The organism is Salinarimonas sp. (assembly GCF_046292825.1).
GTDB lineage: Bacteria > Pseudomonadota > Alphaproteobacteria > Rhizobiales > Beijerinckiaceae > Salinarimonas.
Genome location: NZ_JBKBQG010000005.1, coordinates 107609 through 155967, shown reverse-complemented (window position 1 = coordinate 155967; position 48359 = coordinate 107609). Strand labels below are relative to the sequence as shown.

General features: G+C 70.0%; 63 protein-coding genes, 1 tRNA gene and 1 pseudogene (1 of these 65 cut by a window edge). 42 read left to right on the top strand and 23 right to left on the bottom strand.

Annotated elements, in window-relative coordinates; translation table 11 throughout:
• Positions 1–129: 129 nt before the first annotated feature.
• The 7 genes from ACK4UM_RS04950 to ACK4UM_RS04920 all read right to left on the bottom strand — a co-directional run bounded on the left by ACK4UM_RS04950 (position 130) and on the right by ACK4UM_RS04920 (position 6759).
• A complete protein-coding gene (locus ACK4UM_RS04950; protein WP_409796424.1) occupies positions 130–1497 on the bottom strand; it encodes a sigma-54 interaction domain-containing protein in 1368 nt (455 codons plus the stop codon).
• A 13-nt stretch (positions 1498–1510) separates the two neighbouring features.
• Positions 1511–1795: a flagellar motor switch protein FliN gene (fliN, locus tag ACK4UM_RS04945; protein WP_409796438.1), complete on the bottom strand. Its 285-nt coding sequence runs from the start codon at positions 1793–1795 to the stop codon at positions 1511–1513.
• A gap of 91 nt (positions 1796–1886) precedes the next feature.
• Positions 1887–2471: a flagellar assembly protein FliH gene (locus ACK4UM_RS04940; protein WP_409796422.1), complete on the bottom strand. Its 585-nt coding sequence runs from the start codon at positions 2469–2471 to the stop codon at positions 1887–1889.
• 3 nt (positions 2472–2474) lie between these two features.
• Positions 2475–4079 carry a flagellar basal-body MS-ring/collar protein FliF gene (gene fliF / locus ACK4UM_RS04935; RefSeq protein WP_409796420.1) on the bottom strand — a complete coding sequence of 535 codons (1605 nt, stop codon included), beginning with the start codon at positions 4077–4079 and terminating at the stop codon, positions 2475–2477.
• Between the two features lie 182 nt (positions 4080–4261).
• Entirely contained in the window at positions 4262–4537 is a 276-nt protein-coding gene (locus ACK4UM_RS04930; protein ID WP_409796418.1) for a DUF1153 domain-containing protein, read from the bottom strand.
• A gap of 117 nt (positions 4538–4654) precedes the next feature.
• Entirely contained in the window at positions 4655–5329 is a 675-nt protein-coding gene (locus ACK4UM_RS04925) for a flagellar hook assembly protein FlgD (protein ID WP_409796416.1), read from the bottom strand.
• Positions 5330–5343: 14 nt separating this feature from the next.
• Positions 5344–6759 carry a flagellar hook-length control protein FliK gene (locus ACK4UM_RS04920; RefSeq protein WP_409796414.1) on the bottom strand — a complete coding sequence of 472 codons (1416 nt, stop codon included), beginning with the start codon at positions 6757–6759 and terminating at the stop codon, positions 5344–5346.
• Positions 6760–7058: 299 nt separating this feature from the next.
• Between ACK4UM_RS04920 and mnmA the strand changes: the two genes are divergently transcribed.
• The 4 genes from mnmA to ACK4UM_RS04900 all read left to right on the top strand — a co-directional run bounded on the left by mnmA (position 7059) and on the right by ACK4UM_RS04900 (position 9528).
• A complete protein-coding gene (gene mnmA, locus ACK4UM_RS04915; protein WP_409796412.1) occupies positions 7059–8231 on the top strand; it encodes a tRNA 2-thiouridine(34) synthase MnmA in 1173 nt (390 codons plus the stop codon).
• A 22-nt stretch (positions 8232–8253) separates the two neighbouring features.
• Positions 8254–8946 carry a class I SAM-dependent methyltransferase gene (locus ACK4UM_RS04910; RefSeq protein WP_409796410.1) on the top strand — a complete coding sequence of 231 codons (693 nt, stop codon included), beginning with the start codon at positions 8254–8256 and terminating at the stop codon, positions 8944–8946.
• A 63-nt stretch (positions 8947–9009) separates the two neighbouring features.
• Positions 9010–9086 (top strand) — tRNA-Met (locus tag ACK4UM_RS04905).
• Between the two features lie 103 nt (positions 9087–9189).
• The gene (locus ACK4UM_RS04900; protein ID WP_409796408.1) at positions 9190–9528 is read left to right on the top strand and encodes a hypothetical protein; all 339 of its coding nucleotides are present in this window, start codon (positions 9190–9192) and stop codon (positions 9526–9528) included.
• A gap of 81 nt (positions 9529–9609) precedes the next feature.
• Here the strand turns inward: ACK4UM_RS04900 and ACK4UM_RS04895 are convergent.
• The 15 genes and pseudogenes from ACK4UM_RS04895 to ACK4UM_RS04825 form a co-directional block, all read right to left on the bottom strand.
• Positions 9610–10668, bottom strand: a pseudogene (locus ACK4UM_RS04895) (recombinase family protein); the annotation flags it as partial.
• 172 nt (positions 10669–10840) lie between these two features.
• Entirely contained in the window at positions 10841–11041 is a 201-nt protein-coding gene (locus tag ACK4UM_RS04890) for a hypothetical protein (protein WP_409796407.1), read from the bottom strand.
• Positions 11034–11363 (bottom strand): DUF4326 domain-containing protein, encoded by a 330-nt coding sequence (locus ACK4UM_RS04885; RefSeq protein ID WP_409796405.1) that lies wholly within the window; start codon positions 11361–11363, stop codon positions 11034–11036. Before ACK4UM_RS04885 ends, ACK4UM_RS04890 begins: the two co-directional genes overlap by 8 nt.
• On the bottom strand, positions 11356–11577 hold the full coding sequence (locus tag ACK4UM_RS04880; RefSeq protein ID WP_409796403.1) for a hypothetical protein: 222 nt from the start codon (positions 11575–11577) through the stop codon (positions 11356–11358). Before ACK4UM_RS04880 ends, ACK4UM_RS04885 begins: the two co-directional genes overlap by 8 nt.
• The gene (locus tag ACK4UM_RS04875; protein ID WP_409796401.1) at positions 11574–11825 is read right to left on the bottom strand and encodes a hypothetical protein; all 252 of its coding nucleotides are present in this window, start codon (positions 11823–11825) and stop codon (positions 11574–11576) included. Before ACK4UM_RS04875 ends, ACK4UM_RS04880 begins: the two co-directional genes overlap by 4 nt.
• Positions 11822–12079 carry a hypothetical protein gene (locus tag ACK4UM_RS04870; RefSeq protein WP_409796399.1) on the bottom strand — a complete coding sequence of 86 codons (258 nt, stop codon included), beginning with the start codon at positions 12077–12079 and terminating at the stop codon, positions 11822–11824. Before ACK4UM_RS04870 ends, ACK4UM_RS04875 begins: the two co-directional genes overlap by 4 nt.
• A 2-nt stretch (positions 12080–12081) precedes the next feature.
• Positions 12082–13227: a DNA polymerase III subunit beta gene (gene dnaN / locus ACK4UM_RS04865; RefSeq protein ID WP_409796397.1), complete on the bottom strand. Its 1146-nt coding sequence runs from the start codon at positions 13225–13227 to the stop codon at positions 12082–12084.
• 1 nt (position 13228) lies between these two features.
• Positions 13229–13525: a DUF2312 domain-containing protein gene (locus ACK4UM_RS04860; protein WP_409796436.1), complete on the bottom strand. Its 297-nt coding sequence runs from the start codon at positions 13523–13525 to the stop codon at positions 13229–13231.
• Between the two features lie 149 nt (positions 13526–13674).
• The gene (locus tag ACK4UM_RS04855; RefSeq protein WP_409796395.1) at positions 13675–14307 is read right to left on the bottom strand and encodes a hypothetical protein; all 633 of its coding nucleotides are present in this window, start codon (positions 14305–14307) and stop codon (positions 13675–13677) included.
• Entirely contained in the window at positions 14304–14459 is a 156-nt protein-coding gene (locus tag ACK4UM_RS04850) for a hypothetical protein (protein ID WP_409796393.1), read from the bottom strand. Before ACK4UM_RS04850 ends, ACK4UM_RS04855 begins: the two co-directional genes overlap by 4 nt.
• Entirely contained in the window at positions 14459–14746 is a 288-nt protein-coding gene (locus tag ACK4UM_RS04845; RefSeq protein WP_409796391.1) for a hypothetical protein, read from the bottom strand. Before ACK4UM_RS04845 ends, ACK4UM_RS04850 begins: the two co-directional genes overlap by 1 nt.
• Position 14747: 1 nt before the next feature.
• On the bottom strand, positions 14748–15251 hold the full coding sequence (locus ACK4UM_RS04840; protein WP_409796389.1) for a hypothetical protein: 504 nt from the start codon (positions 15249–15251) through the stop codon (positions 14748–14750).
• Entirely contained in the window at positions 15251–15709 is a 459-nt protein-coding gene (locus ACK4UM_RS04835; protein WP_409796387.1) for a hypothetical protein, read from the bottom strand. The genes ACK4UM_RS04840 and ACK4UM_RS04835 overlap by 1 nt, the downstream gene beginning before the upstream one ends.
• 73 nt (positions 15710–15782) lie before the next feature.
• The gene (locus tag ACK4UM_RS04830; protein ID WP_409796385.1) at positions 15783–16559 is read right to left on the bottom strand and encodes an XRE family transcriptional regulator; all 777 of its coding nucleotides are present in this window, start codon (positions 16557–16559) and stop codon (positions 15783–15785) included.
• A gap of 432 nt (positions 16560–16991) precedes the next feature.
• Positions 16992–17561: a hypothetical protein gene (locus ACK4UM_RS04825; protein ID WP_409796384.1), complete on the bottom strand. Its 570-nt coding sequence runs from the start codon at positions 17559–17561 to the stop codon at positions 16992–16994.
• Positions 17562–17637: 76 nt separating this feature from the next.
• Between ACK4UM_RS04825 and ACK4UM_RS04820 the strand changes: the two genes are divergently transcribed.
• The 38 genes from ACK4UM_RS04820 (at position 17638) to ACK4UM_RS04635 (ending at position 47920) form a co-directional block, all read left to right on the top strand.
• Positions 17638–17955, top strand: coding sequence for a hypothetical protein (locus ACK4UM_RS04820; RefSeq protein ID WP_409796382.1), 318 nt, complete (start codon positions 17638–17640; stop codon positions 17953–17955).
• A gap of 291 nt (positions 17956–18246) precedes the next feature.
• Positions 18247–18516: a hypothetical protein gene (locus ACK4UM_RS04815; RefSeq protein ID WP_409796381.1), complete on the top strand. Its 270-nt coding sequence runs from the start codon at positions 18247–18249 to the stop codon at positions 18514–18516.
• A complete protein-coding gene (locus tag ACK4UM_RS04810; RefSeq protein WP_409796379.1) occupies positions 18513–19181 on the top strand; it encodes a hypothetical protein in 669 nt (222 codons plus the stop codon). The genes ACK4UM_RS04815 and ACK4UM_RS04810 overlap by 4 nt, the downstream gene beginning before the upstream one ends.
• The gene (locus ACK4UM_RS04805; RefSeq protein ID WP_409796377.1) at positions 19181–19774 is read left to right on the top strand and encodes an MT-A70 family methyltransferase; all 594 of its coding nucleotides are present in this window, start codon (positions 19181–19183) and stop codon (positions 19772–19774) included. Before ACK4UM_RS04810 ends, ACK4UM_RS04805 begins: the two co-directional genes overlap by 1 nt.
• A complete protein-coding gene (locus ACK4UM_RS04800; RefSeq protein ID WP_409796375.1) occupies positions 19774–20148 on the top strand; it encodes a DUF4031 domain-containing protein in 375 nt (124 codons plus the stop codon). Before ACK4UM_RS04805 ends, ACK4UM_RS04800 begins: the two co-directional genes overlap by 1 nt.
• A complete protein-coding gene (locus tag ACK4UM_RS04795) occupies positions 20145–22973 on the top strand; it encodes a phage/plasmid primase, P4 family (RefSeq protein WP_409796374.1) in 2829 nt (942 codons plus the stop codon). The genes ACK4UM_RS04800 and ACK4UM_RS04795 overlap by 4 nt, the downstream gene beginning before the upstream one ends.
• Before the next feature lie 368 nt (positions 22974–23341).
• The gene (locus ACK4UM_RS04790) at positions 23342–24226 is read left to right on the top strand and encodes a hypothetical protein (RefSeq protein WP_409796372.1); all 885 of its coding nucleotides are present in this window, start codon (positions 23342–23344) and stop codon (positions 24224–24226) included.
• Between the two features lie 253 nt (positions 24227–24479).
• On the top strand, positions 24480–25094 hold the full coding sequence (locus ACK4UM_RS04785; protein WP_409796371.1) for a MarR family transcriptional regulator: 615 nt from the start codon (positions 24480–24482) through the stop codon (positions 25092–25094).
• Positions 25091–27067 (top strand): phage terminase large subunit family protein, encoded by a 1977-nt coding sequence (locus tag ACK4UM_RS04780; protein WP_409796369.1) that lies wholly within the window; start codon positions 25091–25093, stop codon positions 27065–27067. The genes ACK4UM_RS04785 and ACK4UM_RS04780 overlap by 4 nt, the downstream gene beginning before the upstream one ends.
• A gap of 92 nt (positions 27068–27159) precedes the next feature.
• Positions 27160–28689 (top strand): phage portal protein, encoded by a 1530-nt coding sequence (locus tag ACK4UM_RS04775; protein WP_409796367.1) that lies wholly within the window; start codon positions 27160–27162, stop codon positions 28687–28689.
• Complete coding sequence (locus ACK4UM_RS04770; protein WP_409796365.1) at positions 28686–28940, top strand: hypothetical protein; 255 nt, start codon at positions 28686–28688, stop codon at positions 28938–28940. Before ACK4UM_RS04775 ends, ACK4UM_RS04770 begins: the two co-directional genes overlap by 4 nt.
• 13 nt (positions 28941–28953) lie before the next feature.
• Positions 28954–30336 (top strand): S49 family peptidase, encoded by a 1383-nt coding sequence (locus tag ACK4UM_RS04765; protein WP_409796363.1) that lies wholly within the window; start codon positions 28954–28956, stop codon positions 30334–30336.
• 14 nt (positions 30337–30350) lie between these two features.
• The gene (locus tag ACK4UM_RS04760; RefSeq protein WP_409796361.1) at positions 30351–30737 is read left to right on the top strand and encodes a head decoration protein; all 387 of its coding nucleotides are present in this window, start codon (positions 30351–30353) and stop codon (positions 30735–30737) included.
• Between the two features lie 10 nt (positions 30738–30747).
• Positions 30748–31770 carry a major capsid protein gene (locus ACK4UM_RS04755; RefSeq protein ID WP_409796360.1) on the top strand — a complete coding sequence of 341 codons (1023 nt, stop codon included), beginning with the start codon at positions 30748–30750 and terminating at the stop codon, positions 31768–31770.
• A gap of 74 nt (positions 31771–31844) precedes the next feature.
• Positions 31845–32054 (top strand): hypothetical protein, encoded by a 210-nt coding sequence (locus ACK4UM_RS04750; RefSeq protein WP_409796358.1) that lies wholly within the window; start codon positions 31845–31847, stop codon positions 32052–32054.
• Between the two features lie 12 nt (positions 32055–32066).
• Positions 32067–32609, top strand: coding sequence for a hypothetical protein (locus tag ACK4UM_RS04745; RefSeq protein ID WP_409796356.1), 543 nt, complete (start codon positions 32067–32069; stop codon positions 32607–32609).
• Positions 32606–32920 (top strand): hypothetical protein, encoded by a 315-nt coding sequence (locus ACK4UM_RS04740; RefSeq protein ID WP_409796354.1) that lies wholly within the window; start codon positions 32606–32608, stop codon positions 32918–32920. The genes ACK4UM_RS04745 and ACK4UM_RS04740 overlap by 4 nt, the downstream gene beginning before the upstream one ends.
• Complete coding sequence (locus ACK4UM_RS04735; protein WP_409796352.1) at positions 32917–33438, top strand: hypothetical protein; 522 nt, start codon at positions 32917–32919, stop codon at positions 33436–33438. The genes ACK4UM_RS04740 and ACK4UM_RS04735 overlap by 4 nt, the downstream gene beginning before the upstream one ends.
• Positions 33439–33441: 3 nt before the next feature.
• The gene (locus tag ACK4UM_RS04730; protein WP_409796350.1) at positions 33442–33783 is read left to right on the top strand and encodes a DUF2635 domain-containing protein; all 342 of its coding nucleotides are present in this window, start codon (positions 33442–33444) and stop codon (positions 33781–33783) included.
• 2 nt (positions 33784–33785) lie between these two features.
• Positions 33786–35291, top strand: coding sequence for a phage tail sheath C-terminal domain-containing protein (locus tag ACK4UM_RS04725; RefSeq protein ID WP_409796349.1), 1506 nt, complete (start codon positions 33786–33788; stop codon positions 35289–35291).
• A 24-nt stretch (positions 35292–35315) separates the two neighbouring features.
• The gene (locus ACK4UM_RS04720; protein WP_409796347.1) at positions 35316–35681 is read left to right on the top strand and encodes a phage tail tube protein; all 366 of its coding nucleotides are present in this window, start codon (positions 35316–35318) and stop codon (positions 35679–35681) included.
• Between the two features lies 1 nt (position 35682).
• Complete coding sequence (locus ACK4UM_RS04715) at positions 35683–35970, top strand: phage tail assembly protein (RefSeq protein WP_409796345.1); 288 nt, start codon at positions 35683–35685, stop codon at positions 35968–35970.
• The gene (locus ACK4UM_RS04710; protein WP_409796343.1) at positions 35967–36140 is read left to right on the top strand and encodes a hypothetical protein; all 174 of its coding nucleotides are present in this window, start codon (positions 35967–35969) and stop codon (positions 36138–36140) included. The genes ACK4UM_RS04715 and ACK4UM_RS04710 overlap by 4 nt, the downstream gene beginning before the upstream one ends.
• Before the next feature lie 24 nt (positions 36141–36164).
• Complete coding sequence (locus tag ACK4UM_RS04705) at positions 36165–38198, top strand: hypothetical protein (RefSeq protein WP_409796341.1); 2034 nt, start codon at positions 36165–36167, stop codon at positions 38196–38198.
• Positions 38199–38202: 4 nt separating this feature from the next.
• Positions 38203–38670, top strand: a complete 468-nt coding sequence (locus ACK4UM_RS04700) for a DNA circularization N-terminal domain-containing protein (RefSeq protein WP_409796339.1) — start codon at positions 38203–38205, stop codon at positions 38668–38670.
• Positions 38667–39341, top strand: a complete 675-nt coding sequence (locus ACK4UM_RS04695; RefSeq protein ID WP_409796337.1) for a hypothetical protein — start codon at positions 38667–38669, stop codon at positions 39339–39341. The genes ACK4UM_RS04700 and ACK4UM_RS04695 overlap by 4 nt, the downstream gene beginning before the upstream one ends.
• Positions 39338–40459, top strand: coding sequence for a phage baseplate assembly protein (locus tag ACK4UM_RS04690; protein WP_409796336.1), 1122 nt, complete (start codon positions 39338–39340; stop codon positions 40457–40459). The genes ACK4UM_RS04695 and ACK4UM_RS04690 overlap by 4 nt, the downstream gene beginning before the upstream one ends.
• Positions 40456–40968 carry a phage baseplate assembly protein V gene (locus tag ACK4UM_RS04685; protein WP_409796333.1) on the top strand — a complete coding sequence of 171 codons (513 nt, stop codon included), beginning with the start codon at positions 40456–40458 and terminating at the stop codon, positions 40966–40968. The genes ACK4UM_RS04690 and ACK4UM_RS04685 overlap by 4 nt, the downstream gene beginning before the upstream one ends.
• 1 nt (position 40969) lies before the next feature.
• Positions 40970–41446, top strand: a complete 477-nt coding sequence (locus ACK4UM_RS04680) for a phage GP46 family protein (RefSeq protein ID WP_409796330.1) — start codon at positions 40970–40972, stop codon at positions 41444–41446.
• Positions 41447–41449: 3 nt separating this feature from the next.
• Entirely contained in the window at positions 41450–42511 is a 1062-nt protein-coding gene (locus ACK4UM_RS04675) for a baseplate J/gp47 family protein (protein WP_409796327.1), read from the top strand.
• Between the two features lie 19 nt (positions 42512–42530).
• The gene (locus ACK4UM_RS04670; RefSeq protein ID WP_409796325.1) at positions 42531–42791 is read left to right on the top strand and encodes a hypothetical protein; all 261 of its coding nucleotides are present in this window, start codon (positions 42531–42533) and stop codon (positions 42789–42791) included.
• 4 nt (positions 42792–42795) lie between these two features.
• Positions 42796–43041, top strand: a complete 246-nt coding sequence (locus ACK4UM_RS04665; RefSeq protein ID WP_409796322.1) for a hypothetical protein — start codon at positions 42796–42798, stop codon at positions 43039–43041.
• A complete protein-coding gene (locus ACK4UM_RS04660) occupies positions 43038–44246 on the top strand; it encodes a hypothetical protein (RefSeq protein ID WP_409796319.1) in 1209 nt (402 codons plus the stop codon). Before ACK4UM_RS04665 ends, ACK4UM_RS04660 begins: the two co-directional genes overlap by 4 nt.
• 10 nt (positions 44247–44256) lie before the next feature.
• Positions 44257–44628, top strand: coding sequence for a hypothetical protein (locus ACK4UM_RS04655; protein ID WP_409796316.1), 372 nt, complete (start codon positions 44257–44259; stop codon positions 44626–44628).
• The gene (locus tag ACK4UM_RS04650; protein ID WP_409796313.1) at positions 44628–45554 is read left to right on the top strand and encodes a putative phage tail protein; all 927 of its coding nucleotides are present in this window, start codon (positions 44628–44630) and stop codon (positions 45552–45554) included. Before ACK4UM_RS04655 ends, ACK4UM_RS04650 begins: the two co-directional genes overlap by 1 nt.
• Before the next feature lie 10 nt (positions 45555–45564).
• Entirely contained in the window at positions 45565–46518 is a 954-nt protein-coding gene (locus tag ACK4UM_RS04645; RefSeq protein ID WP_409796310.1) for a hypothetical protein, read from the top strand.
• Between the two features lie 2 nt (positions 46519–46520).
• Positions 46521–47375, top strand: a complete 855-nt coding sequence (locus ACK4UM_RS04640) for a hypothetical protein (protein ID WP_409796307.1) — start codon at positions 46521–46523, stop codon at positions 47373–47375.
• Entirely contained in the window at positions 47375–47920 is a 546-nt protein-coding gene (locus ACK4UM_RS04635) for a DUF4376 domain-containing protein (protein WP_409796304.1), read from the top strand. Before ACK4UM_RS04640 ends, ACK4UM_RS04635 begins: the two co-directional genes overlap by 1 nt.
• A 325-nt stretch (positions 47921–48245) precedes the next feature.
• Here the strand turns inward: ACK4UM_RS04635 and ACK4UM_RS04630 are convergent, their stop codons facing one another.
• Positions 48246–48359 carry the 3' end of a hypothetical protein gene (locus ACK4UM_RS04630; RefSeq protein ID WP_409796301.1) on the bottom strand. Its footprint extends 357 nt past the window's final position, so only the last 114 of its 471 coding nucleotides appear in the window; the start codon falls outside the window, past its right edge — the gene reads right to left on this strand; its stop codon occupies positions 48246–48248.

The window sequence follows — 48359 nt, the reverse complement described above, 5'->3', positions numbered from 1 at the left end:
TTCCCGACCCGCCGCTCTTCCGATCTGCCTCTCGGACGGAGCACCACCACCGACCTCCCCACAAGCCCCACCGCCCCCCACCCCTAACCCCTCCCCGCCGCTGCGCGGGGGGAGGGGAATCGCGAAAACTCACCCGTAGCTCGCCGCCATCCGGGCCTGGCCCGGTTCGGGAATGTCGAGCCCGGAGGCGGAATATTCGTTGAGCTTGTTGCGCAGGGTCCGGATCGAGATGCCGAGAATCTTCGCCGCATGGGTGCGGTTGCCGAGGCAATGGTCGAGCGTGTCGAGGATGAGGTCGCGCTCGACGTCGGCCACCGTGCGCCCGACGAGCGCGCGGGTCACCGCCTCGGCCGTGCGCGCGGCGCGGCTCGCGGGGTCGGCGTCGGCGGCCGTGAGGGAATCGCCCTCCGGCGTCATCAGGGCGTCCGCCTCGATCTCGGCCCCGGAGGCGAGCAGGACGGCGCGGTGGACGGCGTTCTCGAGCTCGCGCACGTTGCCGCGCCAGGGGTTCTTCAGGACCACCCGCTTGGCGTCGTGGGAGAGCGCGCGCTCGGGCAGCCCGTTCGCCTGCGAATATTTGCGCGCGAAATGGGTGGCGAGCTCGATGATGTCGCCCGGCCGCTCGCGCAGGGCGGGCAGGCGCAGATGGACGACGTTGAGGCGGTAATAGAGGTCCTCGCGGAAGGTGCCCGCGCGCACGGCCTCCGCCATGTTGCGGTTCGAGGTCGCGAGGATGCGGATGTCGACGGGCACCGGGCGCGTGCCGCCGACGCGGTCGATGAGCCGCTCCTGCAACGCGCGCAGGAGCTTGGCCTGGAGCCGCACGTCCATCTCGGAGATCTCGTCGAGGAGGAGCGTGCCCCCGTTCGCCTCCTCGAACTTGCCGATGCGCCGCGCCACCGCCCCGGTGAACGCGCCCTTCTCGTGGCCGAACAGCTCCGATTCGAGGAGCGCGTCGGGGATCGCGGCGCAATTCACGCAGACGAAGGGCTTCATGCGCCGGGCCGAGCGCTGGTGCACGAAGCGCGCGATCACCTCCTTGCCGGTGCCGCTCTCGCCGGTGATCAGCACCGAGGCGTCCGAGCGCGCGATCTGCTCGGCGAGGCGCACCACCTTCTCCATCGCCGGATCGCGATAGACGAAGGCCGGGTTGTCGGCGGCCACCGCCTCGAGGATCGCGGCGATCATCTCCGCGTCGGGCGGCAGCGGGATGTATTCCTTGGCGCCCGCCTGGATCGCGGCGACGGCGGCGCGCGCGTCGGCGACCGCGCCGCAGGCGACGACCGGCGTGCGGATGCGCTCGGCCTCGAGCGCGCCGACGAGGCCCGCGACGGAGAGCCCGACATCGATCATGATCAGATCCGCGCCCCGCGCGCGCAGGACCGCGAGGCCCTGGTCGAGGTCGTCGGCATGGGTCACGGTCGCGCCGCGGGCGATGGCGATCTTCGAGGCGGTGGTGAGCTCGCCGGCGAGACGTCCGATGATCAGAAGGCGCATGGCAGCCCGTTCCTCAATGGTCGTTCTTGATGATCTCGGTCATGGTCACGCCGAGGCGATCCTCGACGAGGACCACCTCGCCGCGGGCGACGAGGCGGTTGTTCACGTAGATGTCGATCGCCTCGCCGACCTTGCGGTCGAGCTCGAGCACGGCGCCCGGCCCGATCTGGAGGAGGTCGCCGACGGGCATGCGCGCGCGCCCGAGCACCGCCGAGACGGAGACGGGCACGTCGAAGATCTGCTCGAGATCCGCGGCGGTGCGCTGCACGACCGGCCCGTCGCGGGTGGTTTCGCGCATCTCGGGCGCGTGCGCGTCGAAGCCGATATCGGCCTCGTCGAGCTTCGGCAGGGTGAATTCGTCGGCCATGGCTCGGCTCGCTTTCCTGTGGTCATGTTCCGGTGATGGCGGCGGCGATCTCGCGGCCGAGCGCGGCGCCGTCGCGCAGGACGCCGCCGTCCGCCCATTCGAAGCGCGCGTCGCCCGGCGCGATCTCGGGCTCGCCGAGGATCACGAGGCGCCCCTCGAAGCCGCGCTCGCGGGCGATGCGCTGAACGAGACGCTCCGTCTTCTCGACGAGCCCCTCGTTCACGCGCACCACGAGATGGGGCACGCCGGCGAGATGGGCGAAGGCGGTGCGGGCGACCTCGGCGATCGCGTCCATCGGGAAGCGCGCGACCGCGTCGCCCGCGAGCTTGACCGCGAGCGCCTGCGCGAAGGCGAGCGCTTCCGTCTCGAGCCGCGCGCCCCGTTCCTCGGCCTCCCCCAGGAGACGCTCGGCGGCGTCCGCGACGCGGGCGAGCGCGGCCTCGAGCGCGGCGTCGGCTTCGGCGAGCGCCTGCGCGCGCCCGGCGGCGTGGCCGGCCGCGAAGCCGCGCGCCTCGGCGTCCTCGAGCGCGGCCTGGAGCTTGGGCGACGGCGCGTCCTTGGGCCGCCCGAAATCGCGCTCGAAGAGGAACTTGGCGGGCTCGCTCATGCCTCAGCCCCGCTCGTGGATCCATTGCCGCAGGACCGAGATCGTCTCGGTCGGGCTGTTCTTGACGAGCTCGCCGACGCGGTCGAGCGATTGCTGCTGCACCTGGCCGTTGACCTTCGCCATCTCGATCATGCGGCTCGTCGCGGTCTCCTCCGGCGGGTCGTAGCCGATCGTGCCCGTGGCGCCGCCGCCGGCGCGTGCGGGCGCCGCGGCGACGGTCGCAGCGGCCGGGGCCGTCAGCGCGCGCAGCATGGGGCGCAGCACGGTGAAGATCACGACGAGGACGAGGAGCGCGATCACCGCGAGCTCGATCGCCCGCATCACGTCCGCGCGGGTCGGGTTAAGGAGGGTCTCGACGAAGGTCGGCTCGGGCAGCACCTCCGGCATCGGCGTCTCGGCGAAGCGCAGGTTGACGACCTCGACCTGATCGCCGCGATTGGCGTCGAAGCCGATCGCGGTGCGCACCAGGGTGGCGATCCGCTCGAGCTCGTCGGCGCCGCGCTCGGAATAGACGAGCGCCCCGTCCGGCCCGCGCGTCCAGGCGCCGTCGACGAGGACCGCGACCGAGATTCGCCGCAGCCGAGGGCCTTCCTGCATCTCGACGCGGGTCGAGCGGGAGATCTCGTAATTGAGCGTCTCCTCGGCGATCTCCTGCTGGTCGCGGGCGCCCGGCCCTTGCGCGGCGTCGGCGCCGGGGAGCTCGTTGCCGACCGTGACCCCGCCGTCCTGCTGCGTGGAGACGGCGTTCTCGGTGCGCGTCTGCATCGAGCGCAGGACCTGCCCCTCCGGATCGAAGCTCTCCGAGCGGCTCTCGACGCGGTTCGTGTCGAACTCGGCGGCGATGCGCACCCGCGTGCGGCCGATGCCGACGATGCCGGCGACGATGTCCTCCACCTGCCGCTCGAGGCGGGACTCGAAGGCGGTGCGCGTCTCGTCGACCGCGAGCCCGGCGAGCGCGTTGCCGTCGCCCGCGCCGTCGGCGAGGAGGCGCCCGCTCTCGTCGACGATCGAGATGCGCTCCGGGCGCAACCCCTCGACGGCGGTGGCGACGAGATGGCGGATGGCGCGCACCTGCGCGGCGTCGAGATCGCCGCGCACGCGCAGCACGATCGAGGCGCGCGGCGCCTCGCGCTCGCGCTCGAACAGGCGCCGCTCCGGGATGGCGAGGTGCACGCGGGCGCGCTCGACGCGGGCGAGCGAGCCGATCGTGCGGGACAGCTCGCCCTCGAGCGCCCGCAGCGCGTTGACGTTCTGGACGAAGCTTGTGGCCGAGAAGGTGTCGCCGCGGTCGAAGATCTCGTAGCCGACGCCGCCGCCGGAGGGCAGCCCGTCCGCCGCGAGCGCCATGCGCAGCCGGGCGATCTCGGAGCGCGGCACCATCAGGATGCCGTCCATGCGCGTCTCGTAGCGGATGCCGCGGCGGTCGAGCTCGCGCATGACGGCGCCGGCGTCCTGCGGCGTCAGGTCGGAATAGAGCACGCCCATGTCCGGCTGCGCGACGCGCATGATCACGAAGCCGAAGAAGCCTGCGAGCGCCAGCGCGACCACGCCCATGATCGCGAGACGCTGCGGCCCCAGCTTCGTCAGGATCTCGATCGCCTGGTTCACGCCTGCCCTCACCGAACGGGCGACGCGCGAAGCACGCCGCTCGGCAAGAATTTCCCAGTCCGTGGTGAACGAGTGGTTAACGCGGCTTCATGTCGGGCGTGTCGGGACGCGAAAAGCGACGGGCGCCGCATCGATCGGATGCGGCGCCCGTTCGCGGGTCGGGGGATGACGCTCGAAGACGATCAGTTGCGGTATTGCTGGATGCGCGTCGTGCGCAGGCCAGCGAGACCGTGCTGGTCGATCGAGTGCTGCCAGGAGAGGAATTCCTCCGTGGTCAGCGTGTAGCGCTGACAGGCTTCCTCCAGGCTGAGCAGGCCGCCGCGGACGGCCGCGACCACTTCGGCCTTGCGGCGGATCACCCAACGGCGGGTGTTCGGGGGCGGCAGATCCGCGATCGTCAGCGGGCTGCCGTCCGGCCCGATGACGTATTTCGCCCTCGAGCGGAGCGGTTCGGTCATGGTACTCTCACACACTCGACTGACCAATGTCGGGTGTGACGGTAGGACGCGTGGCTTAAGAAAGGCTGAAGTGAACCACACAGCTGCGCCGTAAGACCGGAATCCGATCGTGCGAGGTCATCTGCGCTCGACGCCGGTGATGTCGAGGAGGTTGATCCGCACCTTGCCGACGACGAGGATCGGCTCGTTTCCGGTCAGGTCGAGCGCGTCGACGATGCCCGAGAAGGTCGTGCGCACGTCGACCGGCTGTCCGCTGACGTCGGTCGCGGTGATGCGCAGCCGGTATGTGCCGGGCGGGGCCTGCTGGCCGCTCGCCAGCGTGCCGTCCCAGACGAAGTCCTGCCGCCCCTGCTGGATCGGCCGCACCTGGCTCGCCACGACGCGCCCGTTCTCGTCGAGCACGTCGATCGCCGCGTTCGCCGCCGCGCGCGGGGCCTCGAGCGTCCAGCGCGCCTCGCCGTCCACGAGCTCCGCCGTGCGGCCCGCGGCCGTGATGCGCTGGCCGACGAAGCTCGACGCGGTGGCGACGTTCGAGGCGCGGGTGGCGACGATCAGCTCGGAGAGCATCTCGTTGCCCTTGATCTGCTGCTCGACCGTCGCGAACTGGACGAGCTGCTGGGTGAACTGGTTGGTGTCGAGCGGGTCGAGCGGGCTCTGGTTCTGCAATTGCGTGGTCAGCAGGAGCAGGAACTGGTCGAAATTCTGCGCGATCGCCTGCCGATCGCGGGCGGCGGTGCCGACGCCCCGTGAAGCCGCGCCTCCCGCGGCGCCCGTCTCCATCCCGCTCGCCATCGCCCTCTCCCCCCTCAGATCCGCAGATCGACCGCGCGCACGCCGCCCGTGCGCAGGGCGATCGCCCCGCTCGCCTCGATCAGCTCGAGCCGCTCGCGCGCGCCGCGCTCGCGTCCCTCGCGGCCCGAGCGCTTCTCCCCCTCGCCGTCGCGGCCGAAGGCGTGCGCGCCGTTGCCGTTGCCTTGGCCGTCGCGGCGATCGCCGGCGCCGGGCTGCTCGCGCAGGCTGATCTGGACCGCGTTCTCGCCCGCCTTCAGCCCCGCCTGCTCGAAGGCGCGCTCGAGCGTCTTCGCGTCGCGGGAGAGGAGCTGGAGCGTCTCGACCCGGTCGACCACGAGGCGCGCCGAGACCTCGCCGTCCTCGATCGTCAGGCTCACCGCGATGCGGCCGAGCTCGGGCGGATCGAGGCGGATCTCGAAGCGGCTCGCGCCGGCGCGGCTGCGCCTGCCTAGCGCTCCCGCCACCGCGCCGAGCGGCACGTCGTCGAGGACGGGCATCGGCGGCGCAGGCGGCGCGGGCGGGCCGGCCTGGGCGGTCGGCGGCTGCGGCACGCTCGCGCCGGCGAGCCGCGCGAGCTCGGCCGAGGGCTGGGGCGCCGGCTGGGCTTGCTGAGCGGGAGGCTGGGCCGACGGCGCCGCGGCCTGTCCCGAGCCCGGCCCGGTTCCGCTGCCGCCGCTCGCTCGCGCGCCGTCCTCTCCGGCGAGCGCCTCGGGCGACGGCGCGTCCGCGCCCGGCAGGGCGAAGGCGCCCGCGCCGGAGCGTGGCGCCTGCCGCTCGGCCTCGTCGGGGAGCACCGTACCGGCGGCGTCGGCGGTCGCGGGCGGGGCGAGGCCGCGTGCGGCGGCGGAGACGATGGCGCCGACGGTGCCGGGCACGCCCTCGCCTCGTCCGGGAGCGATCGCCTTCGCGAGCGCCGAGACGACGGCGCCGGGCGGCTCTTGCGCCGCCTTTTCGCCGGGGGCGCGCTCGGGCGCCTCGGCGGCGGGCTCGCCCGTCTCGGGAAGGACCTCAGCATCGGGCGTCTGCGCGCCGGCCGCGGCCTTCGCCGAGCCGTTCGCGGCCGCGTCGAGCGCGACGCTCGCCTGCGGCGGCACCGACGCCTCCCCGGCGATCCGCGCGAAGGGGCCCGATGCCGAAGCAGCCGCGTCCGCTGTCGGGGTCTCGGCGGCTGCTGGTTTCGTCTCCGCCGCGCCGCCGTCGCCGACGTCGAGGGCCGCCGTCGCGAGCGCGGCCTGCCATGTCGGCTGGAGCATGCCGACGGGCGCGGGCGCCGCCTCGCCGGTCGGCTCTGGCATGATCGCCTCGGGGGAGCCCTGCTCGGCGCCGGCGCCGTCCGCGGGGATTTCGAACACGGGAGCGTCCTCCGCCTCGGAGGCGGAGCGCTTGGGCGATTGGCCGGCCTGTCCGGCGATCACGACATCGATACGCATGGCACGAGCCTCGCGGGCGAAACGACGCGGCCCCGGATCGGGGCTCGGCGACGGGCCGGACCCGCAAGAGCCGGGCCAGCGGCAGCCGGCGTCGATTCGCAAGCCGGATCAATGCCTTGCGTCAGGATCGTCGGCGCGGTCGCATCCCCGGCCCCGCGCCGTCTCGGCAAAGCGCGCCCGCGGCACGGCAGAATTTGCCGGGGTTCCCTGGAAAGCGGCGCGCCCTCCGCTTATAGAGAAGCGGTGGCGGCCTGCGCGCGGCAGCCGCAGCCCGACGAGGACCCGCCGACGAGGACCCGATGCGAAACAGCCTCGACATCGCCAAGGAGCCGTCCGCGACGCGCGTCGTCGTCGCGATGTCGGGCGGCGTCGATTCCTCCGTCGTCGCGGCCATGCTCGCGCGCGAGGGCTACGACGTCGTCGGCATCACGCTGCAGCTCTACGATCACGGCGCGGCGACCCACCGCAAGGGCGCCTGCTGCGCGGGCCAGGACATCCACGACGCCCGCCGCGTCGCCGACACGATCGGCATTCCCCATTACGTGCTCGATTACGAGAGCCGCTTCCGGCAGGCCGTGATCGAGACCTTCGCCGACAGCTACCTCTCGGGCGAGACGCCGATCCCCTGCGTCGAGTGCAACCGCTCGATCAAGTTCCGCGACCTGCTCGAGACCGCCCGCGATCTCGGCGCGGACGTGCTCGCCACCGGCCATTACGTCGCGAGCCGGGCACTGCCCGACGGGCGTCGCGCGCTCCACCGCGCCGCCGATCCCGACCGCGACCAGAGCTATTTCCTCTACGCGACGACGCAGGCGCAGCTCGAGCTCCTGCGCTTCCCCCTCGGCGAATTGCCCGACAAGGCGGCGACGCGCGCGCTCGCCCGCGAGCTCGGCCTCGCGATCGCCGAGAAGGCGGACAGCCAGGACATCTGCTTCGTGCCGCAGGGCCGCTATTCCGACGTCATCGCCAAGCTCAAGCCGAACGCGATCGCGCCCGGCGCGATCGTGCATGTCGACGGGCGCGTGCTCGGCCGCCACGAGGGCATCGTCCACTACACGGTCGGCCAGCGGCGCGGGCTCGGCCTCGCCACGGGCGAGCCGCTCTACGTGGTCGCGCTCGACGCGGAAGGCGCGCGCGTGATCGTCGGCCCGCGCGAGGCGCTCGCGACCCGCCGCCTGCGGCTGCGCGAGACGAATTGGCTCGGCGACGTGCCGCTCGCCTCGATCGGGGAGGGGGGCCTCGAGGTCGCCGCCCGCGTGCGCTCGACCCGCGCGCCGCGCCCGGCGCTGCTGCGCATGGTCGACGGCGAGCCCGAGATCGAGCTCGCCGTCGCGGAGGACGGCGTCTCGCCCGGCCAGGCCTGCGTTCTCTACGAGAGCGACGATCCGCGCGCGCGCGTGCTCGGCGGCGGCACCATCGCCCGGCGGCTGGTCGACGGCGCGCCGCGCGCCCACAGCGCCGCTCTCGCCTGAAGACCCGCACGAAGAGGAATCCATGGGCGTCAAGTACGATCTCGAGGGCCAGCGCCGCGTCTACGAGCGTTGGGCGCCCGTCTACGACCGCGTCTACCACAAGCTCCTCTCGGACGCGCATCGCAAGACGGCGCAGGCCGCCGCCGCCTGCGGCGACGACATCCTCGAGATCGGCGTCGGCACGGGCCTCGTCCTGCCCTATTATCCGCACACGGCGCGGGTCTGCGGCGTCGATCTGTCCGTCCACATGCTCGAGAAGGCGCGCGAGAAGGTGCTCGCCGGCCGGCCGCACGTGCGCCTGATCGCGGCGATGGACGCCTGCCGGCTCGGCTTCGCGGACGCCTCCTTCGACGCGGTGGCGGTGCCGTTCGTGATCACGCTCGTGCCCGATCCGGAAGGCGCGCTCGACGAATGCGCGCGCGTGCTCAAGCCCGGCGGCGAGATCGTCGTCTCCTCGAAGCTCGGCCACGATTCGGGCCCGCTCGCCCGCATCGAGGAGGGGCTCGCGCCGCTGATGGCCAAGGTCGGCTGGAGCTCGGCCTTCCGGATCAGCCGCCTCGCGGCCTGGGCGGAGCAACGCGGCGATTTCGAGGTCGTCGAGGTTGCCCCCCTGTTCCCGGCGGGTTTCTTCAAGCTCATGCGCCTGCGCAAGACGCACGCGGCGCCCGCGGCAGGCGCGACGGCGCGGGGTCATTCGACGCCAAACCTTCCTTGACAGCGCCCCGCGACGTCCGTATATCGCCCGAGCCGACGCGACGGGACACCGTCGCCGCCTCGGGGCGGAGTAGCTCAGCTGGTTAGAGCAGAGGAATCATAATCCTCGTGTCGGGGGTTCGAGTCCCTCCTCCGCTACCACCGATACCCCACACAGTCGCCGCGACGGGAACGCGTCCGGGCCTACGAGGTAGGCGAGGCGGCCGCGCACCTCGACGTCCCATGAGGCCTTGGCTCCTTCAGGGTGGATGACGATCGTGTCGACCAGCTCGCGCAGGGTGTCGACGATCTCCGTCTCGCCGGCCCGGGCGTGATCGGACAGGGTCTCGGCGAGCTTGTCGACGGCGGCGCGGTAGTGCGCGAGCGCGGCCGGGTGCAGTGCGATCACCACCTCGTCATCATCCGCCGCGGCGAGTTCGCCGCGCAGGCGGTCGCGCTCAGCGAGGAGGGCTGGCAGGTCGCGCTCGGCATCCTCTTCCGAGATGAGGCCTTTGACGAAGAGCGTCTTCGTGCGCTCGTAGGCGCGGGTCGACTCGGCGAGCCGTCGCTCGAGCGTCGCGCGGTCAGCGCGCGCCGTCGCTGACAGGCGCCGCCGCTCCTCGGCATAGGCTGCGACATACGCCTCGATCAGCTCCGGCCGGCGCAACTCCGCGCGCAGGCCGTCGAGCACGACCGATTCAACGTCCGCGACGTAGAGGGTGCGGCGGTTCGTGCAGGCGCCGCTCTCGCGAATCGTCGAGCAGCGGATGCGGGTCTTGCCGGAGCGGTCGCGATCGTGGACCGAGTAGCCGCCGCCGCAGATCCCGCAGCGTAGGAGCCCGGAGAAGAGGTGACGCGGGCGGCGCGTGTTCACGACGGGTGCCCGTGAGCGGCCGTCCTTTCGTGCCTGGGCGGCGGCCCATGTCTCCTCGTCGACGATGCGCAGCTCTGGCGCGGACGATCGCTGCCAGGCCTCGGGCGGGTTCGGCCGGGAGATCCGCTTTCCGGTTCTCGGATCGACCACCATCGAGACCTTGTTCCAGACGATCTCGCCCGCGTAGAGCTCGCAGGCGAGGATGCCGTTGCCGCGCTCGCGCGAGCCGTTGAGCGTCGAGGCATTCCAGCGAACGCCGCGCGGGGGCGGCACGCCCTCTGTATTCAGGGTGGCGGCGATCGCGCGCGGGGTGGCGCCATCGACGTAGGCCGCGAAGATGCGGCGCACGGTCTGCGCCTCGTCGGGCACGATGTCGAGCCTCCCCGGTGCGCCCGGCACCGGGCGATAGCCGTAGGCTCGCCCGCCCGCGCTGCGGCCGGAGGCGACCACGCCCGCCATTCCCCGCCGCACCTTGCGCGCCCCATCCTCGCGGAAGAGCTGCCCAACGAGCCCGCGCAAGCCGACGAGCACCGTATCGGCCCTGCCCTCGTGGACGGCGAGGATCTCGACGCCCCGGAAGCGCAAGCGCTTGTGGATGCCTGCCAAGTCCTCCATGTCGCGCGAGAGCCGATCGAGCGCCTCGACTACGACGACGTCCGTCTCGCCGCGCTCGGCGAGCGCGAGCATGTCCATCAGGCCGTCGCGGCCGAGGAGCGTGCCGCCGGAGCGGGCGCGATCGTGGTAGGTGCCGACGACCACAAGCCCCTCGCGTTCGGCGTAGGAGCGGCAGAGAGCAAGCTGATCCTCGATCGAGCGCTCGCTCTGCAGGTCCGTCGAATATCGGGCATAGAGCGCCGCCCGCCGTCGCATTGCGCTCATCGCTCCTCGCCCTCACGCGTCCCGCCGCGCCGTGCCACGGCTTCCGCATGATCGCGGCGCGCCTGGGCCCGCGCAAGGGCCTGCACGAGCCGGAGCGCGGCCGGATAGACCGGCCGGGCTTCGGCAGCGCGCGGAGGCTGGGCGGGACGGCGGGGCATGGACGTCAACCGACCTCCTTCGCCTGCGTCGCCCGTCGCTCGTGCCACAATTGGTAGCAGCCGCGCTTCTCCGGGTTCGGGCAACCCTCCCACCAGTGCCAGCACGTGCCGGGCCCGGCGGCGGGATTGCGCGTGCAGGAGCGCTTGCCCTTTGGTCGGGTCCACGTGTCGGGTGCGGGAAGGGGGAGCTGCGCCTGGTCAGCCATCGTCGCGCTCCTCGATCTCCTCACATGCGAACTCGCGCGCCAGGCGCAGCAGCACGTCGGCGTGACAGGGCGCGTCGAGCGGGCACCAGCACGCGAGGTTCTTCCCGATCAGCGGGCGAATGTAGTCGTCGTACGCCTCCTCGTGGAACACAGCCGCCTTCGTGAGATCGTGCTCGAACATCATAACGGCCTCGGCCGCGTCGGCGTGGTCCTCGACGCGGAAACGGTTGCCCCACCGAGAGCCGCGGCCGACGTAGACGGTGTTCTCCGGCATGCGCCAGCCGGCCGCGCGGGAGCGCTGGATGCGCCGGGGCTCAGACATCGGCGACTCCTCGGGTGTTGCGCGCCGCCGTCGCGGCGATGGCGTGAATGAAAAGTGCGCGCTCGACGGCCTCGACGGCGAGGATCGCCGCGACGCGCTGCAGGGTGCCGCTCTCGCGGGTTCGGGCGGATTCGGCGAGGCGGTCCGCCTCGGCCTCGCCGGCGGCCCGGGCGATCGCGACGGCCTGGTCGATCGTGATGAGCGGGCTCGTCACGGATGGGCTCCGAAGAGATCCGGCGCCGGCGGGCGCGGGGCGCGGGGGCGGCCGAGGCCGCGCTTGCCTTGCGCCTCGCGCTCGGCCCTGGCGCGGGCGCGCAGCTCGGCCTCGAGGAGCGCATGGGTAACCTCGCGCAAGCCGTCAGCGGCCTTCGCGCGGCCGCGATGGGTGGTGCGGGTGCGGGCGTAGACCGCCTTGCGGCGGGCGCGCTCCTCGCGCAGGCGATCGAGGGGGAGGCGGGTCATTGCCGTGTCTCTGATGCGTCGACTGCGCGGCCCTCGGCTCGGGCGATGTATTCGCGCATGGCCGTCAGCATCTCCGCGCGCTGGGCGTTCGAGATGTAGTTGACGCGGCCGCCCTCGGTCTTGCCGAACTCGAAGACGAGAAGTGCAAAGCCGACGCGCCGCGGGCGATTCGTGCCGTTCAAGATCTCGTCGAGGATCTCGGCGAAGGCGTTCATCTGGGTGCGATGTGCGTCCTGGATTGGTCGCTCTGTCATGGTCAAACCCTCATCGGCATGAGCACGTAGAGTGCGTTGGGCTGCTCACGCTCGGCGCCCTCGGCGGCGGCGTCGGTCCAGAGCATCGGGGAGCCGGGATCGGCGAGCGCGATGGCGGCCTGGTCGACGTCGAGCGCGGCCATCAGCTCGAGCGCGTAGCGCGCGTTGAAGCCGATCGCGAAGCCGTCCGGGCCCTGCCACTCGCAATCGAGCGCGTCCGAGGCCTCGCCGATGTCGGCGCTGCGCAGCTCGAGCGCGCAGGTGCCCGCGTCGAGCTGCACCTTGACGGCGCGGCCGCGCTCGGTGCCGACAGCGGCGAGGCGGTCCATGCTCGCGGCGAGCGCGCGGGCGTCGAGGACGGCGCGGTGCGGGTTGCTCTGCGGGATGACGCGCTGGTAATCGGGAAAGGTGCCGTCGATCAGCTTTGAGACGAGCACGGTGTCCGCATGGCTCGCGCGGATCAGCGTTGACGAGACGGCGAGCTCGATCTCCTCCGCGCCGGCCGTCTTCGCGAGGCGCTCCAGATCCTCGACCATGCGGCGCGGCATGATGATGCCCGGCATGCTCACCGCACCGTCCGGCGCGGGCGTCGCGATCTGCGCCAGGCGATGCCCGTCGGTCGCGACGGCGCGAAGCATCGAGCCGTCTAGCCCCTCGGCGACGTGCAGGTATATGCCGTTGAGGTAGTAGCGCGTCTCCTCCGTCGGGATCGCGAACTTGCTCTTGGCGATGAGGCGCGCGAGCGCCTTGCCGGAGAGCGCGAATGCGTTCGTCGGCTCAATCGCCTTCAGATGCGGGAAATCGTCGGCGGGGAGCGTCTGCAGGCGGAAGCGCGAGCGGCCGGATCTGACCTGGATGTGGTCGCCGCCCCCGTCCGCCTCGATCGCGATGTCGCTCTCGGACGGCAGCTTCTTGGCGATGTCGTACAGGAGGGCGGCCGGCACCGTGATCGCGCCCGGGCTCTGTAGCCTCGCCTCGACGCAGACCATCGCCTCGCGATCGAGATCCGTGCCGTGGACGGCGAGCCGCTCGCCCTCGGCCTTCAGGAGCGCATTGCAGAGGATCGGGATCGTCGTGCGCCGCTCAATGGCGCGTCCGACGGTCTCGAAGGCCGAGAGCAGCGCGGCGCGGGTGACCGTGAGCTTCATCTCAAGCCATCCCGAGCGCTTGCATGTAGAGTTCCTGAATCGCCTCTTGCTCCTGGCGCTCGGAATGATCTTGCTTCCGCATCTTCAGGATCTGCTTGACCGCCTTGGCATCGTAGCCGCGCCCCTTCAGCTCCGCGAACACATCCTTGATGTCGGCCTGAATGCCGGATTTCTCCTCCTCGAGCCGCTCGATGCGCTCAATGAACTGCATCAGCTCGTCGACCGCGATGCCAGCGACATGATCAGCGGATTTCGTGCGACGCTCCTGCTCGTCAGGGTCGACGTCCGCGATGTCCATTTGCGAGGAGGGGCGGCCGAACTTCTTCGCCAGCGCGTCCTTCAATACCCGCGCCGCCGCCGTGCGCCCGACTTTGGAGGACAAGTCGACCGGGATTTCCGGGCCGTCGGCGAACTGGATCGTGGTCTTGATGTCGTCCATGGATCACCTCACGCGGCGTGCTTGCGGAAGACGGGCAGGAGCTGGCGGAAGCGCTCCATCAGCGCGTCGGCCGCCTTATCGGCGGGGAGCCAGCGGGGGCGCTTCTTCATTGGCGCGACGTGCGCGAGCGAGCGCCCCCACGCCTCGTCGGCGGCGGGCAGGAACCAGAAGCGCTCGGTGACGAGGGCGAGATCGTCGGCCGCCTTCACGAACTCGAGCGCGCGTTCGTCGGGCGGCGCCAGGCCGGCGGCCTCGCAGATCACCTCGAAGTGCCGATGGTGGATGGCGTGCGCCGCGAGATCGACCTCGTCGGCCAGGCGCTCACCGAGGCGCGCGGTCAGCTCGGCGTGCAGCGCACGCTTCCACGGGCAGATCTGATCGCCGAGCCGCGCCTCCGGCGCGTCGTGCAGGAGAACGTAGGGCAGGACGTCGACGGGTTGGCCGATCGCGCGCGCGGCGTCGAGCGCGATGAGCGTGTGCAGCGCGACCGAGACCGGCTGCGTCACCACGGCGACGCAGCCGGCATAGCGGTTGATGCCGGCGAGCGCCGACGAGATCTCGGGAAAGTCGACCTGGTCGACGCGCGGGGCGAGCAGGTCGATCGCGCGGCCGCGCGGAGAGGCGGAGACGATGCGGCTCATCGGCTGCCGTCCAGCGCTGCGTTGAGATCGGCGATCTCGTTCATGAGCCAACGGCGCTTCGTGCGGCCGAGCGCCAAGCCAACGCAGGTGCCGGCGAGCGCGCCGAGCGCGAAGCCGGCGCCGAGGATGGCGGTGAAGGCTGCAATGGTCATCACGCCACCTCGTCGGCGAGCGCGATCGACAACGCGGCCTGCAGGCGGGCGGCGTCCGCGACGAGCACGCGATAGAGGTGCAGGCGCGAGCCGCGCGCGGCGGCCATGACGGCGTAGAGCGTGCGCAGCGCAAGCCGCGCGCTGTCGGTGCAGCCGGCAGCGAGCTCGGCGCGCACGAGCTGGCGCGCGGCCCAGGAGCGGGCGGTCAGCTCGGCGAGGGAGCCGAGGGCGAGGTTTTCGGGCGCGGCGGTCTCGACGGGATGAGAGGGGGCGGGGAGGGTCTGCATGTCAGGCCTCCAGCGTCTTGCCGGGAGCGGTCGTGCGCGCCGGATTGAGGACGAAGCTGCCGCGGATCAGGGTGTTCCAGTCCGGGCCGCGCTCGACGAGGTCCTCGATCTCCGAAAGCTCCTCGACCTCGTGCGTGACGTCGACCGGGCCGCATTCGCTCCGGTAGATGAGGGTGACCTTCCAGCGGAGGGCCTGGGGCTCCTGGCGCTTGCCGACCGGCGCCGCGAGCGGCGCGGGCAAAATCGGCACGTGCCGACGGACGCCGCGCAGGAAGCCGTCCTCGTCGACAATGTCGGCGAGCAGGGTCCACCGGATGTCGACCTTGTCGGAATGGTGCGCGCGCATGTGCGCGTCCGCCGTGCAGAAGCCGAGGCCGTCCGGAGTGGCTTCGACTTCGACGACCGTGTTGGCCTCGAAGCCGTAACAGCCGCCCTCGACGATGAGGCGCGATCCGGCGTGGAGCTCGTCGAGCGTCAGGCGCTGATCGGATGCTGGGCGAGCCATCACACGCCCTCCTCATCGAGGGTGAGGAGGGTCTGCGCGACGCGAGTGGCGCGCTTGCCGTAAGCGTCGATCGCCGCCGGCGGCCAGCCGAGCTCGACAAGCGCGGAGGTGCGCACCTCCATGTCCTGCGCGTCGCGGGCGAGCGAGGCGATGTCCTCGCCCATGCGAGCGACGATCGCGTGGATGTCCGTCATCCTCTCGCGCGGCACCGGCCAGGTGGCGCCGTCGTGGGTGACGACCTTCTTCTCGTCAACGGGGCGGGCGCGACGGGCGGCCGCCTTGAGGCTGTGAAGGGTGGCGCGCTCGTCGAGCTGCAGCGCCCCGGCGAGCACGTTGTCGGGCAGGGGCTCGATCAGCGCGGCGAGGTCCTCCTCGCCAGCGACGGGCGCGAGGCGGGTGAGGAGATGCGCGACGAGGCGCGGCCGCGCAGGCGGCGGGTTCTGGAGATACGGCGACATGGATGCCCCCATGCGAGTGCGATGGGAGCGATATTATGCGCTACAAAAAGCGCGTCAACGATAAAATTAGCGCCTACACGGTCGTGACTCGGAGGCGCACTCTGCCGAGGATCCGCGTGACGCCATCGAGCTCCAGTTCGAACGGCTCGTAGAGCGAGTTCGAGGAGACGCACCTGATCCGCAACGGGCTGCTGCCACGGATCACCTGCACGTTTTTGATAATGACGGACTCGGTGCTGCCGTCGAAGATGGCAAAAACGCCATCGCGCCCCGGGTTAGTGTCGTCCAGGTCAATCAACACGCGATCATTGGGCTGAAAATCGGGCAGCATGGACGGACCATCGACAGGCAGGATGTGCGTCCTACCAGGGTGCATGTTGTGCCCGGCGAGATAGTAAGTCGGAATGCACCATTGAGCGCGGGCTACCTCGCCCCGATAGACATTCCCGTCCTCATCAGAGACGTAGGTTTCGAGAGCAACGCCCCCGCCAAACGATGCGCCGGCTTTCAGATCAAATTCTGGGATGAAGCCGGCCTGCACCTTTGCGCCGACTCTTCCTCGCCCCGAGACTTCGGCAATTCCAGCGGGTCCGTTCGCATCCTCAATCAGTTCGCTGTCATCGTGGTCGACATATCTTTCGCCCTTGCCAGTGGCCAGCCACTCGACACTCGTTTTTAGGACAATCGAGAGGCGCATGAGCGTGTCACCGCGCGGAGACTTCGATTTGCCGTCGAGGATGTTGCGAATCGCGCTCGCGCTCAGCCCGGCACGGACCGATGTGGGCGTCGGGTCCAGGCCCAGCTCATCAAGGCGCTCGCGAATGCGTGCTGCAACGGCGTTCGTCTCCATGCGATAGATTTATATCGCCACATCGTGCTGCGCTTGCGCTAAATTTCTTCTTGACGCGGCGCTATTTTTAGCGCTCCCTCGTGACATGAGCGACATCGACCACATCCTCCGCCTTGCCGAGGCGTTTTGCGCAGCACGAACGCTCTCCGAATCGCGCGTGTCGACGCTTGTTTTCGGAGATGGCACTCGCCTGAAGCATCTTCGGGCTGGGGGCGACATGGGATCGCGCCGGCTCACCCGTGCCAGGCAGTGGTTCGCCGAGAATTGGCCGGACGGGTGCTCGTGGCCCGCCGATGTTCCTCGCCCTGTTCCTCCCCCGCGCGGTGATGAAGGCCACCGGGCGGCACCTGCGCCGCCGGCTGCCGCGCCCGCCGGCGGCGCTTTTCCCGATTCGGAGGCGATGCGATGAAGTTTCGAGCGGCGCTCGCCGTCTCAACTCTCGTCGAAATGCCGAGCGGCAGTCTCGCTGGCGAAGCGCATACGTGCTTTGGCGTCGACGTCCAATCCGTTCGAGAGGCACCAGGCGCGGAACTTGTCCGGCTCGATTATCGCGCGCACGACATGGGCGCCACTGCCCTTGACAGCGCGCTCGGCGCCCTCGGCGCTCTTCTTCCAGGCGTCGTATGTCCTGGGGAGCGTGTCCGCATCCGTCATGATCTCGAGGATGCGCGGATAGTCGTCGCGCTCGTACCACGCGATCCCGACAGCTCTGGTTTTCTGCATCGCTTTCTCTGCTCCGTGCTCAGTTTGGGTCGCACCTCTGAGAGTAGCAGAGCGGTGGGCGGGGCAACAGGCCTCGCCCGCCTCCTCGATCCGCGTGCGGCGGACCGCACGACGCGGCTCGCACAGGAGAGGGGGCATCCCCTCCCGGCGGGCCGCGTCGAGACCCTGCAACGCGCCGAGGCGCGCGAGGGCCATCCTCAATCTTTCCCGGGCGGCGAGGCGTTCCAGCGCCCTGCCGTCCCCCTGATGCCGGGGGCCTGAGATGTCCTCCGCCGGCATGCTCTCCATCTCCTCTTCGATCCCCCGCCGATGCGCGGAAGCGACCCAACCGATGCACACAGCATCGGGGGCCACCATGCGCAAGTCTGCGGGGAAAACCGCCAAGTTTGGGGAAATCGACCACCAGAAATGGTGCTCGTTTCTGCGGGGGCTGCACCCGCAGCGCACGGCGGCGTGCGTGGCGGCCGATCTCGGCGCGCCGGTGAGGACGGTGGAGAACTGGCTTGCGGGGAATGCGCGGCCGAACCTGTTCTGGTTTGCGCGCGCGCTCTCGGCCTACGGCCCGGAAATGCTCGAGGCCTCGATGATCGACCCGCCGGGGTGGCTGGTCGAGGCCCGCAGGCGCGCCCAGCGCGCGCAGCTCGAGCGGCAGCTCGCCGAGCTCGACGACTGAACCCGCGCCAGGCGCGGCAAGAGAACGACGCGGCGGCCGCGAGCCGGCGCGCGAGGAGGGCGTCGAGGGACGACGCGAGGCGGGGCGATGGGCGGCATTCGACGGACAATCTGGCTGGCTCTGGCGTGGGTGCTGCGGGCGATCGCGACCCGAGCGACGGGATGCGCCAAGGCGCTACGCGACCTCGCCGACGCCCTCGAGAGGCGGGCGCGCGCGCCGCCGTGACGGGATGGCCGCCGTGCCGGGAGCAACCCGGCCTGACCACCTTCCGTGCCCGTGGGGATCTCTGCCATGCCCGTCCCGACCCGGCCCATGCTGGGGCCAGACCCTCGTCGCCTCTCGCACGAACAGCGAAGCCTTGTCGTCGAGCGCCTCGCCGCGACCGGAACGCCTGGCGCGCTGCACCTCGCCGATCTCTACGCCCATTGCCCCAGCTTCTACCCCGGCTTTGAGGGCGGCCTGCCGCGCGAGGACGACGGCGTGTTGCCGATGTCGATCGCGCGTGCAGTGACGCTGTCGGGCGGATCGCCGGCGGCTCTCTGCCTGGAGGTCGCGGGATGAGCCGGCTCGACAACGACACCCTCGCCGCCGTCCGGGCTCTGGACCGGACCGGAAAGTACAAGCCCGAGCGGATCGCGCGAATTTTCGGCCTGAGCCCGGCGCAGGTGAAGCGGGCGCTTGCGGGAGCAGCGACGCCGACCGCGCATGCGCCGGAAGTGCTGATCCGGCCGACAGCACCGGCTGAGCCTGTGACGAAGCCGGGAGCGGGGCGCAGGCCGCGCGTGCCGCACGACATGGTCCTCGACATGCTCGCCAGCGGGATGCGCCCGCCGGAGGTGGCACGCGAGGTCGGGCAGCCGACCCGGTACGTCCACGATGTGGTGCGCCAGGCCCGCGAGCGCGGCGACCCGCGCGCGCCGGCGCCGAAGAAGGCAGCTCCGTTGGCGAAGCCGGGCGACGCCGTGGTGCGCGACGTGGAGCCTGAGCGCTTCATCGAGCGTGCCGTCGAGGCCGACGAGAATGCGCTCGCCGCCATGGTGGCCGTGCATGGTCGCCCGGAGAACTGCTCCTCTTTGCACCCGGCACCGGAAGCCTTCACCGAGGCGGACCGGATTCCGCTGGTGGCCTACCTCTATCGACAGCGCCGGGGCTGCGACCTCGCGCCTGTGCTCTATGGCGACCCGCCGCCCGGCCGCTCCGCGCTCGACATGCGGAGGGCGGGGTAATGTCGTCGCTCTTCGCACCGCTGCCGCCGTGGCCCTTCGGCGATCTCGTGCCACACGGATATAACCTGATCGTCGCCGACCCGCCTTGGCGGTTCGAGAGCTACTCGGCCGCGGGGGAGGTGAAGGGCGCGGGTGCGCAATATGCTTGCGTCGACACCGAGGAGATCGCGGAGCGCTTTCCGCTCGGCGATCTGGCCGATCCTGGCGCCTGCCTGCTGCTCCTGTGGTGCACCGGCCCGCTGCTGCCGCGCCAGCTCGCGCTGATCCCGCGCTGGGGGTTCGCCTACCAGACGTGCTTCGCCTGGTCGAAGGTGTTTCCCTCCGGCAAGCCCGCGATCGGCACCGGCTACAGGGTGCGGGCCCGCTGCGAATACGTCGCCGTCGCGACGGTCGGCAGCCCTCAGCACGCGCCGTTCCCCGGCCTGTTCCGCGGCATCCGGCGCGAGCACTCGCGCAAGCCGGAGCGCTTCTACGAGCTGATCGACCAAAAATGTCCGCAGCTCGCGCGCCGCGCCGACGTCTTCGCCCGCACCCGCCGGCCCGGCTGGGACGCTTTTGGCGACGAGCTCGACCTGTTCGCGGAGGCCTCCTGATGGCGGTCTATGTCGACGACGCGCGCCTGCGCTACGGGCGGCTGATCATGAGCCATATGTGGGCCGATTCGCGCGCCGAGCTTCTGGCGATGGCGGATCGGATCGGCGTCGCGCGGCACTGGCTGCAGGAGCCACCGAAGGCGAGCTGGATGCATTTCGACGTGTGCCAGGCCAAGCGCGAGGCCGCCATCCGCGCGGGCGCGATCGTCACCGACCGCTACGGCCCGCGCGAGCACCTGGCGCGAATCGACGCTGCCTCGCGCGACCCCGCGCAGAGGCGCCGCGGCGAGATCGTGCTCGACCAGATCGCGCGTAGCCGGGCGCGGCGGACGCGGCCGGCGAGCGAGCTGCCGTTGTTTGGGAGGGCATCGTGAGCGAGATCCTCGAGGCGGCCCTCGCTTATGCCGAGCGGGGTTGGCGGCTCTTTCCCTGCAACCCGAAGCCGGACCCGCAGCCCCTGCCGAAGGGGCGCCGTAAGCTCGCGAAGTTACCGCTCGTCCGCGAGGACCGCGACGAGAGCGGCGCGCCGATCAAGGGCACGGGGTGGCCGGCCAAGGCCACGACCGACGCAAGCCGTATTCGCGCCTGGTGGCGCGAGACGTCCGATGCGCTGATCGGGATGGCCCCGGGCTGGGCCGGCGGCTTCGTCGTCGATCTCGACCCGAAGGGGGAGAGCGTCGGCGAGGTCGAGGCGCGCCTCGTCGACGCCGTCGGCGAGCTGCCGGCCGGCGTCGCGCGCGTGCGCACGCAGAGCGGCGGCCTCCACCTCTGGTTCGCGCGGCCTGACGGCGAGTGGGGCAACGATACCCCGCGCCTGAAGAACATCGATATTCGCTGCGACCGCGGTTACGTGATCATGCCGCCCTCGCGGCTGAGGAACGGCAACGACTACGAGTGGCTCACCGAGCCGTTTGACCCGGCGTCCGCGCCGCACCCGCCCGCGCGGCTACTCGAGCTGATCCGGCAGCCGAAAGCCGCGCCTGCGTCCGGCGAGCGCGACGATTTCGAGCCGCGGGCGGCGCGGCCGATCGTGCTCGACGACCCCGCGGAGAAGGCGGTTCGCGCATACGCGCGCGCCGCGCTCGACCGTATCGCAGCGGAGATCGCCGCGACCAGCACGAAGCGCGGGACGGCGCTGTTCGCCGGGGGGTGTTCGGCCGGAAAGTTCGTCGGCGCCGGGGCCATCTCGGAGCGCGAGGCGCTCGCCGCGCTCCTCGACGCCGCGGACGGGTGCGGCCTCGTGCGCGACGACGGCCACGAGAGCGTGCGCCGCGAGATCGCCCGCGGCATCGGGCGGGGGCGTGGCGAAGCGGGCGACGTGCGCGAGCGGCTGGAACAGATCGCCACGGAAGCGCGGGAAAAGGCCGCGCGGCGAGCGCGCTACGAGCGCCCGCCCATGGACTTTCCCGAGGGTTATGGCGGGCCTGAGCGAGGGCCGCCGGAGCCGCTGCCGGACGACCCCGGCCCGGAACCCGAAGAGCGCACGCCGTTCGGCGGTTCGGACTATCGCCACGAGGACCACCACGACGACGACGTCGACCCTGGCGAGGGGCCGTCCGACGAGAGCGCGGAGGGCGTGGATTGGGAGGTCGTGCAGATATGCTCGCGGCTCGACCATTCCGACACGGACAATGCCGAGCGGTTGATCCGCCATTTCGGGCAGGATCTGACCGTGCTCGCGCAGGACGGCGTCTCCGGCGGCGACTGGATGGGCTGGACGGGCTCGCATTGGGATCTCGCCGGCGGCAAGGCTCGAGCCGAGCTGACCGCGCAGAAGCTCGGAGGGCGGATCGCGCTCGAGGCGCATCTGCTCGGCCAGCCGACGGCGGAGGAGAAGCGCGTGCTCGACGAAGGCGAGGCCGCCCAGGCGCGCATTCGGCGTCTCGCCGCCGACGAGAAGGCTCTGCCGGCAGACGTGACCGCGGTCGCGGCGGCCGAGGCGCTCGACAAGCGCATCAAGAAGCGGCGCGACACGCGGCGGGCCTTCGGCGTCACCTCGAAGAACCACGGCCGCATCGAGAAGGCGCTCGCCTGCGCGGCCCCGCGGCTGCGGCGGCCTCCGGAGGCGTTCAATGCCGACCGCTATTGCTTCGCCGCGGCTGGTCACACCCTGCGCCTGGTGCGCGAGGTGGACCCGGATTGCCCGGACCCCGACGTGACCCGCTATTGTGTGCGCGTCGCGGTCGACGAGGGCCACAGGCGCGAGGACTGGCTCACGAGCGTGCTGCCGATCGCCTGGCGCGGCCCGTCCGCCAAGGCGCCGAGGTGGCTCGCCTTTCTCGCGCGAATGCTGCCCGACGAGAGCAAGCGCCGCACGGTGCAGGAGTTCGCGGGGACGAGCCTCCTCGCGATCGCGCCGCAATTCGTGATGTTCCATTATGGAAGCGGCGCGAACGGCAAAAGCGTGTTCCTGGAGACGCTGACGCGCGTGCTCGGCCCGGGCTTCGCCGTAGGGCTGCCGCGCGAATCGATCGTCGGCGGGAGCGAGCGCGGTTCGGGCTCGGCCTCGCCGGATCTCGTGCGGCTGTTCGGGAAGCGCATGGTGCGCATCCTCGAGGTGAAGGGCGACGTTCCGCTTCAGGAGGACCTGATCAAGCGCCTCACGGGCGGCGAAGCCTTCCCCGTGCGCTCGCTCTTCAAAGGCTATTTCGAATTCCAGAGCGTGGCGACGCCGCATATGAGCGGCAACGGCCTGCCGACGATCGACGGCACAGACAACGGCATCTGGCGGCGCATGCTCCTCGTGCACTGGGATCAGACGATCCCGGAGGACGAGCGCGCCGACTTCGAGGAGCTGGTCTCCGGCTTCGTTCGTGACGAGGGGCCCGGCATCCTCGCCTGGCTCGTGGAGGGCGCGCGCGCCTACCTGGAGCACGGTCTGCACATCGCCGAGAGCGTACGCGCCTCGACGGCGGAATATCGCGACGAAATGGACCCGATCGGCGAATTCCGAAAAGCGTGCGTGCGCGAGCGCCCTGGAGGGCGGGTGCAGAGCCGGACCATGTACGAGGCCTACAAGTCCTGGTCGATGGCGAACGCCAAGCGGGTGCGATCCGAGACGAAGTTCGGGCGCACGATGAAACAGGCGCTGGCCACGCAGGAGATCGGCGGTCGGATCTTCTACCTCGATTGCGATCTCGACGGCGTGTCGGACCGCCCGGAGACGGGCGTAGATCCAGGCCCGAAGCCCCTGTGGTGAGCCGAGAAGCGGTCCGGACCATCGCCGATTGGCGAGGGTGGCGAGGGTTGTGGCGTGGGTCTGCGAGGGTTTCGGGGGCGCGCGCGGCGGCGAAAAGGCGAATGGCGAGAGGGGCTTGGGCGCCGGCTGGCGGGGGTGGCGAGGGTTTCGCGGGCGTACGTCTATAGCATCGGGGTTCGGGGCATCGTGCCCCGATGAGCGGGAGGTCTCTATGCGTGGTGCGCGATAAACCCTCGCAACCCTCTACAAACCCTCTCAACATGTTGATTTATCAGGCAAAAACCTTGGCGATAGTTGGTTCTCAACCCTCTACAGACCCTCGCCAAGTGTCGCCACAGCGTCGAACGACGGGGGAACGGATGCGGACGATGGATATCGAGGCGCTGCTGCGCTGGGCTTATCGGGACGAGCTGCCGAAGGACGCGGCGGTATCTGTAATTAGAGCGATCGGCTTCACGTCGGCCTGGGGCGGCATCGAGCGCTACGGCGAGCTGATGACCCTCATCGACGCGCCGGCGAACCGCTGGGGCGTCGTGCCGATCGGTGGTGAGCCCGGGGCGCCGCATCCGGACGCGGTGGTGATCGGCGAGGCAGTCCGCGCGCTCGACGACTTCGAGCTCGGCTTGCCCGAAGGGTGGAACCCGCTCGGCGATCTGGTCGCGCTCGGTCTCGGAGAGGAAGGCGACAATCTGCTTGCCGCGACCGTCGGGAGGGCCGTCGACCGTGCGACCGTGCTCCAGGCGGACGGGCGCACCCGCGTCCTCCGTTCGCAGCTCTCGGCGCTCATCCGCACCTGCGCGATCCTCGGCAGACCGCCCGTGTGGGAAGCCGATGCACCGGAGGTCGTCACGGTGAAGGGCGCAAACGGGCGGGTGCGGTGGTTTCGCCGCGAGACGAGGGCGGATGCCGACGGACGCTCCTATGAGGTCGAACTCGACGGCTTCGACCAGAAGCGGCAGCGCCCGCATCCCGACGCCTACCAGAAGCACGTGCTCGACCCCGATCCGTTCGAGGCGGCTGTCGGCCGTGCCGAATACGAGGTCTGGCACGCTGCCCTCGGCGTTCTCGTCGCCGAGCTAGATGGGCGGCTCGTTGATCACGTGGCCTGTGGACCGGCCCGAGCGATTCGGCCTTGGGAGACTGGGGAGGCCGAGCCTGCGCGCATTCTGCCCGACCTTGAGGGAGCGCGCATCTTCAAGAAAACTCTTGCTGCGCAAGGCACGAGCAGAGGCTCGCGAAAAAAGTTCGGCTAATGTGCTTGACGTGCGGTTGGAATTTGACATCCACTGTGCACGGATAAAAAGCGATCAGCCCCGGCGCCTCGAAGCGGCCGGGGCTTTTCTTTGGGCCGTGGGGGCCCGGGCGCGGCGATCGGGCAACCCGGCGCCGCGCCCCTCAGATATCTCCCTCCGGGATGTGAAATTAAGGGACCGTTTGGCCGCCCCACAGCCCCGCGGGTGCGCTGCTCCCGGGTTTTTGCCAGTAAGGCTGGGGCCGATTTCAGGGTTGACGGGGTTGACCATGGCGACAACCGGGGTTGACGCAATCTGGTGGACCGTGAGCCAGATCGCGGAGCGCGACGGCGTCTCGAAGCAGGCGATCTCGAAGGCGGTCGCGAAGCTCGCCGATAGCGGACTGGAGGTCAGGCGCAACGCGCAGGACCGCGTCTCGCTGGTCAACGTGGTCGACTTCGACCGCAAGCGCGGGCGGTACGCCGATCCGTCGAAGGCACAGGCGCCGGCGGCGCGCGGGCGGGGTCGCGAGCGCGATGAGAGCGGCGGCGACAGCTACGACGAGGCGCTGCGGCAGAAGACGTGGCTCGAGGCTGAGATGAAGCGCCTCGCCCTCGCCGAGCAGCGCGGGTCGCTGGTTCGGATCGAGCGGCTCGAGGAGGCGGTTGAAGCGGCGTTGGAGGCGATCGTGCGTGTCGTCGATCGCCTGCCGAACGCCACCGACGATCTCGCGACTGCGGTCGCGCGCGAAGGGGCTCACGGCCTGCGGGTGGCTCTGCGCAAGAAGGCATCTGCGATGCGCCACGAGATCGCCGCGGCTTTGCAGGAGATGGCTGCCGAGCAGCCGAAGCACGACGAAGAGGATCACGAGGGGATCGGGGGGCGATGAACCATCCGAACCCGCTGCGTCTGATCTTCGAGCGGCTCGCCCAGGGCGTCGAGCCGCCACCGCCGATGCCCCTTTCGAAATGGCTCGCGCAAAACCTCGTCCTCGTCGACGGGCCGCTAGCCGGCGAGATGTGGAATGCCGAGACGGCGCCCTACCTCGTCGAGATTGCGGACCGGCTGTCCGACGACGACCCGTGCACAACGGTCACAATCCGCAAGAGCCAGCAGACCGGCGCCTCGATCCTGGCCTTCGGCTGGTGCCTGTACGTCGCCGAGCGAGAGCCCGCGAACCTGCTTTATGCCGTGCCGGGGATCGACGCGCTGCGCGATCTCAACGCGGGTAAGCTCCAGCCGCTGATCGACGCTTGGCAACGGCGATCCGGCAAGACCGTGATCGTGCCGCAGACGTCGCGGTCCGGATCGGGCTCGACGACTTACGAGAAGGTATTCCCCGGCGGCCGCCTATGGCTCGGCAACGCCAACGCAGTCATGGACCTCTCGTCGAAGACGGCCAAGAAGGGCGTCAAGGACGAACTGTCTAAGTGGCAGGACATCCCGACCCACGGCGACCCGGAGACGCTCTTCTTCGGCCGCTTCACCGCGTTCCGGCGCACGAAGAGCTACAAGATACTGGAGATATCCACGCCAGAGGTCGATTCTGGCGACGAACTCGGCGAGGAGCCTGGGCACTGTCGCATCGATCGACAGTTCCGGCGCTCCGATCAGCGCTTCTGGAACATCGCCTGCCCCGAATGCGGCGGGCTCTTCGTCCACCAGATCGACCGCCTGCGCATCGATCGCGAGCACCCTCACCGCACCCGGTACGCCTGTCCGCACTGCTCGCACGAGCTGACCGAATCGGAGCGGGTGGCTGCGGTGCGGAACGGGCGCTGGATCGCGAGCGTCGAGGATCCGGACAGGCATCCGGGCTACCATATCGACGCCTTCGTCTCGCTGATGATGAGCTACGAGGCCATCGCCGAGGATGCGATCAAGGCCGAGAAGTCGGAGAAGGCGCAGAAGGACTTTCACAACCTCGTCCTCGGCCTGCCCTACAAGTACCGCGGCGACGCGCCGGATCACGAGCGCTTGATGGAGCGGCGCGAGGACTACCCGGAGAACGTCATTCCAGCCGAAGGGCTCATCCTCACGGCCGGCGCCGACGTTCAGCATTCCGGGATCTGGGTCGAGGTGGTCGCCTGGGCTCAGAACCGCCAGAGCTGGACGATCACCACCCGCTTCATCGGCGGCGACACGTCCGACCCGGCGAAGGGCGCCTGGCAGGCGCTGGTCGAGCTGCTCGACGAGCGCTTCCCGGATGCCTTCGGCGGCTTCCGGACGATCGACATGATGGCGGTCGACGCGGGCGACGGCGGGCGCGCGAACGCGGTCTACAACTGGGTGCGGCGCCGTCCTCGCGCGATGGCGATCAAGGGCGTCTCGGGATGGTCCGCGCCGTTCATCGGCTCGCCGACGAAGGTCGACGTGAAGGAGAACGGCAAGAAGGTACGCCGCGGCGTCATGGTTTGGCCTGTCGGCACCTGGTCGTTGAAGTCGGAGCACTACACGCAGCTTCGAAAGAAGGGGCGCGCTGCCGGCGAGGAGCAGGACCCGGACGGTTACTGCCATTTCGGCATGTTCCTCGACGTGAACTACTTCAAGCAGATCACGTCGGAGTATCTCGAAGACGAAACCTTTAGGGGCAGAACCCAAAAGGTTTGGAAGCAGAGCGGAGAAAACCACCTCCTCGACTGCCGCGTCTACGCTATGGCGATGGCCGAGCATCTCGGCCTGAGCCGCAACACGCCGGATCAATGGGCCCGACTCCGAGCCGATCGCGGAACGCCGCCCGCGGCGGTCGCGGTCGACCTCGTCGCGCCGGAGCCGGTCCGCGTCGCTGCGGCCGCTCCGGAGCCGCAGCCGCCTCGCTCGAGCGGCCCCTCGTTACGAGACAGGATCAGGAACAGGCGATGACGCTGTGGGGGCGCTTCAGGGAGGCCGTGTCCGGCCGTTCGCGGGATCTCCCCGCGAGCGTCGACGCGCGTCCTTCGCCTCGCGCGGGGTACATGCGCGACACGGGCTCGCGCATCCTCGCCTCGCGATCCTCCTCGCTGCGCGAGCATCGCGAGGACGTTCGCGCGGTCTGGGGCCGCTCGGCCGCGCTCGCGATGGACCTCATCCAAAACTCGGGGCGACTGCGCGGCGCTGCGGATCAGGTGATCGCCGACACGGTGGGCTCTGAGCTGACGCTCAACCCCCAGCCGGACCCCGCGACGATGGCGGCGCTGGGGTATACCCCGGCCGAGACGGCGGAATTCATACGCATCGTGAAGGCGCGGTGGAAGCGCTGGGCGTGGAACCCGGCCGAGTGCGACTATCGCGGCAAGTTCACGGTCGCGCAGATGATCGACATCGGCTTGCGCTGGCACATGGCCTTCGGCGAGGTGACCGGGCTCCTCACCTATTTCAGCCCGGCCGAGCGGCGTCGCTATGGGGTCACGTCGGGCACGAAGGTTCTGATGGTGCCGCCGCCGCGGCTCGTGCAGGACACCGATTCGATGCAGCGCCTGTTCCAAGGCGTGCTGCACGACGAGCGCGGGCGTCCCGTCGCCTATCGTTTCGAGGAAGCGCTCGCCGGCAGCTTCAAGACGAAGCGCGATTATCCGGCGCGGGATCGTGACGGGCGGCCTATCGTGCTGCACGTGTTCGACCCCGTCGACGCGACCGACGTGCGCGGCATATCGGTGCTCGCGAGCGGATTCCGCAAGTTCCTCCAGTCGGAGACGCTCGACGACGCCACGCTGCAGACCGCGATCCTGCAGACCGTGTTCGCCGCCGTGCTGACGAGCCAGCTTCCGAGCGGCGAGGCCTTCGAGGCGATCGAGGCCATCAAGGACGGCGGCGCGGATGTCGCAAAGGATCTTCTTGCCGTGATCGGCGGGCAGATCGACCGCGCGATCGATTCGCCGGTGAGCGTCTCCAGCGATCCGGTCGTGTCGCACCTCGCACCCGGCGAGAAGCTCGAGATGATGAGCGCGGGCACGCCGGGCGGGCAGTATCTGCCGTTCTCGAAGGCGCTCGCGCGCGACATGGCCCGCGCGATCGGGATCTCGTACGGCTCGCTGACGATGGATTACGAGGGCGCGACCTATTCCTCGACGCGGATGGAGAATGCCTCGATATGGCCCGTCGCGGTGCGGCGTCGCGAGCGGATCGCGGGCCCGCAGGCGCAGGGCATCTACGAGGCTTGGCTCGACGAGGAGATCGGCGAGAGGCGCATTCCCTTGCGGGGCGGCTACGAGGCCTTCGAGGCGAACCGGGACGCGATATCTTGGGCGCAATGGCAGGGCCCCGCGAAGCCGACGGCCGACGACGAGAAGTCCGCCAAGGCGGCGAGCGAGCGGCTGAAGAACGGCACATCCTCGATAGAGATCGAGGCGGCCGAGCTGGGCCGCGATCCCGACGAGCTGCGCGAGCAGCGGCTGCGGGAGCACACGTGGTATCTGGAGAACGGGATGGCCTCGCCCTACGCGGCGGCGCCCGCTCCTGCGCCGGCACCGGCTCCCGCGCCTGAAGGATCGGGGGGGAGCGCGTGAGCACCGTTCGCATCAACGGCCAGGACGTCGACGCGACCGACCCGTGTGCGCTGCATGCGGCGCTCTACCCGGTCTACCTCAAGATCCTCGCCGGCGAGGCCCATGCGAGCCTGTCGTTTCGCGATCGGTCGATCAGCCTGAAGGGCGCGAGCCTCGCCGAGCTGAAAGAAGCGCTGGAGGATCTCGCCCGCCAGTGCGCCGCCAAGAGCGGCGTCCGGCGCCGCTTCGCGAAGCGCGTCCGCTTCGTCTGACCAAGAGGACACGATGAGCGTTCTTCTTCACATCGCCGAGCGGCTGCTCGGGCGACCGCTGCTCGTGCACCCGGACAAGGTGCCGTTCATCCTCGCCGTGCTCGAAGGGCGTCTGCCGATCGTCGGCGACGTCGCGCCCCTCGTGCGGGTGGCCGAGACGAACCTGCTCGAGCTGCCGGAGCCGGCGCGCGAGCTGATCGCGAAGGGAACGCCCTCCGCGTCGCGGTTCGTTGGTAACGCGCTCGACAGCGACCCGGAGACGGGTTCGGTCAAGGGCCTTCCCTACAAGCGCCACGACGGCGTCGCGATCATACCCGTCCTCGGCGGTCTGGTGAACCGGGGTCTCAACCTGCAGCGTTCGTCGACCGGGCCGCAATCCTACGAGGCGATCAAGTATCAGTTGCAGGCGGTCGCGAACGATTCCCGCGCGCATGCGGTGATCCTCGATATCGAGAGCCCGGGGGGCGAGGCCGTCGGCGCCTTCGAACTCGCCGCGGCGGTGCGCGATCTCGCCGCGCGCAAGCCCGTGACCGCGGTGATCAACGGCATGGCGGCGAGCGCGGCCTATGCCATCGCATCGGGCGCGACCGAGATCGTGACGACGCCGACGGGCGTGTCAGGCTCGATCGGCGTCGTGCTCCTGCACGCGGATTACTCGCGCCAGCTCGATCGCGAGGGCATCACGCCGACGCTGATCTTCGCCGGCGCGCACAAGGTGGACGGCAACCCCTTCGAGCCGCTGCCTGCCGATGTGCGGGCCGATCTCCAGGCCGAGGTGAACGGCTTCTACGACCAGTTCGTCGACACCGTCGCCAAGGGCCGGCGCCTGATGACCCCGGATCGCATCCGCGGAACCGAGGCGCGCACCTTCGTCGGCGCGGAAGCCGTCCGCGCCGGTCTCGCTGATCGCCTGGGCACCTTCGAAGAGGTGCTCGCCAAGCTGACTGCCCGGGCACGAGCCGCGGGTCCTTCGCAGACCACAAGGAGCGCTTCCATGAGCGACAACAACGGCGCGCCCGCGGCCGATTCCCCGGCGGGCACCGTCACCCGAGCCGAGCACGAGGCGGGGATCGCCGCGGCGCGCGCGCAAGGTGCGGAGGCGGAGCGCATGCGCCTCGCCGCGATCCTCGGTGCCGAGGGCGTGCGGGGCGATGCGGCGCGCATGGTCGCGGCGATGGAGCTCGCGACGCAGTCGCCGGGGATGGCGGCCGAAGCGGTGACGGGCTTCGTCACCAAGAACGTCGCCGCCGGCGCCGCCGCGCGTGTCGACTATCCGCAGCGGCGCCTCGAGGCGCAGGCGCTCGCGCTCCCCGGCCCGGGCGCCCAGGGCGGCAAGACCGCCTCCCTCGACCCCCGCGACATCTACGCCTCTCGCCGCTCGGCGCAGAGCCACTGAGGAGGGCCTGATCCATGAACACGCTGAACGAGGGGCCTCGCGACCTCGCATTCCTCCTGAGCGAGGGCAACGGCAGCGTCTCGCGCGACGTGCGCACGATCGCCGCCGGCGCGGGCGTCCTCGCCGCGGGAACGGTGCTCGGCACCATCACCGCCAACGGCAAGTTCGTGGCCTCCCCCAACGCGGAGGTCGAAGGCTTGGAGGGCGCCGAGGTGGCGCGCGCCATCCTCGCCTATGGCGTCGACGCGACCAGCGCCGACGTGCAGGCCGTCGTGATCGACGGCGTCGGCGGCGTCGAGGTCAAGGGCCCGATGCTGCTCTTCCATCCGTCGGTCGACAACACGACCAAGCGCAACGCCAAGCTCGCGCAGCTCCGCGCGGCCGGCATCAAGTCCCGCTGAGGAGGTTTTCATGCCCATGGGATTGGACATCTGGAGCGGGGATGCCTTCACGCTCCAGACCTTGACGGCTGCCGTCAACAAGCAGCCCTACCGGCCGGGGCAGATCTCCGCGCGCGGCATCTTCGAGGAGGATGGCGTCTCGACGACGACCGTCTCGATCGAGATGCGCGACGGCAAGCTCGGCCTCGTCGAGCCCTCGCAGCGCGGCGGCCCCGGCGAGACGATCGATGACGACACCCGCTCGCTCGTGCCCGTGACGATCCCGCACTATCAGCGCGACGACTCGGTGCTCGCCGACGAGGTGCAGAACGTGCGCGAGTTCGGCAGCATGTCCGCGCTCGAGCAGATCCAGGACCGCGTCAATCGCAAGGCGGCGCGGCATGCCCAGGACCTGACGATGACGCTGGAGCACCAGCGCATCGGGGCCATCAAGGGCATTGTGATGAGCAAGAGCGGCGGCACGTTGCTCAACCTGTACCAGCGCTTCAGCGTTCCGGTGCCGAACGCGGTTTCCCTCGATGTCGCCAACGCCGATGCCGATGTGATCGGCATCTTGCAGGGCGTGCAGTATTCGATCGAGGACGCCTTCGACGAGGACGCCACCTATACCGGGCTGCACGTCTTCAGCGGGCGAGATCTGCACACTCAGCTGTGGCGCCACCCGCAGGTGCAGAAGACGTTCCTCTATCACGCGGGCGCGGAGATCCTTCGCGAAGACGTGCCGGAGGTCTACAAGCTCGGCGCCTTCACCTTCGAGCGTTATCGGACCGGCGTGAAGGCCACCGCCGATGCCGGTGCGGCTTATATCGCGCCCAACGAGGCGCGGGTGGTGCCGCTCGGCGTGCCGGACCTGTTCCAGACCCGCTTCGCGCCCGCGGATTACGAGGAGACCGTGAACACGATCGGTGTCCCGTTCTACGTCAAGCAGTGGGCGCGTCCCGACGACAAGGGCCGGCATCTGCAGGTGCAGATGAACGCCATGTCCTGGTGCACGCGTCCGCAGGTGCTGCGGCGGCTCACGATCGGCGCCTGATCCGCGCCGATCTCCTTCACGCTCTCGCCGGCGGTCTTCGAGCCGCCGGCTCTTCGGAGGCGCGCATGTCCAAGATGATGACGATCAAGGCGCGGGATACGCTGCTGATCCCCGGCGAGATCCTGAGCAAGCCGGAGCCCGTTCGCGTGGACCCGCAGGGCACGATTCGCGTGCCTGCCGATTACGGCAATCACCTGGTCCACGACCGCTTCGCCGATGCCGTGCCGGAGCGCGCGCGCCCGGCCAAGGCCGAGGACGAGAAGAAGGGTGGCGGCGAGAGCTGACGGCCTCCTCCCATGCTGAAAGTCGACGCCGCGCAGCTCGCCGATCTCGCGAAGGTTCAGCGCGAGGCGGGGAAGCACGCCCCGAAGGTGATCGCGCGCGGGCTGAACCATTCCGGCGATCGCGGGTGGACCGCCGTCCGCAAGACGCTCGCCAAGCAGATGGGCGTCAAGAACAAGACGATCACCGAGGGGCTCACCCGTCGCAAGGCGACGCCCGCGCGGCTCGAGTACGTGATCTCTGGCCGCGGCGGCTTTCTTCCGCTGCGTGATTTCGGTGCTCGCCAGACCGCGCAGGGCATCAGCGCCGCGCCTTGGGGCAAGCGACGCGTCTTCAAGTCCACCTTCATCGTTCCGAAGATCGGCGGACACGGGTTCCGCCGCTCGGGCAAGACGCGGCTCCCGATCGTCAAGCTCTGGGGTCCGTCGATCCCTGGCGAGATGTTGAAGGACGCCACTCTCCATGCCTGGAAGACGACCGTGGTGGATAGGATCGGCGACCGCATCGCGCACGAGCTCGCGCGCCTGGTCGCCTCGGGCAAGGGGGCGGGATCGTGAGCGTCGACTTCGAGCGCATGCTCGCGCCGATGATGGACGCCTTCGCTCGCGAGGTGACCTATACGGCGCCCGGCGGCGAGCCGGTCGCGCGGCGCGGCGTGTTCGATCGCGACCACCAGCGCGCCTTCGACGGCAACGGCGTGTACCACAGCGCGGCGGTGTCGAAGCTGGGCATCCGCCTTTCCGAATGGTCTCCGCGGCCGGCGCATAGGGGCGTCGTCGTGGTGCCCGGTGAGGGCACCTACACCATCCACGATATCGAGGCCGATGCCGAAGGCGCGGCCGATCTCATCCTGAGGAAGGTCTCGTGACGCATAAGGCCGCGCTGCGCATGCGCACGAAGACGCTGATCGAAGCCGCGGGCATCCTGCCGGCGATGCGTGTCGCGGTCTCTCGCTATGTCCCGACCACCGATGAGGCACTGCCCTTCGTCCTGATCTACACGCCGCGCGAGACGATGGGCGCGGACGGCGACGCGCGCAGCGGGGTTCCCGCTTTCGTCAGCACCGTCGCGCTCTCGATCGTCGCGCGCGTTCGGGTCGCCAGCGAGGATCTTCTCGACGCCGCGCTCGACGCGCTCGAGGCCGCGATCTACGCCGCGACCATCAAGAACCCGGCATGGTGGGGTGACGACGTCGAGGGCGTCGAGAGCATCGACGTCGACACCGAAGCCGGCGAAACGGACGGGATCGTCGGGCAGGTGAGCATGAGCATGAGCGTGCTCTACCGCGTCGACTTCCCGCCGGATGTCGACGACGATCTCGACGTGGTCGCCGTTTCCCGTGCCGGAGGCGGCGGGGCCTTCATCGACAATCTGAAGGGGGAGTGACCCATGTATCGGCTCCTGCAGCCGGTAGAATCGCGCCTCGTGCCCGATCCTGCGAGCGGCGCGCCGCTTCCGCCGGAGGGGCTCCAGGTGCGGATCACGGCGTATTGGCGGCGGCGCCTGGCCGAGGGCGTCGTCCGCCTCGTCGGCGAGCCCGGCTTGTCCGGGTCCGTCGTGCCGATCGTCGTTCCGGAGGGATGGCGCGAGCTGCCTTGGACGCAGCGAGCCGGCGACGGGCCGTCACTGCGCAGTATCGCGGCATCCCTGTCCGCGACCCCCATCATCACCCGTGACGATGCCGTCGCCGCGATCGAAGCGGAGCTGGCGCGGCGCAGCGAGGAGACGTGAGCATGGTCAGCTTCAATCGCATCCCTTCGAATTTCCTCCTGCCTCTCGCCTGGATCGAGTTCGACGGGTCGCAGATGGGCACGCCTCAGTCCATCGGCCGCGCGCTGGTGATCGGCACGATGCGCGCGCAGGGGTCGGCGACGCCAGGCGTGCTCGTGCCGATCGGCTCCGCCGATACGGCTGCGGGTCTCTTCGGCGCGGGCGCACAGATCGGCGCGCAGGTGCGCGCCTTCCGCCGCAACAACCTGGTGCAGGAGCTGTTCGCCCTCCCGGTCCTCGAGCCCGCGGACGGGACGGCGGCGACGGGCTCGATCGTGGTCACGGGTCCCGCGACCGCCGCCGGCACGATCGCGCTCTACATCGACGACGATCGCCCTCTGCGCGTCGGCGTCGTGCCGCAGGAGAGCGCGGCCTCGATCGCGACGAAGATCGCGGCGGCCATCAGCGCTGCGACGCAGCTGCCCGTGTCCGCATCGGCCGAGGCCGGCACCGTGACGCTCACGGCGAAGTGGAAGGGCCTCACGGGCAACGACATCCCCGTCTTCGTGAACTATCGCGGAGCGGTGGCCGGCGAGGCCCTTCCCGACGGCGTGACGCTGACGATCACCGCCATGAGCGGAGGCGCGGGCGTCCCGGACGTCGCCGCCGCGCTGGACGCGATCGGCGAGGAGCCCTTCGAGACGATCGCGAGCGCCTTCGCCGACGACGCGAGCCTCGACGTCTACGACGAGGTTTGGGGCGACGGCGACGAGGGGCGTTGGGGTTGGCTGCTGCAGCTCTATGGCCACGTCTACACCGCGCGCCGCGCCGGCTACGCGGACCACATCGCCCATGGTGCGACCCGCAACGGGCCGCATGTGACCGTCTTCAGGCTCGAGGCTGACTTCCCGAACTCGCCGTGGATCTCCGCCGCGGGATCGGTGGGGCAGATCCTCCGCTCGGTGGTCAACGATCCGGCTCGTCCGCTTCACACGCTCCCGGTCGTGGGCCTCTTGTCGCCGCGTCCGGAGAGCCGTTTCGGCGTCACCGAGCGGAACGCGCTCGCGTCGAACGGTGGGGCCACGCTCGCCGTCTCGGCCGGCACGGTGCAGATCGAGGCGCCGGTGACGACCTACCGGCTGAACGCCTTCGGTCTCCCCGACAACGGCCTGCGCTTCGTAGAGCCGCTGCACACCGTCGCCGCCGTGCTCCGCCGGCTGCGCCTGGCGATCACGACGAAGTACGGCCGGCACAAGCTCGCCAACAACGGCGTGCGGGTGCCGCCGGGCCGGGCGATCGTGACGCCTAACACCATCCGCGCCGAGCTGGTGGTGGAGTACGAGCGCCTCGAGGAGGAAGAGGGGCTCGTCGAGAACTCGCGCGCGTTCAAGGAAAACCTCGTCGTCGAGCGCGACACCAGCAATCCGGATCGGGTGAACGTGCTCTATCCACCGGACGTCATAAACCAGCTGCGCGTGCTCGCGGTCCTCGCGCAGCCGCGCCTCCAGAGCCAGAACGCGACCGCCTGACGGGCCAACACGGGGGATTGAACCATGGCACGAAATCGTATCGGCGGCGTCGCTTACATCAAGGTGGACGATCGCCAGATCGCGCTTCGCGGTGGGCTCACCGTCTCGGTCGACGGCTTCGAGCGCGAGGGCGTCGCGGGTCAGGACGGGGTGCACGGCTACACCGAGAAGCCGCGCGTCCCGTTCATCGAATGCGACGTCACCACCACCGCGGAGGCGTCGATGGACTTCCTCCGCTCTATCGTGAACGCGACCGTCACGGCGGAGCTCGCCAACGGCAAGACCTATGTCCTGCGCGACGCCTGGACCGCCGGCGCGCGCGAGATCAACGCCGAGGAGGGCATGGTCAACGTGCGCTTCGAGGGCATGAGCGGAACGGAGCTGAGCTGACATGTCCGAAGCCAAGATCGTCGCCGCTGAGGTGAAGCTCGCCAAGCCCGTCCAGGCTCACGGCGAGCCCGTGGACACGCTGCGCTTTCGCGAGCCGACGGGCGCGGACATCGCCAAGGTCGGCTTCCCAATGTCCTTCGGCGCCGACGGCTCCGCGACCTTCGACGGCCCAAAGATGTCGGCGATGATGGCCGCTCTCGCGGACGTGCCGCCGAGCACGATCAAGGCGCTGTCCGCCCGCGATTGGGTCGCTTGCGCGGCCGTCCTCGGCCCTTTCTTCGGCGATTGAGCGCGGACGTCGTCGACGTCTGCTTCGACCTGTCGGCGGCCTGGGGGCGCGGCATGAGCGTGTCGCGCCCTCCGGAGATATTCCTCGCCATGACCGCATCCGAGCTCGCGCGCGAGACCGCGCAGCTCGAGCGCGTCGCCCAGATCCTCGCGCCAGATCGCGCGCCCTGACCCGCCCCGCCCGGAGCCTTCACCATGACGGAGAAACGCGAGGCGAAGCTCGTCGTCTCCGCGCAGGACAACGCGTCGCGTCCGCTCGCGAGGATCGGCCAGAACCTGGCCAATCTCGGGCGCCGCGCCGGGCTCGCGCGCCTCGGGCAGCAATTCGGGAACGTGCGGCGCGCGCTCGGCGGCGTAGCGGGTGCGGCGGGTGGCGCGGTTCGCGCGCTCGGCTCGCTTCTCGGGCTCTCCGGCGGCGCGGGTCTCGCCGGCCTCGTGATGGGCCTGCGCAACTCGGCCGGCGAGCTCGACAAGCTCGCGAAGATCGGCCGCGATCTCGGCATGCCGGTGCAGGAGCTGCGGCAGCTCGGCTACATCAGCGGCATGGTGGGTGTCGATGTCGGTGCGCTGCATGGTGCGCTCCGGAATTCCGCCCGCGGCTTCGACCAGATGCGCAACGGCGTCGGTCGTCTGCATGGGCAGCTGCGCAACACGAACCCCGAGCTGCATCGGCAGCTGATGGCCGCGCGCGATTCGCCAGAAGCCTTCGGCCTCATGCTCGACGCCATCCGTCAGACCGGCACCGAAGCCGAGAGGATCCGCCTCTCCGAAATGTTCTTCGGCTCGGCCGAGATGGTTCGCATCGCCACCATGTCGGTCGAGGAGATGCGCGACCTGCGGGCGGAGGCGGATCGCATCATTGGGCAGGTGACGGACGATCAAGCCAGTGCCGTCGAGGCCTACAACGATGCCGTCGGCAAGCTCGGCGAGGCCTTCAAGGGTCTCTCCGACGCGATCGCGGTCGATCTTCTGCCGGCGCTCACGCCGATGGCGAGCCAATTCGCCGAGTGGGTGGCTGCGAACCGCGAATTCCTCGCGCTCAACGTCTCCGAGACGGTGCAGAAGATCGCGGCCGCCGTCGCGGCCGTGGACTGGGCCGGCTTCGCTCGAGGCGTGGGCAATGCCTTCACGATCATGGATCGCTTCGCCGGCATGGTCGACGGGTGGTCGAATGTCGTCATCGGGCTCACCACGGTCGCCATGTGGCCGCTGGGGAAAGCGATCGCCGTGGTGGCCTTAGAGATGGGCAAGCTTGCGGCGGTCATCCTCGCCAACCCGATCGGCATCGCCGCGACGGCCATCGCGGGCCTCGCGCTGGTGATCTGGCGGAACTGGGAGGATCTCGGGCCACGCTTCGCGGGTCTCTGGAGCAGCCTCGGCGACATGGCCGGCGGCTTCGTCGACATCTTCAAGGCCCTGATGACGGGCGACCTCGTCGGCGCCGCGCAGGGCGTGATTCGGATGTTCACGGGGTGGAAAGACGCTTGGTTGTCCGTCTTCGACATCCTCGGCGGCATCGTGCGTGCTTTCGCGACCGAGATCGACGGCATTTTCGGGACCGATCTCGTCGGCGGCATCGACCGCATGAACGCCTTCTTCGCCGGCATCCCGGAGGTGTGGGGTCGGGCGATGTCTGCCGTGAGCGCAATGCTGAGCGCCTGGTGGGATCGCGAAAGCGTCGCGTTCTTCGGGGCGATAACGGTCGCCAGCGAGAAGCTCGCCGGCCTGTTCGATCAGCTGCATGGCGCCTGGGAACGCGCGTTGAACAGCGTGAAGGGCGCGCTGCAGGCCTTCGTCGGGTGGTTCGACGAGGTGTTCATCCGCCCGATCATGCGCGGCATCGACCGCATCACGGGCGCCTTCGACGGGGTGCGCAACGCCACCTCCTGGTTCTTCGGCGGCGCGGAGCCGGCGGCCGGCGCGGCGGAGGGCCGTGCCCGCGGCGGCCCGGTGTCGGGAGGCGTGCCCTACGAGGTGGGGGAGCGCGGGCGCGAGCTGTTCATCCCGGAGCAGGACGGGACGATCGTTCCCAACAATCTCCTGCGCCGCATGGTCGACAGCGGCGCCGTGCAGCGCGGGGGATCGGGCACGATCCAAGGTGCGGCGGAACTCAACGTGCGATTCGACAACGCGCCGCAGGGCATACGCGCCTCCGCCTCGAGCGACGGTCGCCTGTTCAGGCGAATCGCGCTCGACACCGGCCGCCGCATGAAGCCGGCATACGGGTGACCCGATGAGCTGGAGAAATCGTCTCCGCGCCGCGTCGTTCCGCGGGGTGCCGTTCCACGTCGAAGAGGTCGCGCAGAGTGGCGGGCGCTCGCTCGTCGAGCACGATTTTCCCAAGCGCGACGAGCCCTATTTCGAGGACATGCGGCGTCAGACGCGCCGGATGGTTGTCGTCGGCTACACGATCGGTCCGCTCTACGACATCCAGCGGTCCGCGCTTGTCGCCGCCTGCGAGGCAGAAGGCCCGGGGACGTTGGTGCACCCGACCCTCGGCGAGATCCTGGTGCGGTGCGAGTTCGTCGGGAACGTGGAGCGTCGCGAGGACGGCGGTTTCGCGCAGATCGACATGACCTTCGTCGAGGCCGGAGGCGATCCGGGCCCAACGACGTCGGTCTCGACCGCCGGCCTGATCGAGACCGCCGCGCGCGCCGCAGTGTCGGCGATCGTCGGCGCGTTGAATGGAGCCCTGCGATGAAGAGCGCGGACGTGGAAGCCTGCGTTCACGCGATCGGGGAGCGGCTCTCGCTCCTCGAGGATGCCGCGGATGGCCGGGGGCGCGCGGGCGCGGATCTCCGCCGCGCGCTCGGGCGGCTCCGCGCCGAGGCGGCCGGGCTCGTGCGCGGCGCGACCCTCGGCGAGCCGCTCGCCAGCGCGATGCGCCTTGCCTCCGCCGACGGGATCGACGCGCGCGACTGGCGTGGCATCCTCGCGCGTGCGGAAGGCCTCGCGCGACCGCAGCTCGGCACTCCCGCTTCGGCTGTGGCAACCGCCTTCGAGGGGCTCTGCCTCGTCGAGCTGGCGCGGGCGCTCGAGCGCGAGGAGCTGCGCTCCCGCGACGAAGCGCAAGCCCTGCTGCAGCGGCTGCGGGCGCTGTTCTCGGCCGCGGTCGAGCGCGCGGCCGATGCTCGCGATCAAGAGGCGTTCCGCGCTCTGCGCGGCCTGCAGGCTGCCACCATGCGCGCTCTCGAGGAGCGGGGACGTCCGCTCGCGCGCGTCGTGCGCCGCACCTTCGCCATCCGTCTGCCGAGCCTGGTGCTCGCTCAGCGGCTCTATCAGAACGCGGGCCGTCACGAAGAGCTGATCGGCGAGAACCGCGTGCGGCATCCGCTCTTCTGTCCCGAGACCGTTCAGGCGCTCTCGAAATGAGCCGCACGGCCACGATCACGATCGAGGGCACCGTCTTCGAAGGGTGGAAGGAGGTCGAGGTCTCACGCTCGCTCGACGACGCGGCGGCGAGTTTCTCGCTCGAGGTGACAGAAAAGGATTTCGGGGTGACCTTCGCCGCGGCGAGGATCTCGCCGGGCGACGGGTGCACCGTCCACCTCGACGGCATCCTCGCCGTGACCGGCTTCGTCGATGTCGTGCAGCGCGAGTTCAGCTCGTCCGACCATGGCGTTTCGGTGTCCGGACGATCGAAAACCGCAGACCTCGTCGACGCGACCCCGGACGTGCAGGGCGGCCAGTTCCAGGGATACGACGTCGCCGCGGTCTCCGGCGCCGTCGCCGAGGGTTTCGAGGCGGAGGTGAGCGTCGAGCTCGACGAATCCGAGCCGATCGAGGACGTGCAGACCTGGCCTGGCGAGACGGCCTTCCGCACGATCGAGCGCCTGGCGCGCCAACAGGGCGGCATCGTCACGGACGATCCGAGCGGGCGCCTCGTCGTCAAGCGCATCGACCCCGATGCGCCGCCCGTCGCAGCCCTCGTCGAGGGGCAGAACATCCTCGCGGCGAGCGCGACCTTCCGGGCCGACAAGCGGCACTCGGAAGTCATCGTGAAAGGCCAGCGGCCGGGCACGGACGAGGCTTTTGCCGAGGATGCCGCGCAGCTCGAGGCGCGCGTCATCGATCCCGCCGTGCGCCGCCATCGGCCGCTCGTGATTATCGCCGAGGAGCCCGGCGACCAAGCCGCCCTGCGGCGCCGCGCTGATTGGGAAGTCGCGCAACGAGCTGCCGAAGCGGTCGAGGCTCAGGTCTCGGTCGTCGGATGGACCTATGCGCCGGGCGCGCTCTGGACGCCAGGCGACGCCGTGCGGCTCACCTCGCCGATGCTCGCGGTCGACAGCGTGCTCGTGATCAAGAAGGCGACCTACACGCAGACCGTGAAGGGCGGCACCATCACCAGCATGACCCTCTGCCCTCCGGAGGCGCTGACGACGAAGCCGGCCAAGCCCGCCGGCCAGGCGCAGGGGCGGGGTCGCGACGGCCAGTCCTTCGCCCTGTCCGACAACTGGAACCTGTCCAAGCCGGTGGAGCCCGCGCGATGAGAGACGTCGATCCCGCTCGCCGCTCGCTGCTCGCGATCGCGCGTGGCGTTTTCCGACGCGCGACGCAGGGCAAGATGCAGCGCGTGCAGGCCGATCTCCTCGCGCGGGAGACGCGCGACATGGAATATGCCGAGCCTTACGGCCTCACCAGCGTGCCGCACGACGGCGCTGAGGTGATCGCCGTTGCGCCGGGCGGCAACCGGTCCCACCTCGTCGCGATCTGCGTCTCGGATCGCCGCTATCGCGTGCAGGGGCTCGAGAGCGGCGATGTCGCCCTCTACAACGACAAGGGCATGGTGGTGACGCTCGGCCGCGAGACGCTCACGATCGAGGCGCCGGCCGGCATGGAGATCGTCCAGCGCGTCGGCGGCGTCAGCGCCACGCTCTCGGAATCTGGGTTCGCGATCCAGGGGGGCACCGTCACTCACGACGGCGTGAACATCGGCGCGACGCACGTCCATGGCGGCGTCCAGCCCGGCGACGCCAACACCGACGTTCCGGTGGGCTGACATGACGGATTTCGTCACCGCAGGCGCGCCGGAGGCCGTCACCCTCGATTGGCTTCTCGCGCCGACGGGGCTGCCGGAGAGCGGGCGCGATCTCGAGAGCGCAATCGCGATTGCGCTCCTCACGGATGGGCTCGCGCGGCCCGACGATCGCCTGCCCCGCTTCGACGACGACGATCGCCGCGGCTGGTGGGCCGATCGCGACGCACGCGAGATCTGGGGCGCGCCGCCGATCGGAAGCCGCCTCTGGCTCTTGTCGCGCGAGAAGCGGATGCCGGAGGTGCTCGCGCGCGCCGAGCAATACGCCCGCGACGCGCTCGCCTTCTTGACCTCGCCCGAATCGCGGATCGCGACGCGCGTCGTCGTCGAGGCGAGCTTCTTCGGCGAGGCCGGGCTCGCGCTCGTCATCCGCATCGAGCGTGGCCAAGCGGACGCGATCGAGCTGCGATTTCAGGTCCTCTGGGACATATACGGGGGGTGATCGATGGCGTGGCAGATGCCGACGCTGGGCGAGGTGCGCCGGAGCGTGCGCGACGACGTCGCGGCGGAGCTCCCCGGAGCCGACGCACTGCCGCCCAACAGCAACATCCGCGTCATCGCGGATGCGAATGCGGGCCTCGCCTATCTGAACCTCCTGTTCCTCGAATGGCTCGCGCGGCAGCTGCTGCCCGACACGGCCGAGGCGGAGTGGCTCGATCGGCATGCCGAGATTTGGATCGGCGGCCGCAAGCCCGGCACCTTCGCCGGTGGCGAGGTCGAGATCTTCGGCAATCTCGGCGCGGTCGTGCCGGCCGGCGCGCGCCTGCGCGGCGCGGGCGCGGAGTACGAGACGCTCGAGGCCTCGATCATCGCGCAGAACGGCGGCGCGGTCGTCGTCCGCGCCCTCGACGCGGGCGCCGCCGCAAATGCGCTCGCCGGCGCGCGCCTCACCTTCGTGTCGGCGCTCTCCGGCGTGCAGGCGCAGGCGATCGTAGCCGAGGGCGGCCTCTCCGGGGGCGTCGACGAGGAGAGCGACGAGAGCGTGCGCGAGCGCGTGCTCTTCCGCATCCGCCGCCCGCCGATGGGCGGCGCGCCGCACGATTACGTTGCCTGGGCGCGCGCCGTCCCGGGCGTCTCCCGCGCCTGGGCGGCGCCGCGCGAGATGGGCGTCGGCACGGTCACCGTGCGGGTGATGATGGACGAGCTGCGTCTCCTCGAGGACGGCTTGCCCCGCCCCGCCGATCTCGACGCGGTGCGCGCCTATATCGAGGATCGGCGCCCGGTCGGAATGCGCGATCTGTTCGTGGTCGCCCCCATCCTCCAGCCCGTCGCGATCGCCATCCGCCGTATCGTACCCGACGGGCTCGCGCAGCGCGGCGCGGTCGAAGCGGCGCTCGCCGAGATGATCCGTCGGCGCCAGGCGCCCGGGCAGCCGATCCACCGCTCGTGGGTGTCGGAGGCGATATCGGCCGCGCCGGGCATCGTCTACCACGAGCTCGATTACGAGACGCAGGCGATGCCGTCGCCGGGTCACATGCCCGTGCTCGGCCCCGTGACCTACGGCTGATCACCCTTCGGAGACCGCGATGACGGCCACACTCGATTTCCTCGTGACCGATGCCCAATGGCTCGAGGTCGCCTCGGGCTCTGCGCACGTCCTGATCCAACGGCAGAGCACCAAGGCCGTGCGCGTCCACGTCGGCGCGAGCGAGCCGGCGAACGACGCGCCCGCGATCATTCTCGCCGACGATCGTCGCGAGCTTCCCCTCGATTCGCTCGCGCCGACGGACAAGGTCTTCGTCGCTGCCGTCGAGGATTACGGCCACGTCGTCGTTCTCCGGAGCTGAGACGATGGCTCTGCAATTCGGGCGCGGCGGCGCCTTCTCGCTGCGGGGGAGGCGGCTGGCATTCGGCGGCGGCGCCATGCGCCCCGACCCCTTCGCCGATCACCCCTCCGCCTCGCTGGTGATCGAAGGCGACGCGCGTCTCTTCGGTGCGCGGCCGGCGGTGTGGCTGGCGTTCCCCACGGCGTCGCTGGCGATCGACGGCGACGCCCGGCTGTTCGGTGCGCGCGACGCGCAGGAGATCCCATCATGACGGGCTACGCCAACCTCCCCGACCTGATCTCCGCGCTCGGCGGGCAGGTGATCCGCAACACCACGCGGTGGGTGTTCAACTCGGCCGGCGTCCTGGTGCCGGTCGCGCCGAACCAGATCGCCTTCGACCACGACCCGGTGACGCTCGCGCGGCGGGGCATCCCCTTCGAGCCCGCGCGGACCAATTTCGTGCGGCGGAGCGATCCGACGAGTGCTGTCCCCGGCACGCCCGGCACCTTACCCACCGGCTGGAACACCACGGGTGGCGCTGGACTGTCGCGTCAGATCGTCGGTGTCGGCACGACGCTCGGTCTCCCGTGGGTGGATGTGCGCCTGTTCGGCACCACCGAGAACAACAGCGGTATTCAGATCGCGTTCGAAGCCAACACACAGATTTCCGCCAGCGTCGGGGCGACATGGACAGCGTCGTTTTTCGCCGCGATCGCCGGCGGCTCTCTCGCGAACATCAACAACGTCAACGCTCAGATCAACGAGCGGAACACAGATGGCAGCGCAGGTGCTTCGACGACGACGTCCCTCCTCGGCGGCCTCGACGCGACCATGCGGCGGTTCTCGACGTCCCGGCAGATCACGAACGGGCCGCATGCCGTGCCGCGGCTCACGTTCGGCTACGATGCCGGCGCGGCGATCGACGTTACGGTGCGGCTCGCCCTCCCCCAGTTCACGCCCGGCGCGTTCGTGACCTCGCCCATCGTCACCACCGGCACCGCCCTCACCCGCGACGCCGACATCCTGGTCCTCCCGCTCGGCGCCTGGCACCGCCTCGAGGAATACCTCCTCTTCGCGCGCCTGACCCCGATCGCGAACGTCGCCGATGGGCTGCTGATGCAGATCTGGGACGGCGCGAGCTTCACGACGGGAGGCGGCATCCGCCTGCGCCAAGGCTCGACGCCGACGGCGACGGCGGTCGACCAGCGCGGCGCCGGCGGCGTCGATCGCGGCACGCTCGTCACCGGCAACGCCGCGGCCGGCGTGCTGCGCCGCATCGCCTATCGCCGCTCGGCCGCGGGCGCTGCGCGCCTCGTCACCTCGAGCGGCGCGGCCGTGACGGGCACGGGCGTCGACGCCTCGCCGGCCGTGTCGCAGCTACGCATCGGCGGCGGGCAGGCGGCCTTCCACCTGCGCGGGCTGCGCTTCGAGCCCGTGATCCCCACCGACGCGGCGATGGACGCGCTCGTCGCCTGAGGAGGCCGCCATGCTCGATTACATGCTCCGCTTCCCCGACGAGGACGCCGCCCGCGCGGCGCTGCCGTTCCCGGAGGAGGACACGCTGCCGGCCTCCTGGCCGTGGGGCGCGCACTCGATCGCGCCGATCTCGCTCTTCCGGCTCACCGGGCCGGCCGATCCGGAGAGCGGCGAGCCGACGGCCGAGCCCGTCGAAGGCTACTGGCTCGCCGTCTACACGCGCGACGGGGACGAGGCGCTGTGGTCGCAGCCGTACACGATGGTCGAGGCCGATCGCGCCGGCGAGGGTCCGACCCGCCTCAAGCTGGAGATCGCCGGCCTCGTCGCGGGCGTGCACGTGAGCCCGCATCCGGCGGGCGCGGCCTATCGGCTGGTGGCCTAATGCAGGGCCCACAGGATGCCGGCCCGCGCGATGCTGCGGCATTTCGCGACGGGCTGGCGGCTCTTCTGCCCACCGGCGCGGCCTGGCCGCGCGACAACGAGAGCGCCCTCATGCGCGTCGTCGCCGGGCTCGCACGGGTGTGGGCCCGTGTCGATGCGCGCGCGGCCGATCTCCTGCGCGAGGCGGACCCGCGGCAGACGGTCGAGCTGCTCGACGCGTGGGAGGGAGCCTTCGGCCTGCCCGACCCCTGCGTTGCCGAGCCGCTGACCCGCGCGGACCGCCTGCGCGCGCTCCTCCAGCGGATGACGCAGGAGGGGACGCAGGCGCTCGGCTTCTTCCAGGCGCTCGCGCGCGAGCTCGGCTACGACGTCACGATACGCGAATTCTCGCCGTTTCAGTGCGGCATCAGCCAATGCGGCGAGTGGCTCTCCCCGCGCGACCTCTGGTATGCACCCGACGGTGCGCTTCTGACCACGGAAGACGGGCGCGTGCTCGTCGACGCCAGCTTCGATTACGCCGAGGCCTACCCGACGGCCAGCCTGGTGATCGACGGCGAAGCCGGGCTCTTTGGCGCCCGCGAATCGGCCTGGCTCGTACATCCCGACGCGAGCCTCGCGATCGACGGCGACGCCCGCCTTTTCGCCGCCCGGCCGGTCGCGTCGATCGGCGAGCCGCTGCGCGTGCGAGCGCTCGACACCGGGCCCCTCGTCCGCGTGCCGCCGCGATGGGAAATCGGCCCCGCCACGATGCGCTTCTACTGGCTGGTGCGCGTACGCAACACGCGGCTCACTTGGTTCCAGGCCGGGATCGGCCAATGCGGCGTCGACCCGATGGTGCGCATCGCCGGCGCGACGGATCTCGAATGCATCCTCGCGATCCTCGGCCCTGCGCACATGCAATTGATTTTCGACTATTCACCCGAGTGAGGCAGAGCCCATGCGCTACCAGCCGCCGTTCACGCAGCAGCCGAACGGGTCGATTATCCGTGCCGAGCCCGATGCGCCCTACGTCAACGGAAATCCGGCCATCGGACAGCCGGGCTCCATCATTCCCGCAGAGGCGGTCGAGCATCCGATGCGGGAGATCGAAAACGTCATTCGGTCGGAGAATATGGAACCGACCGACGATCTTACCGAGCTGAACCAAGCAATTGAGGCGAAGATCGCCCGCTTGACGGGACAGGGTCCGTCGGAACTCTACGCTACCGTTCCGATGCTGTTGGGGCTTCCCTTCTTTCCGGAGATCCTGTCCGCGAACAACCTGATCAACATCACCTCGCCTGCCGCCGGCACGATCCTGGTGCCTTCCGGCGTGGGTTACCGCTTTCGTGGTGGTGCTCTCAATCTCAATACGTCCTCGATTCCCGAACAACAGCGCCTGTTCTCGACGCTGCAGAACAAGTCGTACCACTTGATCTGCGATCAGGGCGCGCCCTTGACCTGGATTCTCCGCGACGTCAGCGATCCGAGCTACAACCCTGATGGCCACCCGGAAGACCATCCGGCGCTCGATGCTGGTTACGGCCGGATCATCGCGGCACGTGTTCAGACGGATGGCGCGAATATCCCGACGATTACCCTCCTGCGAAATGCGCACGAGCTTTTCGTCGACGTAGGGCGCGCCACGTATCTCCAGCTCGGGAACTTCAACAACAGCCACATGGACACCCACCCCATCGGCTGGGCGCGGCGTCCTCGCAGCATCGGCCTCACGCGGCTCGTCGCTGCGCCGTCGTCGAGCCTGCGCGACATGGGCGAGCTGCAGCTCTCCCCGACGAGCATCACCCGCTACCAGATGCAGGTGACCGCCGTCGCCTCGGGCGATCCCGACGGGCCCGCCCCCTGGCGCCTGAACTACGCGCCGATTTACAATTATCGGCTTGGAGCCTGATCATGAGCGCCCCGACGCAGCCGCAGACCATTGCGGTCTCGTTCCTCGATCCGGTTCAGAACCTCCAGCGCTCGGCCATCATCCTCGTCGTGCAAGGCGGGCGCTCCTGGCGCGGCACCTTGGCTCAGGCGCTCGCCCTCGTCTCGGCCGAGGATCTCGCCGGCAAGATCGCGGCCGGCGCCGTCTCGCTCGATGTCGACGGACTCTCGGCGAATGACGTAGCCGAAGGTCTCGCCGAGCTTGGCGAGCGCCTCGGCCTCGGCGGCCTTGTCGAGGATCTCGCCCAGGCCGCGACGCTGGCGGACGCCCGGGAGGCACTCGGCATCGTTCCGGCCGCGCATTTTGTCGGCGAGGTCTTCGAACTCTGGGATCACCTCCCCGGCGTCGTCGCCCCAGCAAACGACGGGATTGCGCGCTACGTCCGGCTCACGGCGGGGCAGTCCGGCGCGGGGGGCTACAATGCGGGGCTGATCACTGGAGAGGTGGTCTCCGGCACTGCGCCGGCGATCCAGGCGACGGCGCAGATCGCCTTCGGGCCGCTCACAGGCCAGTCGATCCGGCTGATCAACACCGAGCAGGCCTTCCTGCGTCCTCGCGCAGGGCAGAGCGGCACCCGGCAGACGGATGCCCTTCAGGGGCATTGGCACCTGCTCGGCGACGCGGCCGGCAACAGTCAGACTTTCGGCACCGGGACCGGAGGCACGTCGAACACGCCGGGCAACACCACGCCGGCGGACAAGAGGACAATCACGCGAGCGATGCAGCTGACCGAAGACGGCACCAGCGGGACGCCGCGCACGGCGAGCGAGACCCGCCCCACCAACGTCGGCGTCACCGCCTATATGAGGATCGCCTGATGCCCTTCGCCGGCCCCAACACCCTCTCGACAGAGCCGCTCGAGGGCGGGATCGAGATCGACGAGGCGCAGTACCAGGCGGGCCTCGAGGCGCTCGCCGCCGGCCTACACATCTCGATCGAGAACGGGTTCGCGATCGTCGACCCGCCACCCCCCGCCGAGGCCCCGCCGCCTCCGCCGCCCACCCTGGAGCAGCGCCGCGATCAGCGCCGCGACGAGGTCCGCGCCAGACGCTGGGCGGTGGAGATGGGCGGCGTCGAGATCGCACCGGGGGTGATCGTCCGCACCGACGAGGGCTCTCAGGCGAAGATCACCGGCGCCGTCCAGCTCTTCGGGGCCGATCCAACGCTCGAGGCGATCGACTGGGAAGCGCAGCCGGGCGTATGGACGACGATCGACCGCGAGACGGTGACGGCGATCGGGATCGCCGTCGGCCGGCACGTCCAAGCGGCGTTCTCGCGCTCAAGAGCCCTTCACGAAGCCATCGCGGCCGCGCCGGATATCGAGACGCTCGAGGCGATCGACATCGAGACCGGCTGGTCGTGAGATCCGAGGTTGCGACCGCTCTATTGGTGGCGCCTTTCAGTAATGATCAACTTACCGCGCGTTAGCATCGTAAGAGTGCCGAGCACTATGGAGCCCGCGGCCCAGAAGAAAATCAGCATCCCAGTGCCGAGTGTTCCTCCAATCGCGGCGCCGGCTCGTTCTGCATCATTTCGCAAAGTTCCAGCCATCTCTCCTAGCTGTGCCCAGTACGAGAACAGCCAAAACGCCATAAGCAGGTTGAATAGGATAAATGTCCACTTCACCAGCTTTCCCATCAAGCTACGTTTCCGTATCTGCGTCTGAACTATCGTCGTCGCAGTCATCATTATTCTCCAATGAATCCGTGAGAGCGAGCTGCGCGGCGAATCTGAGTGCAGTGAGCGGTCTTCGCTGATGCGCTCATCCCTTCGAGATTAAACCTCGCCCCCTCAGCCATCAT

Coding starts and splice junctions, on each gene's coding strand:
- ACK4UM_RS04950 (WP_409796424.1), bottom strand. CDS start 1,497: ATGCGCCTTCTGATCATCGGACGTCTCGCCGGCGAGCTCACCACCGCC.
- fliN (WP_409796438.1), bottom strand. CDS start 1,795: ATGCGCGAAACCACCCGCGACGGGCCGGTCGTGCAGCGCACCGCCGCG.
- ACK4UM_RS04940 (WP_409796422.1), bottom strand. CDS start 2,471: ATGAGCGAGCCCGCCAAGTTCCTCTTCGAGCGCGATTTCGGGCGGCCC.
- ACK4UM_RS04930 (WP_409796418.1), bottom strand. CDS start 4,537: ATGACCGAACCGCTCCGCTCGAGGGCGAAATACGTCATCGGGCCGGAC.
- ACK4UM_RS04925 (WP_409796416.1), bottom strand. CDS start 5,329: ATGGCGAGCGGGATGGAGACGGGCGCCGCGGGAGGCGCGGCTTCACGG.
- ACK4UM_RS04920 (WP_409796414.1), bottom strand. CDS start 6,759: ATGCGTATCGATGTCGTGATCGCCGGACAGGCCGGCCAATCGCCCAAG.
- mnmA (WP_409796412.1), top strand. CDS start 7,059: ATGCGAAACAGCCTCGACATCGCCAAGGAGCCGTCCGCGACGCGCGTC.
- ACK4UM_RS04910 (WP_409796410.1), top strand. CDS start 8,254: ATGGGCGTCAAGTACGATCTCGAGGGCCAGCGCCGCGTCTACGAGCGT.
- ACK4UM_RS04890 (WP_409796407.1), bottom strand. CDS start 11,041: ATGGCTGACCAGGCGCAGCTCCCCCTTCCCGCACCCGACACGTGGACC.
- ACK4UM_RS04885 (WP_409796405.1), bottom strand. CDS start 11,363: ATGTCTGAGCCCCGGCGCATCCAGCGCTCCCGCGCGGCCGGCTGGCGC.
- ACK4UM_RS04875 (WP_409796401.1), bottom strand. CDS start 11,825: ATGACCCGCCTCCCCCTCGATCGCCTGCGCGAGGAGCGCGCCCGCCGC.
- ACK4UM_RS04870 (WP_409796399.1), bottom strand. CDS start 12,079: ATGACAGAGCGACCAATCCAGGACGCACATCGCACCCAGATGAACGCC.
- dnaN (WP_409796397.1), bottom strand. CDS start 13,227: ATGAAGCTCACGGTCACCCGCGCCGCGCTGCTCTCGGCCTTCGAGACC.
- ACK4UM_RS04860 (WP_409796436.1), bottom strand. CDS start 13,525: ATGGACATCGCGGACGTCGACCCTGACGAGCAGGAGCGTCGCACGAAA.
- ACK4UM_RS04855 (WP_409796395.1), bottom strand. CDS start 14,307: ATGAGCCGCATCGTCTCCGCCTCTCCGCGCGGCCGCGCGATCGACCTG.
- ACK4UM_RS04850 (WP_409796393.1), bottom strand. CDS start 14,459: ATGACCATTGCAGCCTTCACCGCCATCCTCGGCGCCGGCTTCGCGCTC.
- ACK4UM_RS04845 (WP_409796391.1), bottom strand. CDS start 14,746: ATGCAGACCCTCCCCGCCCCCTCTCATCCCGTCGAGACCGCCGCGCCC.
- ACK4UM_RS04840 (WP_409796389.1), bottom strand. CDS start 15,251: ATGGCTCGCCCAGCATCCGATCAGCGCCTGACGCTCGACGAGCTCCAC.
- ACK4UM_RS04835 (WP_409796387.1), bottom strand. CDS start 15,709: ATGTCGCCGTATCTCCAGAACCCGCCGCCTGCGCGGCCGCGCCTCGTC.
- ACK4UM_RS04830 (WP_409796385.1), bottom strand. CDS start 16,559: ATGGAGACGAACGCCGTTGCAGCACGCATTCGCGAGCGCCTTGATGAG.
- ACK4UM_RS04825 (WP_409796384.1), bottom strand. CDS start 17,561: ATGCCGGCGGAGGACATCTCAGGCCCCCGGCATCAGGGGGACGGCAGG.
- ACK4UM_RS04820 (WP_409796382.1), top strand. CDS start 17,638: ATGCGCAAGTCTGCGGGGAAAACCGCCAAGTTTGGGGAAATCGACCAC.
- ACK4UM_RS04815 (WP_409796381.1), top strand. CDS start 18,247: ATGCCCGTCCCGACCCGGCCCATGCTGGGGCCAGACCCTCGTCGCCTC.
- ACK4UM_RS04810 (WP_409796379.1), top strand. CDS start 18,513: ATGAGCCGGCTCGACAACGACACCCTCGCCGCCGTCCGGGCTCTGGAC.
- ACK4UM_RS04805 (WP_409796377.1), top strand. CDS start 19,181: ATGTCGTCGCTCTTCGCACCGCTGCCGCCGTGGCCCTTCGGCGATCTC.
- ACK4UM_RS04800 (WP_409796375.1), top strand. CDS start 19,774: ATGGCGGTCTATGTCGACGACGCGCGCCTGCGCTACGGGCGGCTGATC.
- ACK4UM_RS04790 (WP_409796372.1), top strand. CDS start 23,342: ATGGATATCGAGGCGCTGCTGCGCTGGGCTTATCGGGACGAGCTGCCG.
- ACK4UM_RS04780 (WP_409796369.1), top strand. CDS start 25,091: ATGAACCATCCGAACCCGCTGCGTCTGATCTTCGAGCGGCTCGCCCAG.
- ACK4UM_RS04775 (WP_409796367.1), top strand. CDS start 27,160: ATGCGCGACACGGGCTCGCGCATCCTCGCCTCGCGATCCTCCTCGCTG.
- ACK4UM_RS04765 (WP_409796363.1), top strand. CDS start 28,954: ATGAGCGTTCTTCTTCACATCGCCGAGCGGCTGCTCGGGCGACCGCTG.
- ACK4UM_RS04760 (WP_409796361.1), top strand. CDS start 30,351: ATGAACACGCTGAACGAGGGGCCTCGCGACCTCGCATTCCTCCTGAGC.
- ACK4UM_RS04755 (WP_409796360.1), top strand. CDS start 30,748: ATGCCCATGGGATTGGACATCTGGAGCGGGGATGCCTTCACGCTCCAG.
- ACK4UM_RS04750 (WP_409796358.1), top strand. CDS start 31,845: ATGATGACGATCAAGGCGCGGGATACGCTGCTGATCCCCGGCGAGATC.
- ACK4UM_RS04745 (WP_409796356.1), top strand. CDS start 32,067: ATGCTGAAAGTCGACGCCGCGCAGCTCGCCGATCTCGCGAAGGTTCAG.
- ACK4UM_RS04730 (WP_409796350.1), top strand. CDS start 33,442: ATGTATCGGCTCCTGCAGCCGGTAGAATCGCGCCTCGTGCCCGATCCT.
- ACK4UM_RS04725 (WP_409796349.1), top strand. CDS start 33,786: ATGGTCAGCTTCAATCGCATCCCTTCGAATTTCCTCCTGCCTCTCGCC.
- ACK4UM_RS04720 (WP_409796347.1), top strand. CDS start 35,316: ATGGCACGAAATCGTATCGGCGGCGTCGCTTACATCAAGGTGGACGAT.
- ACK4UM_RS04715 (WP_409796345.1), top strand. CDS start 35,683: ATGTCCGAAGCCAAGATCGTCGCCGCTGAGGTGAAGCTCGCCAAGCCC.
- ACK4UM_RS04705 (WP_409796341.1), top strand. CDS start 36,165: ATGACGGAGAAACGCGAGGCGAAGCTCGTCGTCTCCGCGCAGGACAAC.
- ACK4UM_RS04700 (WP_409796339.1), top strand. CDS start 38,203: ATGAGCTGGAGAAATCGTCTCCGCGCCGCGTCGTTCCGCGGGGTGCCG.
- ACK4UM_RS04695 (WP_409796337.1), top strand. CDS start 38,667: ATGAAGAGCGCGGACGTGGAAGCCTGCGTTCACGCGATCGGGGAGCGG.
- ACK4UM_RS04690 (WP_409796336.1), top strand. CDS start 39,338: ATGAGCCGCACGGCCACGATCACGATCGAGGGCACCGTCTTCGAAGGG.
- ACK4UM_RS04685 (WP_409796333.1), top strand. CDS start 40,456: ATGAGAGACGTCGATCCCGCTCGCCGCTCGCTGCTCGCGATCGCGCGT.
- ACK4UM_RS04680 (WP_409796330.1), top strand. CDS start 40,970: ATGACGGATTTCGTCACCGCAGGCGCGCCGGAGGCCGTCACCCTCGAT.
- ACK4UM_RS04675 (WP_409796327.1), top strand. CDS start 41,450: ATGGCGTGGCAGATGCCGACGCTGGGCGAGGTGCGCCGGAGCGTGCGC.
- ACK4UM_RS04670 (WP_409796325.1), top strand. CDS start 42,531: ATGACGGCCACACTCGATTTCCTCGTGACCGATGCCCAATGGCTCGAG.
- ACK4UM_RS04665 (WP_409796322.1), top strand. CDS start 42,796: ATGGCTCTGCAATTCGGGCGCGGCGGCGCCTTCTCGCTGCGGGGGAGG.
- ACK4UM_RS04660 (WP_409796319.1), top strand. CDS start 43,038: ATGACGGGCTACGCCAACCTCCCCGACCTGATCTCCGCGCTCGGCGGG.
- ACK4UM_RS04655 (WP_409796316.1), top strand. CDS start 44,257: ATGCTCGATTACATGCTCCGCTTCCCCGACGAGGACGCCGCCCGCGCG.
- ACK4UM_RS04650 (WP_409796313.1), top strand. CDS start 44,628: ATGCAGGGCCCACAGGATGCCGGCCCGCGCGATGCTGCGGCATTTCGC.
- ACK4UM_RS04645 (WP_409796310.1), top strand. CDS start 45,565: ATGCGCTACCAGCCGCCGTTCACGCAGCAGCCGAACGGGTCGATTATC.
- ACK4UM_RS04640 (WP_409796307.1), top strand. CDS start 46,521: ATGAGCGCCCCGACGCAGCCGCAGACCATTGCGGTCTCGTTCCTCGAT.
- ACK4UM_RS04635 (WP_409796304.1), top strand. CDS start 47,375: ATGCCCTTCGCCGGCCCCAACACCCTCTCGACAGAGCCGCTCGAGGGC.